This window comes from Microbacterium sp. (assembly GCF_036566905.1).
In the GTDB taxonomy this organism is placed as follows: Bacteria; Actinomycetota; Actinomycetes; order Actinomycetales; family Microbacteriaceae; genus Microbacterium.
Window position 1 is genome coordinate 55350 of record NZ_DATCVK010000005.1, and the last position, 56881, is coordinate 112230.

The 56881-nt window shown below is 69.9% G+C and carries 52 protein-coding genes and 1 tRNA gene (2 of these 53 only partly in view); 39 read left to right on the forward strand and 14 right to left on the reverse strand.

Annotated features, from left to right (window positions below; genetic code table 11):
• Window positions 1-1455 carry the 5' portion of an SDR family NAD(P)-dependent oxidoreductase gene (locus tag VIP82_RS00490; RefSeq protein ID WP_331905348.1) on the reverse strand. It extends 51 nt beyond the left edge of the window, so only the first 1455 of its 1506 coding nucleotides appear in the window; it begins with the start codon at window positions 1453-1455; its stop codon lies off the left edge, out of view.
• A 25-nt stretch (window positions 1456-1480) separates the two neighbouring features.
• Here VIP82_RS00490 and VIP82_RS00495 point away from each other — a divergent pair, with 25 nt between their 5' ends.
• Complete coding sequence (locus VIP82_RS00495) at window positions 1481-1897, forward strand: NUDIX hydrolase (protein WP_331905349.1); 417 nt, start codon at window positions 1481-1483, stop codon at window positions 1895-1897.
• Window positions 1898-1912: 15 nt separating this feature from the next.
• Here VIP82_RS00495 and VIP82_RS00500 read toward each other — a convergent pair whose 3' ends face one another.
• Window positions 1913-2452, reverse strand: coding sequence for a YaeQ family protein (locus VIP82_RS00500; RefSeq protein ID WP_331905350.1), 540 nt, complete (start codon window positions 2450-2452; stop codon window positions 1913-1915).
• 79 nt (window positions 2453-2531) lie between these two features.
• Here VIP82_RS00500 and VIP82_RS00505 point away from each other — a divergent pair, with 79 nt between their 5' ends.
• Window positions 2532-2945 carry a YkvA family protein gene (locus VIP82_RS00505; protein ID WP_331905351.1) on the forward strand — a complete coding sequence of 138 codons (414 nt, stop codon included), beginning with the start codon at window positions 2532-2534 and terminating at the stop codon, window positions 2943-2945.
• Window positions 2946-3005: 60 nt separating this feature from the next.
• On the opposite strand, the gene VIP82_RS00510 is transcribed toward VIP82_RS00505, so the two are convergent.
• Window positions 3006-3584 carry a hypothetical protein gene (locus tag VIP82_RS00510; RefSeq protein ID WP_331905352.1) on the reverse strand — a complete coding sequence of 193 codons (579 nt, stop codon included), beginning with the start codon at window positions 3582-3584 and terminating at the stop codon, window positions 3006-3008.
• A 38-nt stretch (window positions 3585-3622) separates the two neighbouring features.
• Window positions 3623-4450, reverse strand: a complete 828-nt coding sequence (locus tag VIP82_RS00515) for an inositol monophosphatase family protein (protein WP_331905353.1) — start codon at window positions 4448-4450, stop codon at window positions 3623-3625.
• Window positions 4451-4544: 94 nt separating this feature from the next.
• Between VIP82_RS00515 and VIP82_RS00520 the strand changes: the two genes are divergently transcribed.
• Together VIP82_RS00520 and VIP82_RS00525 are read left to right on the forward strand one after the other, a co-directional pair.
• Window positions 4545-4620 (forward strand) — tRNA-Lys (locus VIP82_RS00520).
• A gap of 207 nt (window positions 4621-4827) precedes the next feature.
• On the forward strand, window positions 4828-6063 hold the full coding sequence (locus tag VIP82_RS00525) for an MFS transporter (protein ID WP_331905354.1): 1236 nt from the start codon (window positions 4828-4830) through the stop codon (window positions 6061-6063).
• Between the two features lie 93 nt (window positions 6064-6156).
• Here the strand turns inward: VIP82_RS00525 and VIP82_RS00530 are convergent, their stop codons facing one another.
• The 3 genes from VIP82_RS00530 to VIP82_RS00540 are packed head-to-tail and all read right to left on the reverse strand — an operon-like array spanning window position 6157 to window position 9386.
• Window positions 6157-7143, reverse strand: coding sequence for a fumarylacetoacetate hydrolase family protein (locus VIP82_RS00530; protein ID WP_331905355.1), 987 nt, complete (start codon window positions 7141-7143; stop codon window positions 6157-6159).
• A 30-nt stretch (window positions 7144-7173) separates the two neighbouring features.
• On the reverse strand, window positions 7174-8070 hold the full coding sequence (locus VIP82_RS00535) for an MBL fold metallo-hydrolase (protein ID WP_331905356.1): 897 nt from the start codon (window positions 8068-8070) through the stop codon (window positions 7174-7176).
• The gene (locus VIP82_RS00540; RefSeq protein ID WP_331905357.1) at window positions 8067-9386 is read right to left on the reverse strand and encodes an MFS transporter; all 1320 of its coding nucleotides are present in this window, start codon (window positions 9384-9386) and stop codon (window positions 8067-8069) included. The genes VIP82_RS00535 and VIP82_RS00540 overlap by 4 nt, the downstream gene beginning before the upstream one ends.
• Window positions 9387-9439: 53 nt before the next feature.
• Here VIP82_RS00540 and VIP82_RS00545 point away from each other — a divergent pair, with 53 nt between their 5' ends.
• On the forward strand, window positions 9440-10387 hold the full coding sequence (locus VIP82_RS00545; RefSeq protein ID WP_331905358.1) for a LysR family transcriptional regulator: 948 nt from the start codon (window positions 9440-9442) through the stop codon (window positions 10385-10387).
• Between the two features lie 88 nt (window positions 10388-10475).
• On the opposite strand, the gene VIP82_RS00550 is transcribed toward VIP82_RS00545, so the two are convergent.
• Both VIP82_RS00550 and VIP82_RS00555 read right to left on the reverse strand, forming a co-directional pair.
• The gene (locus tag VIP82_RS00550; RefSeq protein WP_331905359.1) at window positions 10476-11708 is read right to left on the reverse strand and encodes an MFS transporter; all 1233 of its coding nucleotides are present in this window, start codon (window positions 11706-11708) and stop codon (window positions 10476-10478) included.
• Entirely contained in the window at window positions 11705-12163 is a 459-nt protein-coding gene (locus VIP82_RS00555; RefSeq protein ID WP_331905360.1) for a MarR family winged helix-turn-helix transcriptional regulator, read from the reverse strand. The genes VIP82_RS00550 and VIP82_RS00555 overlap by 4 nt, the downstream gene beginning before the upstream one ends.
• 204 nt (window positions 12164-12367) lie before the next feature.
• Between VIP82_RS00555 and VIP82_RS00560 the strand changes: the two genes are divergently transcribed.
• The 9 genes from VIP82_RS00560 (at window position 12368) to VIP82_RS00600 (ending at window position 21303) form a co-directional block, all read left to right on the forward strand.
• Window positions 12368-13567 carry a substrate-binding domain-containing protein gene (locus VIP82_RS00560; RefSeq protein ID WP_331905361.1) on the forward strand — a complete coding sequence of 400 codons (1200 nt, stop codon included), beginning with the start codon at window positions 12368-12370 and terminating at the stop codon, window positions 13565-13567.
• Between the two features lie 126 nt (window positions 13568-13693).
• The gene (locus VIP82_RS00565) at window positions 13694-14509 is read left to right on the forward strand and encodes an ABC transporter ATP-binding protein (RefSeq protein ID WP_331905362.1); all 816 of its coding nucleotides are present in this window, start codon (window positions 13694-13696) and stop codon (window positions 14507-14509) included.
• Window positions 14506-15282: an ABC transporter ATP-binding protein gene (locus VIP82_RS00570; RefSeq protein ID WP_331905363.1), complete on the forward strand. Its 777-nt coding sequence runs from the start codon at window positions 14506-14508 to the stop codon at window positions 15280-15282. The genes VIP82_RS00565 and VIP82_RS00570 overlap by 4 nt, the downstream gene beginning before the upstream one ends.
• On the forward strand, window positions 15279-16154 hold the full coding sequence (locus VIP82_RS00575) for a branched-chain amino acid ABC transporter permease (RefSeq protein WP_331905364.1): 876 nt from the start codon (window positions 15279-15281) through the stop codon (window positions 16152-16154). Before VIP82_RS00570 ends, VIP82_RS00575 begins: the two co-directional genes overlap by 4 nt.
• Window positions 16151-17314: a branched-chain amino acid ABC transporter permease gene (locus VIP82_RS00580; RefSeq protein ID WP_414684599.1), complete on the forward strand. Its 1164-nt coding sequence runs from the start codon at window positions 16151-16153 to the stop codon at window positions 17312-17314. The genes VIP82_RS00575 and VIP82_RS00580 overlap by 4 nt, the downstream gene beginning before the upstream one ends.
• Window positions 17311-18933, forward strand: a complete 1623-nt coding sequence (locus tag VIP82_RS00585; protein ID WP_331905365.1) for a class I adenylate-forming enzyme family protein — start codon at window positions 17311-17313, stop codon at window positions 18931-18933. The genes VIP82_RS00580 and VIP82_RS00585 overlap by 4 nt, the downstream gene beginning before the upstream one ends.
• Window positions 18930-19622 carry a TetR/AcrR family transcriptional regulator gene (locus VIP82_RS00590; protein WP_414684600.1) on the forward strand — a complete coding sequence of 231 codons (693 nt, stop codon included), beginning with the start codon at window positions 18930-18932 and terminating at the stop codon, window positions 19620-19622. Before VIP82_RS00585 ends, VIP82_RS00590 begins: the two co-directional genes overlap by 4 nt.
• Complete coding sequence (locus VIP82_RS00595) at window positions 19622-20374, forward strand: 3-hydroxybutyrate dehydrogenase (RefSeq protein WP_331905366.1); 753 nt, start codon at window positions 19622-19624, stop codon at window positions 20372-20374. The genes VIP82_RS00590 and VIP82_RS00595 overlap by 1 nt, the downstream gene beginning before the upstream one ends.
• The gene (locus VIP82_RS00600) at window positions 20371-21303 is read left to right on the forward strand and encodes an alpha/beta hydrolase (RefSeq protein ID WP_331905367.1); all 933 of its coding nucleotides are present in this window, start codon (window positions 20371-20373) and stop codon (window positions 21301-21303) included. Before VIP82_RS00595 ends, VIP82_RS00600 begins: the two co-directional genes overlap by 4 nt.
• Before the next feature lie 52 nt (window positions 21304-21355).
• Here VIP82_RS00600 and VIP82_RS00605 read toward each other — a convergent pair whose 3' ends face one another.
• Window positions 21356-23815 (reverse strand): PxKF domain-containing protein, encoded by a 2460-nt coding sequence (locus VIP82_RS00605; RefSeq protein WP_331905368.1) that lies wholly within the window; start codon window positions 23813-23815, stop codon window positions 21356-21358.
• Window positions 23816-23960: 145 nt separating this feature from the next.
• A complete protein-coding gene (locus VIP82_RS00610) occupies window positions 23961-24749 on the reverse strand; it encodes an IclR family transcriptional regulator (protein WP_331905369.1) in 789 nt (262 codons plus the stop codon).
• 104 nt (window positions 24750-24853) lie between these two features.
• Here VIP82_RS00610 and VIP82_RS00615 point away from each other — a divergent pair, with 104 nt between their 5' ends.
• The 3 genes from VIP82_RS00615 to VIP82_RS00625 are packed head-to-tail and all read left to right on the forward strand — an operon-like array spanning window position 24854 to window position 27490.
• Window positions 24854-25654 carry a CoA transferase subunit A gene (locus VIP82_RS00615; protein WP_331905370.1) on the forward strand — a complete coding sequence of 267 codons (801 nt, stop codon included), beginning with the start codon at window positions 24854-24856 and terminating at the stop codon, window positions 25652-25654.
• Between the two features lies 1 nt (window position 25655).
• Window positions 25656-26309 carry a 3-oxoacid CoA-transferase subunit B gene (locus tag VIP82_RS00620; protein WP_331905371.1) on the forward strand — a complete coding sequence of 218 codons (654 nt, stop codon included), beginning with the start codon at window positions 25656-25658 and terminating at the stop codon, window positions 26307-26309.
• A complete protein-coding gene (locus VIP82_RS00625) occupies window positions 26306-27490 on the forward strand; it encodes an acetyl-CoA C-acetyltransferase (RefSeq protein WP_331905372.1) in 1185 nt (394 codons plus the stop codon). Before VIP82_RS00620 ends, VIP82_RS00625 begins: the two co-directional genes overlap by 4 nt.
• Before the next feature lie 97 nt (window positions 27491-27587).
• Here VIP82_RS00625 and VIP82_RS00630 read toward each other — a convergent pair whose 3' ends face one another.
• Complete coding sequence (locus VIP82_RS00630) at window positions 27588-27842, reverse strand: hypothetical protein (protein WP_308866929.1); 255 nt, start codon at window positions 27840-27842, stop codon at window positions 27588-27590.
• A 138-nt stretch (window positions 27843-27980) separates the two neighbouring features.
• Here VIP82_RS00630 and VIP82_RS00635 point away from each other — a divergent pair, with 138 nt between their 5' ends.
• The 7 genes from VIP82_RS00635 to VIP82_RS00665 all read left to right on the forward strand — a co-directional run bounded on the left by VIP82_RS00635 (window position 27981) and on the right by VIP82_RS00665 (window position 36904).
• Window positions 27981-29459, forward strand: coding sequence for an alpha,alpha-trehalose-phosphate synthase (UDP-forming) (locus VIP82_RS00635; protein ID WP_331905373.1), 1479 nt, complete (start codon window positions 27981-27983; stop codon window positions 29457-29459).
• Entirely contained in the window at window positions 29456-30250 is a 795-nt protein-coding gene (gene otsB, locus VIP82_RS00640; protein ID WP_331905374.1) for a trehalose-phosphatase, read from the forward strand. The genes VIP82_RS00635 and otsB overlap by 4 nt, the downstream gene beginning before the upstream one ends.
• Window positions 30251-30331: 81 nt before the next feature.
• Window positions 30332-32050, forward strand: a complete 1719-nt coding sequence (gene ilvD / locus VIP82_RS00645) for a dihydroxy-acid dehydratase (protein ID WP_331905375.1) — start codon at window positions 30332-30334, stop codon at window positions 32048-32050.
• 47 nt (window positions 32051-32097) lie between these two features.
• Window positions 32098-33903 carry an acetolactate synthase large subunit gene (locus VIP82_RS00650; RefSeq protein ID WP_331905376.1) on the forward strand — a complete coding sequence of 602 codons (1806 nt, stop codon included), beginning with the start codon at window positions 32098-32100 and terminating at the stop codon, window positions 33901-33903.
• Between the two features lie 4 nt (window positions 33904-33907).
• A complete protein-coding gene (ilvN, locus tag VIP82_RS00655; protein ID WP_194415144.1) occupies window positions 33908-34417 on the forward strand; it encodes an acetolactate synthase small subunit in 510 nt (169 codons plus the stop codon).
• 41 nt (window positions 34418-34458) lie between these two features.
• Entirely contained in the window at window positions 34459-35484 is a 1026-nt protein-coding gene (ilvC, locus tag VIP82_RS00660; RefSeq protein WP_331905377.1) for a ketol-acid reductoisomerase, read from the forward strand.
• 157 nt (window positions 35485-35641) lie between these two features.
• The gene (locus VIP82_RS00665) at window positions 35642-36904 is read left to right on the forward strand and encodes an alpha-L-fucosidase (RefSeq protein ID WP_331905378.1); all 1263 of its coding nucleotides are present in this window, start codon (window positions 35642-35644) and stop codon (window positions 36902-36904) included.
• A gap of 4 nt (window positions 36905-36908) precedes the next feature.
• On the opposite strand, the gene VIP82_RS00670 is transcribed toward VIP82_RS00665, so the two are convergent.
• Complete coding sequence (locus VIP82_RS00670; protein ID WP_331905379.1) at window positions 36909-38057, reverse strand: ROK family transcriptional regulator; 1149 nt, start codon at window positions 38055-38057, stop codon at window positions 36909-36911.
• A gap of 190 nt (window positions 38058-38247) precedes the next feature.
• On the opposite strand from VIP82_RS00670, the gene VIP82_RS00675 reads away from it, so the two are divergent.
• The 8 genes from VIP82_RS00675 (at window position 38248) to VIP82_RS00710 (ending at window position 47912) form a co-directional block, all read left to right on the forward strand.
• Window positions 38248-39510: an ABC transporter substrate-binding protein gene (locus VIP82_RS00675; RefSeq protein WP_331905380.1), complete on the forward strand. Its 1263-nt coding sequence runs from the start codon at window positions 38248-38250 to the stop codon at window positions 39508-39510.
• Window positions 39511-39556: 46 nt separating this feature from the next.
• Window positions 39557-40462 carry a carbohydrate ABC transporter permease gene (locus VIP82_RS00680; protein ID WP_331905381.1) on the forward strand — a complete coding sequence of 302 codons (906 nt, stop codon included), beginning with the start codon at window positions 39557-39559 and terminating at the stop codon, window positions 40460-40462.
• Complete coding sequence (locus VIP82_RS00685; RefSeq protein WP_331905382.1) at window positions 40452-41390, forward strand: carbohydrate ABC transporter permease; 939 nt, start codon at window positions 40452-40454, stop codon at window positions 41388-41390. Before VIP82_RS00680 ends, VIP82_RS00685 begins: the two co-directional genes overlap by 11 nt.
• Window positions 41387-42367 carry an ROK family protein gene (locus VIP82_RS00690; RefSeq protein ID WP_331905383.1) on the forward strand — a complete coding sequence of 327 codons (981 nt, stop codon included), beginning with the start codon at window positions 41387-41389 and terminating at the stop codon, window positions 42365-42367. Before VIP82_RS00685 ends, VIP82_RS00690 begins: the two co-directional genes overlap by 4 nt.
• A complete protein-coding gene (locus VIP82_RS00695) occupies window positions 42351-43928 on the forward strand; it encodes a M81 family metallopeptidase (protein WP_331905384.1) in 1578 nt (525 codons plus the stop codon). The genes VIP82_RS00690 and VIP82_RS00695 overlap by 17 nt, the downstream gene beginning before the upstream one ends.
• A complete protein-coding gene (locus VIP82_RS00700; protein ID WP_331905385.1) occupies window positions 43925-45268 on the forward strand; it encodes an alpha-L-fucosidase in 1344 nt (447 codons plus the stop codon). Before VIP82_RS00695 ends, VIP82_RS00700 begins: the two co-directional genes overlap by 4 nt.
• Window positions 45265-45981 carry a copper homeostasis protein CutC gene (locus VIP82_RS00705; RefSeq protein ID WP_331905386.1) on the forward strand — a complete coding sequence of 239 codons (717 nt, stop codon included), beginning with the start codon at window positions 45265-45267 and terminating at the stop codon, window positions 45979-45981. Before VIP82_RS00700 ends, VIP82_RS00705 begins: the two co-directional genes overlap by 4 nt.
• 92 nt (window positions 45982-46073) lie before the next feature.
• Window positions 46074-47912 (forward strand): 5'-nucleotidase C-terminal domain-containing protein, encoded by a 1839-nt coding sequence (locus tag VIP82_RS00710; protein WP_331905387.1) that lies wholly within the window; start codon window positions 46074-46076, stop codon window positions 47910-47912.
• 102 nt (window positions 47913-48014) lie between these two features.
• Here the strand turns inward: VIP82_RS00710 and VIP82_RS00715 are convergent, their stop codons facing one another.
• A complete protein-coding gene (locus tag VIP82_RS00715; RefSeq protein ID WP_331905388.1) occupies window positions 48015-52193 on the reverse strand; it encodes an AfsR/SARP family transcriptional regulator in 4179 nt (1392 codons plus the stop codon).
• A gap of 155 nt (window positions 52194-52348) precedes the next feature.
• On the opposite strand from VIP82_RS00715, the gene VIP82_RS00720 reads away from it, so the two are divergent.
• The 7 genes from VIP82_RS00720 to serA form a co-directional block, all read left to right on the forward strand.
• Complete coding sequence (locus tag VIP82_RS00720) at window positions 52349-52516, forward strand: hypothetical protein (protein ID WP_331905389.1); 168 nt, start codon at window positions 52349-52351, stop codon at window positions 52514-52516.
• A 76-nt stretch (window positions 52517-52592) separates the two neighbouring features.
• Window positions 52593-52799, forward strand: a complete 207-nt coding sequence (locus VIP82_RS00725) for a hypothetical protein (protein ID WP_331905390.1) — start codon at window positions 52593-52595, stop codon at window positions 52797-52799.
• A 79-nt stretch (window positions 52800-52878) separates the two neighbouring features.
• Window positions 52879-53595: a copper homeostasis protein CutC gene (locus VIP82_RS00730; protein ID WP_331905391.1), complete on the forward strand. Its 717-nt coding sequence runs from the start codon at window positions 52879-52881 to the stop codon at window positions 53593-53595.
• Window positions 53596-53700: 105 nt separating this feature from the next.
• On the forward strand, window positions 53701-54555 hold the full coding sequence (locus VIP82_RS00735) for a peptidoglycan-binding domain-containing protein (RefSeq protein WP_331905392.1): 855 nt from the start codon (window positions 53701-53703) through the stop codon (window positions 54553-54555).
• A gap of 75 nt (window positions 54556-54630) precedes the next feature.
• A complete protein-coding gene (locus VIP82_RS00740) occupies window positions 54631-55173 on the forward strand; it encodes a DNA polymerase III subunit gamma/tau (protein WP_331905393.1) in 543 nt (180 codons plus the stop codon).
• Window positions 55170-55604: a bacitracin resistance protein gene (locus tag VIP82_RS00745; protein WP_331905394.1), complete on the forward strand. Its 435-nt coding sequence runs from the start codon at window positions 55170-55172 to the stop codon at window positions 55602-55604. The genes VIP82_RS00740 and VIP82_RS00745 overlap by 4 nt, the downstream gene beginning before the upstream one ends.
• Before the next feature lie 167 nt (window positions 55605-55771).
• On the forward strand, window positions 55772-56881 hold the 5' portion of the coding sequence (serA, locus tag VIP82_RS00750) for a phosphoglycerate dehydrogenase (protein ID WP_331905395.1). The gene runs 495 nt beyond the window's last position; only the first 1110 of its 1605 coding nucleotides appear in the window; it begins with the start codon at window positions 55772-55774; its stop codon lies beyond the right edge, outside the window.

Genomic DNA, 56881 nt, shown 5'->3' on the forward strand with positions numbered 1-56881 from the left:
GCCCGCCTCGCCGCGCACGATGGGGTCGTAGACCCGCGCGGCGCCGTCGACGAGATCGAGGGGCGCGTGGAAGCCCTCCTCGGCCAGGCGCACCTTGGTCGGGTGCGGGCGCTCGTCGGTGATCCAGCCGGTGTCGACGCTCGTCATCAGGATGCGATCGGTCTCGAAGAGCTCGCGCGCACTGGTGCGGGTGAGCATGTTGACGGCAGCCTTGGCCATGTTGGTGTGGGGATGCCCCGGACCCTTGTACCCGCGATTGAAGACGCCCTCCATCGCGCTCACGTTCACGATGTAGGTGCGGCGCGCAGGGCTGGCCGCCATCGACGGCCGCAGTTTCGAGACGAGCAGGAACGGCGCGGTCGTGTTCGCCAGCTGCACCTCGAGCATCTCCAGCGGGTCGACCTCGTCGACGCTCTGCACCCACGAATTGCTGTGATCGAGGTCGGGGATCAGCCCGCCGGCGTCGATCGCCGTACCCGCGGCGAGGCGCTCGAGCGAGCTGGATCCGGCGGCCATGGCCTGCTCGGTCAGTTCGTCGGCGCGCGCGGCTGCCGCGGCGAGGATCGGGTGGGCGGTCACCGAGCGCTCCAGCGCCTGCGGGTGCCGGTCGTTGGTGTGGCCGAACGTGACGAGCTCGGGGAGCGGCCCGTCCGGCAGGGGCGCGAGCTCGGCGTCGACGAGCGGCTGGTAGGCGCCCGGTGAGCGGCGCACGGTCTGGGTGGCGTTGTTGATGAGGATGTCGAGCGGTCCCGCGGCCGCGACGTCCTCCGCCAAGCCGATCACCTGCGCCGGATCACGCAGGTCGATGCCGACGATCTTGAGCCGGTCGATCCACTCCGGCGCGTCGGGCAGGCTGCTGAAGCGGCGCACCGCGTCGCGGGGGAAGCGGGTGGTGATCGTCGTGTGCGCGCCGTCACGGAGCAGGCGCAGGGCGATGTACATGCCGATCTTCGCCCGCCCACCGGTGAGCAGGGCGCGCTTGCCGGTCAGATCGGTGCGGGCTTCGCGCTTGGCATGGCTCATCGCCGCGCAGTTGGGACAGAGCTGGTGGTAGAACGCGTCGACCACGGTGTAAGGCTGCTTGCAGATGTAGCAGCCGCGGGCCTTGATGAGTGTGCCGGCGGTGGGGGCGGTCGTGGCGGTGGAGATCGGGATGCCGCGGGTCTCGTCGTCGATCCGATCGGGCGCCCCGGTGGCGGTGGCGGCGACGACCGCACGGTCGGCCTGCGCGATCGCGTCGCGGATCTCACGCCGCCGCACCTTCTTCACGGCCTTGAACATCGCCGCGGTGGCACGGCGGACGGCGACGAAATCGGGGTGCGTCTCATCGAGGCCCGCCATGTTGTCGAGCACGCGCAGAGTGGTCGCGAGGTCGTCCGGGTCGATGCCGCTCGGCGGCAGGTCGGAGGGGGCGGAGGAATCGGGAAGCACACGTGATTCTACGCCGGGCGCCATGCACGGGAGCTGTTAGCGTGCCTTCGTGACCACTTCGGACGCCGCCCCGACCCGCGCCCGCAGCATCCATGTCTCGGCTGCGGTCATCGTCAACGAACGCGACGAGCTGCTGCTGGTGCGCAAGGCCGGCACGACGGCGTTCATGCAACCCGGCGGCAAGCCGGAGCCCGGCGAGTCCCCGAGCCAGACTCTGAGCCGCGAGCTGCGGGAGGAGCTGGGGATCTCGGTGGATGCGGAAGCGCTGCGGCCGCTCGGCTCATACACCGCCGCGGCGGCCAACGAACCAGGATGCCTCGTGGTCGCCGACGTGTTCGCCACCGACATCGGGGCCCAGCAGCCGGAGATAGGCGCCGAGATCGAAGAGCTGCGGTGGGTCACGCGAGAGGACGCCGAGGGCCTCGAGATCGCGCCGCTGGCGCGCGAGAACTTCCTCCCGCGCTGAGCCGCGATACCCAGGTCAGGCGGCCGGCTGCGTGTGGACGTCGGTCTCGAAGCTCGTCGCGTTGAGATCCAGGTAGATCCGGCGCTCCGTGATCGACACGGTCATCGTGTTGCGGCGCTCGAGCACGGCCGTCGCGGCGTCCACGAAGCCGGGGTCGAAGCTGTGGAGCAGGATCTCGTCGCCGCGGTGGATCCGCTTCCCGGCCCACGGTGCGGCGACCTTCGCCGGATCGCGATGCGTGTAGACCCTGGTGCGCTCGGCCTGCATGCTGCCGGTGTGCAGGCGCGCGGCATCCGGAGCCCCCACTTCGATCCAGGCGACCAGGGCGCCGGTGAGGTCGCGCACGAGCACCGCGGGCTCGTCGGTGGCCGAGACGCCTTCGCTGAACGCGATGCCCTCCTCGTACTCGAGGCAGTAGGCCAGCACCCGGGTGAACATGAAGGCGTCGGTCTCGGACGGATGCCGTGCCACGCGGACCGACAGATCCTCGTAGACGCCCCGATCGACGTCGGCCAGCTGAACCGCAAAGGTGTACATCGTCGCGCCGACTGCCATAGCGCTCGAGCCTACGTGGTGCGCACGCGTGCTCTCGCCCGTCCGGCGGCGGGGGAGGCGGCGGTGTTACAGTCGGCGGATGCCGGACTGGGCGATCGCCGTACTCTCGGTGCTCGCGGGTCTCGTGGTGCTCTGGGTGGCGCTGCTGGTGATCCTGTGGGTGCAGGCCCGCCGCGCCGGACGCGATGTGGACTGGCGGCAGATCGTGCGGCTCGTCGCCGACGTCGTCGTGCTGCTGCGCCGACTGGTCGCCGATCCGCGGGTGCCGCGGGGGACGCGATGGTGGCTCGGCGGGCTGCTGGTGTACCTGCTGCTGCCGATCGACCTCGTGCCCGACTTCATCCCGGTGCTCGGCTACGCCGACGACGCGATCATCGTCGCGATCGCGCTGCGTTACACGATCCGCACCGCCGGACGGCCGGCGATCGAGCGCCATTGGCCGGGCACGCCCGAGGGCCTCGAGAGCCTGCTCGCGCTGGTGGGGGTGCGCTGATCGGGCTGCGGAGACGACGACTCTGCGCAGCGTTGCGCGCTCAGTGACCGGGCGCTGTCGTCAGCTCTTCGGCCACTCGATCAGCAGCAGGCCCTGCTTGGTGTCGGAGACCGTCACGTAGCCGGTCGTGAAGAAGTACGTCATGCCGTACCCTTCGTCGTCCGGCGCGATCGCCGTCTCGGCACTCTCGGTGATGTAGACGCCCGCGGCGTCGTCTTCGCGCACCCAGCCCTGGGCGACGAGCTCGTCCTGCGCGTCGGCGGCCTCGTCCTCGGAGATCGGGGCCCAGCCGAACATGGCCCCGTGGTCACCTGCGGGGCCCTCGAAATCGGCCCACATGCACTGCAGGCCGTCCTCGATCTCGGTGCTGCCGATGTAGAGCGGCGACGCCTGCGAAGTCCAGCCGACACTCTCGTAGTCGGCGACGACCGAAGGACCGATGAGCGTGTCGCACGTCGGGTCTTCGGCGGCCCCCGGCTCAGGCTCGGGGGTGGCCGACGGGTCCGGAGCGGCCGCCGTGGGCGTGGCGGCGTTTCCCGTCTCTTCGGGTGCCGCCTCCGGGCTGCCGGCGCATGCCGACAGGAGGATCGCGGACAGGACGAGGGCGGCAGCGGCGCCGAGGATGCGAGAGGCAGGCATCGGTGAAGTCTCCGTGGGGGAAGGGAGGCGGGTGAGTTTCAGGGGGAGTGGAGCAGATCGAGATAGGCGTCGTGGAGGACGCCGTTCGTGGCGAGGGAGGACCCTTCCGAGAGGGAATCGCGGCCGTCGAACGACGTGAACCTGCCGCCGGACTCGGTCACGATCGGAACCAGCGCGGCGATGTCGTACTCCTTGACGCCGAACTCGGCGACGAATTCGAGGCGTCCCTCGGCGAGCAGCATGTACGGCCACGCGTCGCCGTAGCCGCGGTCGCGCCACACCGCCGAGGTGAGGCGTTCCAGAGCGTCGAGCTTGCCGGCATCCCGCCACTGTCCGATGCTCTGGAAGCTCACGCTGGATTCGGCGATCGCATCGACCGCCGACACGCCCAGGCGCCGGGTGCCGCCCGACGGCGTGGTGGTCCACGCGCCGAGCCCCGTGGCCGCCCACCAGCGCCGGCCGATGGCCGGCTGGCTCGCCACGCCCACGCGCGGGACACCGTCGATCGCAAGCGCGATCAGGGTCGTCCACATCGGGATGCCCTTGAGGTAGTTCGCGGTGCCGTCGATCGGATCGATGATCCACTGCCGGTTCGAGTCGCCCGTGACCCCGTACTCCTCGCCGAAGACGCCGTCGGCGGGACGCTCGGACTCGAGCAACGCGCGCAGGGCGCGTTCGGTCGCGAGATCAGCCTCGGTCACGTGGCTCGCGTCGGCCTTCAGCCGGATGTCGAGATCCGCGGCATCGAAGCGCGACATGGAGGCCGCGTCCGCCGCATCGGCCAGCCTCAGCGCCAGCTCGAGATCGGGCCCCAGATCGCCCTCGAACGGCGTGTCGAACGTCGACGAGGGGGGAGGGGTGGTCACGGGATCAAGGATAGCCGGGGCGTTCCCGTCTCGATTTCACGAGACGCGATCGTGATGCTAATGTTGGTCCTCGGTTCGCCACGTTGTGAACTACGCACCTCTAGCTCAATCGGCAGAGCAACTGACTCTTAATCAGTGGGTTCTGGGTTCAAGTCCCAGGGGGTGCACCACCAGAAGAGCCGCCTCCCGCAGAGCATGCGGGGGCGGCTTTTTGTTGCTTCTGTCGGCGGGCCGAGGCGTCGCGCCTGGGCGACGCAACGGAACCGGGTAGCCGGTTGCGGGAGGCATCCGCGCCATCGATGTGCACGATCACCGAATCGATCTTCGCTGATTCCCCCGGAACCCCTTCAATGAGGGTGGAGTCAAAGGAGATTTCAATGACGAAGCCCAACCTCGAGGTCGCCCAGACGACGACCACTCGACGCGCCGGAGCCTGGCAGGCGACCCTCCTGCTGGCCGGCAGCTGCATGCCCGTGATGGGGTCCGTCCTCATCACTCCCGTTCTGCCCCAGCTCTCCGAGCACTTCGGCGACCAGCCGGGTGCGGAGGTGCTGGTGCCGATGATCGTCGCGATCCCCGCACTCATGATCGCGCTGTTCGCGCCGTTCGCCGGGCAGATCATCGACCGCACCGGTCGCAAGACCCTGCTGGTCGTGGCGATGTTCGCCTACGCCGTGGCCGGCACGGTGCCGGCGTGGCTCGACAACCTGACCGGCATCCTGATCAGCCGTGCCTTCGTGGGCCTCTTCGAAGCGGCCATCATGACCGTCTGCACGACGCTCATCGTGGACTACTTCCACGAGGAGCACCGCCGCAACAGGTACCTCAGCCTGCAGACCGTCGCCACGACGCTCGGCGCGACGGTGTTCATCGCCCTCGGCGGCGCGGTCGGCTCGGCGGGCTGGCACGCGCCGTTCTGGATCTACGCCATCGCGATCCCGATCGCCGTGGCCATGGTGTTCTCGCTGTGGGAGCCGGGCCGTGGCGACTCCACCGACCTCCACGTGCCGACGGGCGAGAAGGCCCGCGTGCCGTGGCGCATCCTCGGCCTGCCCCTCGTGGTCACCCTCTTCGGCGGCTTCACCTTCTACGTCATGATCATCGAGGTCAGCTACCTCGTCGTCGGCACGGGGGTGGCCGCCGATGACACGGCCACGATCGGCCTGGTGGCCGCGATCGCCTCGCTCGCCACGGCCGCCGGCGCCTTCACGTTCCCGCGCATCGCGAAAGCGGGCACACGGCTGCAGCTCCCGCTGGCGTTCGGGCTCCAGGCCGTCGGCATGATCATCGTGTGGCTCTTCGACGGCTTCGCCGGGGTGCTGATCGGTGCCATCGTCGCGGGCTACGGCTCGGGCATCCTGCTTCCCTCGCTCGTCACGTGGGTGGTCTCGCGGACCCGGTTCGAGGAACGTGGTCGCGCGACCGGCTGGTGGACCGGCGCGTTCTTCTTCGGGCAGTTCGTCACGCCGCTGCTGATGGGCGCGCTCACGGCCGGCGCCGGCGCGCCGCTGCCCGTGGCGGTGGGCGTCGTCGGCATCGCTGCCGCGATCGTCGCCGCCATCCTCGCGTTCGTCCTGCGCCGGCAGCAGCCCGCGCCGGTGGCAGCCGCCTGATCGACAGAGAAGGGCCGGATCGTCCACGGACGATCCGGCCCTTCTCATGCCTGCGGGTGCCCGCGGTCGGCCGCCGGCCCGACGCGGTCCGTGTCAGTGTGCGTCGGCCGCGCGGTGCCGAAGACGCGGGCGCGGACGTGCGTGCGGGACGGCGGGCGCCGGCACCGCAGCGCCGACCGTGCCGACGAGCTCGCCGATGCCCTCGACCACCATGCGCACCTCGTCGCCGTCCTGCAGCGGCGGCGGCACGAGACCGCCGTTGCGGCCCCACAGCTCGCCGAGGCAGCCGCCGTTGCCGACGGTTCCACTGCCCAGCACGTCACCCGGCACCACGCGGGAGTTGCGCGACGCGTAGGCGACGAACTCGGGGAACGGCCACCCGGCGTTCGAGACGAGGTCCTCGCCGATCAGTTCGCCGTTGACGTAGACCTCGGCACGGATCGCCAGGAAGCCGTCGGCGTCCAGGTACGGCTCGAGCTCGTCGGCCGTGACGATCCACGGGCCGAGAGCCGTGCCGAAGTCCTTGCCCTTCGCGGGCCCGAGGCGCACCTTCATCTCGCGGCCCTGCAGGTCGCGGGCGGACCAATCGTTCATGATCGTGTACCCGAAGACGACGGATGCCGCGTCCTCGACGGTCAGGTTCGACTCGCCGACGTCGCGCGTACCGCCGACGACCACGGCGACCTCCAGCTCGAAGTCGAGCCGCTGGGTCACCGGTGGATGCAGCACGTCGTCGGGACCGAGGATCGTGTGCGGGTTCGTGAAGTAGAACGTCGGCGCCTCGTACCACTCGTCGGCGACGTGGCTCTTGCCCTCGACGCCGGCGCTGACCCCTTCGACGTGCTCCTCGAAGGCGACGAAGTCGCGCACGGATGCCGGCACCAGCGGCGCAAGCAGCCGCACCTCAGCGAGCGGAGTGCCGACGTCGGCGGGTACCCGTGCGAACGCCGCGTGGGCGGCATCCAGGCCTCCCGTCAGCACATCCGCCACCGTCAGGCCGTCGGGAAACGGGACGACCCGATCGCCGACGACGAACCCCTCGCCGATGGCTCCGTCATGACTCCAGCGGGCGATTCTCATTCGGGTGTCCTCTCTCCTGGCCTGAGCGGGTCAGGCGTGGCACTCCAGCGGCTGTGCGCCGTTGTACTCGTACATGTCCTGCCAGGCCGAAGGGATGTCGGGCTGAGCACCGTCCAACTCGGCGAACGCACGATGAAGGTTGCCCACGATCCGCTCCTTCTCCGCGAGTCCCGCGAAGGGGCCGAGGTCCAGCCGGCGCGCCGCCTCGAGCGGGGAGAGCCCGCGGGCGCGGGCGTCGCCAGCCGCGTCGATCAGGAACCGCAGATAGTCCGCGACCGGAGCGAACAGCTCCGGGCCGCCGACCGCGCCGTGGCCGGGCACGACGATCTCGGGCTCCAGCGCCGCCATCTGCTCCAGGGCGCGCAGCCAGCCGAGGGGGGACCCCGATAGCGCGAACGGCGTGCCGCCGTGGAAGACCAGGTCGCCGGTGAAGAGCACGCGCTCCCCGGGCAACCAGACGTACGAGTCGCCCGTCGTGTGCGCCGGCGTCCCGGGATGCCGCACCTCGACGCGTCGCCCTTCGGGCGCGATCGTCAGGTGGTCGTCGAACACGATGGTCGGGAGCCGCGGAGTGACATCCCCCTGCACGAACGGCGTGAAGATGTGCGGTGCGAGCCGGTGCGGCGCGCGCAGGTCGTCGGCGACCCGGCGGTGCGCGATGATCTCGGCGTCGGGCAGCAGCGAGGCGCCGTTGCAATGATCGGGGTGGGAATGCGTGAGTATCACCCGCCGGATGGGCGACGACGCGGCCTCCTCGGCCTCACCGAGGTACGCCCGCGTCCTGTCGGCCGTGGAGGTGACGTCGATGCTCGTGGCACCGTTCGCGTCGTCGACGAGCCCGGTGTTGTTGATCATCCACCCGCCGTCGGGCTGGACGTACGCCCACACGCCTTCCGCGAGCCGCTGCAGCTGCGGGGCGTCGGTCATTCGGCGGTCTCCTTCGAGAAGCGCGGCAGCGTGAGGAGGATGACGGTTGCTACCACCATCATGGTCGCGGCCGTGATGAGAGGGACGTCGTAGCTGCCGGTGGCATCGAACGCGAAGCCGGCGGTGACCGGGCCGAACGCGCTGCCGATCATGAAGACGCTGTAGACGATGCTGTACAGGATGCCGAAGGCGCGAGGACCGAAGTACCGCGAGCTCAGGTACCCCATCAGATCGATCTCGGCGCCGAAGCCGATGCCGATGAGGAGCGCGGTCAGCGGTGCGGCGCTCGGGCCCGCCCACAGCAGGAGGAGGCACCCGAGCGCGGCCGCGAGGAAGAGGGGGACGGCGACGTACGTGGCGTAGAACCGGTCGAACAGCCAGCCGATCAGCGGCCGGGCGATCACGGTTCCCACGCCGACCAGCGACGACAGGAACGCGGCCCGCACCGGATCGACCCCCGAGTCGATCAGCAGCGGCACGAAGTGCGGCACCATCGTGAGCAGCGCCCAGCCGAGCAGGAAGAACACCGCGCAGAGACTCCAGAACGCGCGGTTGAGCAGGGCGGCGGCGACGGTGAGGCCCGGCAGGGTGGAGCGATCGACGGCCGCGACGGACGCCGGGGCGCTCAGACGGGCGAAGAAGACGAGCACGAACGGCAGCGCGCCGAGCAGCGCCATCGTGAGGTAGGCCGCGCGCCAGCCGTTGTCGGCGATCACGATGCCCATGAGCGGCGGGAGGAACAGGCCGGCTGCACCGAGACCGCCGGCGACGATGCCGAGCGCGATGCCGCGGCGCCGGTCGAACTTCTCGACCACGGCCTTGGAGTACGTCACCGCCGAGGTGCCAGCGCCCAGGATTCCCGCGAGCGCGTAGAACATGAGGAACGTCGCGAGATTCGAGGTGAACAGGCCGATCATGACCAGCATCAGCACGAAGAGCGGGATCGAGACGAGGGCGACGCGCTTGACACCGAGGCGATCCAGGAACCGCCCGACGAAGGGAAGGGCGGCCGCGAGTCCGAGAGAGCTGACCAGGGAGGCGAGGTTGATCTCGCCTCGGCCCCAGCCGAACTCCGCCTGCAGCGGCACGACCATCGTGCCGAGGATGTAGCCCAGCGAGCTGAGGCCGACCGCCGCGCCGATCGTGCTGAACACGAGCGTCGGCCATCCCCGACGGAATTCAGCGGTCGGCGCCGCCTGGGCGGCAGTGTGGGTAGTGGTCGTCTCGGCCATGAGGGTGCGGGTTCCTTCACCGGTGAAGTCGGATGCCGCGCCTCGGCGCGCGACGCTCCATGGTTTCAGCGGCGTAGTATTCATGCAATCTGCAATCGGGGATGCGTGGTATCCACGCCATGGATAGACGGAGGGTGATGGCGACGTTCGACCTGAACCTGCTGCGTCCACTCCTGGTGCTGCTCGAGGAGCGGAACGTCACCCGTGCGGCCGAAAGGCTTCATCTGAGCCAGCCGGCCACGTCGGCCGCACTGGCCCGCCTGCGCCGGCACTACGACGACGACCTGCTGGTGCGCACCGGCCGCACGATGCAGCTCACGCCGTTCGCGCGGGACCTCCTTCCGGCCGTGAGTCGCGCCGTGGCGGAGCTCGAGCCGGTGATCGACCGGAAGGAGTCGTTCGATCCCGCCGAGACGGAACGCCGTTTCGTCATCGGCGCCACCGACTACATGACCGCGATCCTCGCCGGACCCCTGCTGCGCACCTTCTCAGCAGAAGCGCCACGCGCCTCCGTCGACTTCGTGCCGCAGCCGGAGCGCGACGGGACGCTCAATTCCTACAGCCGGGTGGACCTGATCGTCGGTCCGGTCGGTTTCAACATCTCGGGGCACAGCGAAGAACTGTTCACAGACGACTTCGTGCTCATCGCCGATCCCGACAATGCGGCGCTGTCCGCACCGGAGCCCAGCATCGCCCGGCTGTCGGAGCTGCCCCACGCGATCGCGTATCTGAACGACCCCGACCGCGACAACGTGCAGGACCTCCTCCGCCGGGCCGGCATCGAGCAGGTGGTCGGAGCGCGGCTGTTCGGTCTCGCCTCGCTTCCGCTGCTCGTGTCGGGCACCGAGATGGTGGCGCTGGTGCCGCGGATGCTCGCCGCCAAGGCGTCGCGCACGCTGCACCTGTCGATCTTCGAACTGCCCCAGGGAATCACGATCCCGATGACGGAGTGCGTCTACTGGCATCCGCGCGACGACGAGGACGCCGCCCTCGTGTGGCTGCGCGCGGCGCTGATGCGCACTGTTCCCGCGCTGTCGCGTGACGCCAGCGGTCCGCTGCCGAAGCGCCTGCGCATGACGGGATGAGCCCAGAGGGGTGCGCATCAGGGAAGGGCGGTCCTCACGGACCGCCCTTCCCTGTCTTCGATGGGGTGCCCTGGGACCGGCGACCGCCTCAGGCGGCGTCGCCGACGAGCACCGCGGCGGCCTCGTCGGCGGCATCCGCTTCCCGCTCGTCGATGCGGGCGAGAGCCCGCCGGCCGAAGAGGATCGTCGCGGTGGCGACGAGGATGGATGCCGCGGCGAACAGGTACGGCACCGTCGGACCGTAGGCGTGCCACAGCCAGGCGGCGAGCGGGGGAGCGGCGGCACCACCGAGGAACCGGACCGCCGAGTACGACGACGACGCGACGGAGCGGGGCAGGTCGGTCGCCTCCATGACCGACTCGGTCAGCACGGTGTTCATGATGCCGAGCAGCAGGCCGCCGACGATGATGCAGACGACCAGCGCCGTCGCGTCCTCGACGAGGATGCCGGCGACGACGAGGTCGATCGCGAGCAGCGGCAGCGTCAGGAGCATCACGGTCGTGCGGGCCAGGAAGCGCAGCAGCAACGGCGCGACCCACACGCTCGTGATCGCCAGCGCGACACCCCAGCCGAAGAACGTGAAGCCGATTCCCATCGCGCCGAAACCGAGCGGGAACGGCGAGAACGCGAGCAGCACGAAGAAGCCGATGTTGTAGAACAGCGCGGTCACGGCCAGCACCGCCAGCGAGGGGATGCGCAGTGCCTTGAACGGCGCCGACAGTGGCACGGGGACCGGCTTCTCGGCGGGCCCCCGCAGCAGCACGAGCACCGCGACGAAGGCGATCGCCATGAGCACGACGACACCGAAGAACGGGCCGCGCCAGCTCAGCTCGCCGAGGAGGCCGCCGAGGAGCGGTCCGATCGCGATGCCGAGACCGAGAGCAGCCTCGTACAGGACGATGGCGGCGCTGCTCCCGCCGGATGCCGCGCCGACGATGGTCGCGAGGGCTGTCGAGATGAACAGCGCGTTGCCGAGGCCCCAGCCGGCGCGGAAGCCGATGATCGCGTCGACGCTGCCGCTCAGTGAGCATGCCAGGGCGAAGACGACGATGAGAGCGAGACCGATGAGCAAGGTCGCCTTCGCGCCGATGCGGCTCGAGATCCAGCTGGTGACGAGCATCGCCAGGCCGGTGACGAGCAGATAGCTGGTGAACAGCAGCTCGGTCTGCACCGGGCTCGCCTCGAGTGACTCCGCGATGGCGGGCAGGATCGGGTCGACCAGGCCGATGCCCATGAAGGCCACGACGCAGGCGAAGGCGACCGCCCAGACCTGTGCGGGCTGACGCCACACCGAGACGGCCGCGCCGGCGTGCGCGCTCATCGGGCGGCCTCTGCGACGTCGGTCACGGAGGCGGTGCGCGTGCGATCGAGCTTGCGCGTCAGCAAGGCGGCCGTCGTCCGCAGCGCGTCCCATTCCGCCGCCTCGAGGTCGTCGAAGTGCGGGGCGAGGGCGGCGGTCAGCTGCAGCAGCCACGTCTGCAGCGCCTCCAGGCCGAGCGGTGTCACCTCGACGACCGTGGCGCGGGAGTCCGCGGCATCCGTCGTCTTCGCCACCAGTCCGTGCTCGGTCATCTGGCCGACGAGGCGGGTCATGCCGGGCTGCGTCACGCGGCTGAGGCGGGCGAGCTCGCCGATCCGCAGCGCGCCGTGGTCGCGGAGGATCGTGAGCGTGCGCCACTGCGCTGCGGGTGTCTCGTTCGCTGTCTCGAGCGCCGCGACGCGGGTGAGCGCGTGGGCGGCGACGATGAGGGTCTCGATGTCCTGATCATGTGTCACGAATTAAGCATACCTCTGGTATATACCTATGGTATTCAAATCGCTCGACGTCCCGATTGGATAACGACACCGCGGCTGCGGGCTCCTCGACTTGCGCGGAGGCCGCGCGTTTCCTAGATTGCAAGAACCTGAATCGGATCTCATGTTTGAGGTGGAAGCACCGGTTCGAGGCACCAGATCCTTCCAATGGGGAAAGGCACGCACATGCGGGTTACGAAGAAGTTGCTCATGGGCTCCGCGGTCGTCACGGTAGCGCTCGCCCTGGCGGCGTGCGCGCCGTCGGCCGAGCCGAGCGGCGAGTCCACCGACGGCGGCGGGCCCGAAGAGGTCACCGTCGGCATCGTCACGAGCGAGTCCGGTCCGCTCGCCGGCTACGGCAAGCAGTACCTCGACGGGTTCCAGGCGGGCCTGGACTATGCCACCGACGGCACAGGCGAGATCGACGGCACGACCATCACCATCGAGAACCGCGACGACGCGGGCGACCCCGACAAGGCGGTCACCGCCGTCAAGGAGCTCATCGGCGAGGGCGTCAGCATCATCGCAGGCACGGCGTCGTCGGGCGTCGCGCTCGCGGTCGCCGAGCAGGCCGAGCAGAACAAGGTGCTCTACATCTCGGGCCCGGCCGCTGCCGATGCGATCACCGGGATCAACGACTACACGTTCCGCTCGGGCCGTCAGAGCGCGCAGGATGTCGCCACCGCGGGCACCTTCCTCGACGACATCGAGGGCAAGACGGTGACCGTCTTCGCCCAGGACAACGCCTTCGGTCAGGGCAACGTCGCCGCGGTCGAGGCGATCCTCGGCGGCAAGGGCGCCACCGTCAACTCGGTCCTCGTGGCCGAGGACGCCACCGAGTTCACGCCGTTCGCCCAGCAGGTGCTCGCCGGCAACCCCGACCTCGTGTTCGTCGCGTGGGCCGGTGCCACCTCGGGCGCGATGTGGCAGGCGATGAGCCAGCAGGGCGTCCTCGACGAGATCCCGGTCGTGACCGGGCTCGGAGACTCGGCGACTTTCGGCGCCTATGGCGAGGCATCCGAGAAGATCAACTTCCTGAACCACTACTTCCCGGGCGCTGCCGACAACGACGTCAACACCGCGATGGTGGAGGCGATCGAGGACGCCGGTGGCACGCCCGACCTGTTCAGCCCCGATGGCTTCAACGCGGCGATCATGATCGTCCAGGCGATCAAGGAGGGCCAGGGCGACGTCGACGCAATGGTGTCGGCGCTCGAGGGCTTCGAGTTCGAGGGGCCGAAGGGCGCCATGACGGTCCGCGCGAGCGACCACGCGCTGATCCAGGAGATGTACCAGGCCAAGCTCGTCGCGAAGGACGGCACGTTCGTGCCCGAGCTCGTCGACACCGTCTCGGCTGACGACGTGGCGCCGGCCGAGGCCGAGTAGCAGCGGCATCCAGCCAGCCATGTCGGCGAACGAGCGCAGCGAGACGGCACCCCGCGTGGCGACACGTCTCGTCTGCTCGCTGCGCTCGTCGCTCGACGACCAGGTACAACGAGAGGCACCGCGCCCATGACCACGTCCGTCCCGTCCGCGCCCGTCGCTGAGACCGCGCGCCGCGGCTCCCCGCTGCGCATCGAGGGCCTCGGCCTGCAGATCGGCGGCGCGACCATCCTCAAAGACGTCGAGCTTGACATCGCCGCCGGGTCGCTGGTGGGAGTCATCGGTCCGAACGGCGCCGGCAAGACCACGCTCTTCAACGTGATCTCCGGGCTGATGAAGCCCACGTCCGGCCGCGTGGTGCTGGACGGACGCGACATCACGACGGCGTCCGTCCCGGCGAGAGCGCGAGCGGGACTGGGGCGCACGTTCCAGACGGCGAGCCTCTTCCCGAAGCTGTCGGTGCTCGAGAACGTGCGCCTCGCGGCTCAGGTGTCGCTCGGCGGTTCGGGGTCGCTGCTGCGTTTCCCGCGACGGACGGATGCCGCCACCGAGCTGGCACAGGACAAGCTCGACGTCGTAGGGCTCAGCCACATGCGCGACGCGATGGCCGGCGACATCTCGCACGGCGACAAGCGCAAGCTCGAGATCGCGGTGCTGCTGGCCACGGAGTCGAGCATCGTGCTGCTCGATGAGCCGATGGCCGGCGTCGGCTCGGGCGACGTGCCCGGCCTCGTCGAGAACATCCGGGCGATGCAGCGCGAGAAGGGCTGCACGCTGCTGATGGTCGAGCACCACATCGACGTGCTCATGGGGCTGGTCGAAAAGGTCGCCGTCATGTACTTCGGCACGATCATCGCTTACGACACCCCCCAGCGGATCATGGAGAACCCCCTCGTGCAAAGTGCATACCTCGGCACCGGGTCGACGGGGACGGAGGCCGCATGAGCGCGGCATCGCCCGACCGGGGAACCTCGGCTCCCCCCGTCCTCACCGTGCGCAGCCTGCGCTGCACCATCGCGGGCCAGCAGGTCGTCGAGGACGTCTCGTTCGACGTCCCCGCCACCGGCATCACCGCGGTCCTGGGACGCAACGGCGTCGGCAAGACCTCCACGCTGCGGGGCATCCTCGGTCTCATCTCGCGCCGCGGCGAGGTCCGCCTCGGCGGCGAGCGCATCGACGGACTGCCTACGCACCGCATCGTGCGCCGCGGCGTCGGCTACGTGCCGGAAGACCGCGAGGTGTTCGCGAAGCTCACCGTCGCCGAGAACCTGGCCCTCGCTGAGCGGCAGCGCCAGCCTCGCCGGGAGTTCGTGGCCGAGCTCTTCCCCGACCTCGTCGCGCGGCGGGACCAGCAGGCGGGCACGCTCTCGGGCGGCCAGCAGCAGATGGTGTCGGTGGCGCGTGCGCTGATCAACGACAACATCCTGCTGCTCGTCGACGAACCCACCAAGGGCCTCGCGCCGAAGATCGTCACCGAGGTCGCCGACGCGCTGCAAGAGGCGTCCAAGACCGTGCCGATCCTGCTCGTCGAGCAGAACCTGGAGGTGGTGCGGCGGCTCGCCGACGACGCGATCGTCATCGCCGGCGGACGCGTCGCCCACGCCGGCAAGGCGCGCGACATCCTCGACGACGAAGACCTCACCCGCCGCCTCCTCGGCGTCCACGTGGAGCACGAAGACGCATGCGATGCACTGAGCGAGCGGAGCGAGCCGAAGTGAGCACCCTGGTCCTGACTCTCATCACCGGCGTCGGTCTCGGCGCCCTCTACTTCCTGGTCGCGAGCGGCCTCAGTCTCATCTACGGCCTCATGCACGTGCTCAACTTCGCGCACGGCGCGTTCCTCACGCTGAGCGCCTTCATGGGCTGGATGGTCGCGCAGGCGCTCGGCACCGCATCGTGGGCATCCTTCCTGCTGTCGGTGCTCGCCGGCGCCGCCGTCGGCGCGGCCTTCGCCACCCTGACCGAGCTCGTGCTCATCCGCCCGCTGTACGAACGGCACATCGAACAGGTACTGGTCACCGTGGGCCTCTCGTTCGCGGCCGTCGCGCTGTTCGAGGGCATCTGGGGCACCGACCCGATCCACATCGCCGGACCTCCGTGGCTCAAACAGACGACCGAGGTGCTCGGCGCCCGCATCCCGAACACGTACTGGGTGCTCATGATCGCCGCCGTCCTCGTGCTGGCGGCGCTGGTGCTGTTCCTGCAGAAGACCCGCTACGGCATGATCATCCGGGCCGGGGTCGAGAACCGCTCGATGGTCACGGCTCTCGGCATCGACGTGCGGCGTTCGTTCACGCTCGTGTTCGCGATCGGCGGCGCCGCCGCCGGCATCGGCGGCGTGCTGGCGATGCATTACTCGACATTCGTCTCGGCGCACCTGGGGCAGACGCTGCTCATCTTCGCGTTCATCGTCACCGTCGTCGGCGGCCTGGGGTCGCTCACCGGCGCCGCCGTCGCGTCGGTGCTCGTCGCGGTGCTGCAGCAGTTCGCGAACTTCTACCTCGGCGGCACCGGCGACTTCATCGTCGTGATCCTCCTGGCACTCGTGCTGCTGGTGCGCCCGAGCGGACTCCTCGGGAGGAAGGCATGACGCTTGGACAGGCTCAGCGGCCGGGGCGGGATGGCTCGAACGCGCGCGTGCGTCGCTTCGTTCCCGCGATCGTCGGGGTCGCGCTGGTGGTCTTCATGGCGGTGCTGCCGCTGCTCAACCTGTCGCTTCCGGGCATCCTGCCGACGCCGACGTACATGCCCGGGACACTGGCGCTGCTGTCGCTCTGCATGGTGTTCGCCGCGCTCGCGCTGTCGTACAACCTGCTGCTCGGATCGGGAGGGATGCTGTCATTCGGGCACGCCCTGTACTTCGGCGCCGGCGCGTACGGCCTCGGCATCGCCCTCGAGCACTTCGGCGTTCCGCTGTGGCCGGGCGTCTTCGTCGCCCTGATCGGCGGCATGATCATCGCTCTGGTGACCGGCGCGGTGTCGATGCGGGTATCGGGCATCCCGTTCGCCATGGTGACGCTGGCCTTCGCCCAGGCGGGCTCGGTGCTGGTGCGCCGCAACTCGCAGATCACCGGCGGCGAGGAGGGACTGAGCCTGAACACCGATCAGGTGCCGGACTTCCTCATCGGCGTCGTGAACACGCGGAACCTCTACTGGTTCGCCCTCGGCGTTCTCGTGGTCGTGTACCTCGTGACGCTGTGGGTCGACACCTCGCGCCTCGGCCATCTGGCCCGCGCGACGCGCGAGAACGAGCAGCGCGTCCGGGTGCTCGGGCTCTCGCCCTACCGCGTGCGGCTCATCGTCTTCGTGATCGCCGCGGGCCTTGCCAGCCTCGCCGGCGTCGCCTACATGCTGCTGCAGTCGGGTACCGTGCCGCGGTCGGTGTCGGCCGACCTCACGATCACCGTCCTCGTGATGGTCGTGTTGGGTGGCGTCGGCTTCCGATGGGGTGCGATCGTTGGCGGTGTGCTCTACACGCTGCTCGATCAGCGACTCACGGTGCTCGCCGGATCCGACGCGATCGCCGGGCTCCCCGACGTGCTGCGCGTGCCGCTCTCGGAGCCGCTGTTCCTCTTCGGTGTGCTCTTCATCGTCGTGGTGATGTTCCTTCCGGGCGGCATCGCCGGCACGATCGACGCCGCCGTGCGACGCCGCCGCGGTGAGAAGGTGCGCGACTCACTGCGCCAGCTCGACGACGCCGACGAGACGGCAGAAGCGCCCGCCGCCGCCGCAGACCGGGTGGGCGCATGACCTGGACCGCCGACCCCGACATCGACGACGGGCCGCACACGATCGGCCGTTGGATCGTCGATCGTGCGACACGCTCTCCCGAGCGCACCGCGATCGACGACCGCGGCGTGACGACCGACTACGCGACGCTTGCCGCTCGCGCGACGGAACTCGCCGACGCCCTGTGCCTGGCGGGCTACGGCCCGGGCGATCGCATCGCCACCGTGTCGGGCAACTCGACCGATCACGTCGTGGCGTTCTTCGCCTGCGCGATCTCGGGCATCGCGTTCGTGCCGCTGTCGTGGCGGCTCACCCCGCGGGAGCTCGGCGGTGTGCTCACCCGCTCCGACCCCGCGCTGGTGCTGATCGAGGACGAGCACGCGGCGCTCGCCGGCGAGGCGCTGCGCGTCGCAGCGGTGTCGGCGCCGGTCGCACTGCTCGGCACGACAGGGGTGGAGAGCTCCGTCCCTCGCGCCGCGTGCCCGCGACTGCGGCGGCCGGTGCGCGACGACGACCCGCTGCTCGTGATCTTCACGTCGGGCAGCGAGGCGGCCCCCAAAGGCGTCGTGCTCACCCATGCGAACTGCTTCTGGAACAACCTCGCGCTCGCGCAGGCGCTGCCGCTCGGCCAGGACGACGTGGTCCTCGCGATGCTGCCGCAGTTCCACGTCGCCGCGTGGAACTGCCAGCCGCTGCTGGCATGGTGGGTCGGAGCGACGGTCGTGCTCGAGCGCTCGTTCCAGCCGGCCCGCGTGCTGCAGCTCATCGCCGACCGGCAGGTCACCGCGATGATGGGCGTGCCGACGCAGTACGCGATGCTCGCGGCCGACCGTGAATGGCAGACGACGGTCCCCGCGGCATCCCTGCGCCTCGCCCTCGTCGGCGGCGCGACGATGCCGGCATCGCTGCAGGAGGCGTGGGCTGCGCGCGGCATCCCCCTGACCCAGGGGTACGGGCTGACCGAAGCGGCACCCAACGTGCTGCACCTTCCTGCCGCCGAGGCCGCCGGCGCGCCGGGTGCCGTAGGGCGGCCGTACCCGCACGTGTCGGTGCGCGTGGTCGACCCCGCGTCGGAGCTTCCCCTCGATGGCGAGGCCACCGGCGAGCTCTGGGTGCGCGGCCCCAGCGTGTTCGCGGGCTACCTGGGCGACGATGGCGCGACAGCACGTGCGATGAGCGGGGAGTGGCTGCGCACCGGCGATCTGGTGTCTCGCGATGCCGACGGCGTCTTCCGTGTGGTCGACCGTCTCAAGGACATCTTCATCTCGGGCGGCGAGAACGTCGCCCCGGCCGAGGTCGAGTACGCGCTGTGCCTGCATCCGCTCGTCGAGGCGGCCGCCGTGGTCGGGGTGCCCGACGAGGTGTGGGGGGAGCGCGGCGTCGCGTTCGTGGTGCCCGTGGCCGGAGCGGCGCTCTCGTCGGACGAGCTGCTCGCGCACGCGCGCCGCAACCTTGCCGCGTTCAAGGTGCCCGTGCATGTGGAGTTCGTCGACGAGCTGCCGCGCTCGACGATCGAGAAGCTCGCCCGCTCGCGACTGCGCGACCGGGCCCGGAGACTGGTGGGTCGCTCCGGGGAGAGCGCCGACGAGGAGAGCGGGCGTGCCGTCATCAGCGCGCCCACGAAGGGGGAATCCCGATGAGCATGCCCGATGAACTGGTCGACCAGGAGGAGGCGCTGGTCTCGTCTGCGACCGGTCGACCGCTGACCAAACGGGGCGAGGCGACGCGGCATCGACTGCTGGAGGCCGCGGAGTTGGTTTTCGCCGAACAGGGCTACCACGAGGCCTCCATCGTCAAGATCACCGAGCGCGCGGGCATCGGACTCGGCACGTTCTACCTCTACTTCGACAGCAAGCAGGCGATCTTCGAGGCGCTCGTGCTCGACCTCAACCGCCGCGTGCGCCACTCGATGTCGGAGGCGATGGCCGGGGCATCCTCTCGCCTGGAGGCGGAGCGTGCGGGCTTCGCGGGTTTCTTCCGGTTCACCGCCGAGCACCCGGCGCTGTATCGCGTGGTGCGTGAGGCGGAGTTCGTCTCGCCCGAGGTGCTCCGCACGCACTACACGCGCATCGTCGAGGGCTACGAGGCAGGTCTGCGCGCCGCACAGGCAGCGGGCGATGTCGACCGCGGCCTCGATCCCGAGACCACCGCGTGGGCCCTGATGGGCATGGGCGAGCTGATCGGCATGCGGTTCCTGCTGTGGGAGCGCGACGCCGACGGAAAGCCGCCCGCACAGCTCGACCCGGTGGTGTTCGCCGGAATGACCCGATTCATCGACAACGCCCTCGCCCCGCGATCGGGTAGCGGCGACCGAGAGAAGGAAGCTTGATGGCAGAGAAGGACCTCGCGGGCAAGCGCGCCCTGATCACCGGCGGCGCGAGTGGCATCGGCCTGGCCTGCGCGCACGAGTTCGCGTCGCGCGGTGCGCACGTCGTCATCGCCGACCTGAACGCGGATGCCGCGACCGACGCCGCGACCGCCGTCGGCGGCGAGTCCTGGGTGGTTGATCTTGCCGATACGACCGCGCTCGACGATCTGACGGTCGACGTGGACATCCTCGTGAATAATGCGGGGATCCAGCGCGTCGCACCCATCCCGGAGTTCGACCCCGAGGCGTTCCGGCTGATCGTGCGCCTGATGCTGGAGTCGCCGTTCCTGCTGATCCGCGCCGCGCTGCCCACGATGTATGAGCGGGGGTGGGGGCGGGTGATCAACATCTCCAGCGCCCACGGCCTGCGCGCGAGCGCGTTCAAGTCGGCGTACGTCTCGGCCAAGCACGGGCTCGAGGGCCTGTCGAAGGTGACCGCACTCGAGGGCGCGCCGCACGGCGTCACGAGCAACTGCATCAACCCGGCCTACGTGCGCACGCCGCTCGTCGAGAGGCAGATCGCAGATCAGGCGAAGGTGCACGGGATCCCCGAGAGCGAAGTGGTCGAGAAGATCATGCTCACCGAGAGCGCCGTCAAGCGGCTCGTCGAGGCCGAGGAGGTCGCCTCGCTCGCGGGGTGGCTGGCGTCGGACAAGGCCGGCATGGTCACCGGCGCCTCGTACACGATGGACGGCGGATGGACGGCTCGGTGAGCGCGACGGAGGCAGGACACCGCTATCGCGAGATCGATGTTCCCGTCGACGGCGGGATGCTGCATGCGGGCGTGTGGGAGCCGTCGGATGCCGACGCCGACGCGCCGACCGTGCTGGTGGTGCACGGTGTCACGGCTTCGCACCTCGCGTGGCCGTTCGTCGTGGAGCGTCTGCCCGGCGTGCGCGTCGTCGCGCCCGACCTGCGGGGCCGCGGTCGCAGCAACGGCATCGTCGGCCCGGCGGGCATGGCCGCGCACGCCGACGACCTGGCAGCGCTGCTCGATGCTCTCGGGGTGCAGCGGACGCTCGTGGTCGGACACTCGATGGGCGCCTTCGTCTCGGTCGTGCTCGCCCACCGGCACCCGGAGCGGGTGTCGCGACTGCTCCTCGTCGACGGCGGGCTGCCGCTCGACGTCCCGGCCGGGCTCAGCACCGACGAGCTGGTCGCCGGCATCCTCGGACCCACCGCGGCGCGACTGTCGATGAGGTTCGCGGGCACGGGGGAGTACCTCGACTTCTGGCGGCGGCATCCCGCGTTCGACGGCGCCTGGACGCCTGAGCTGGAGCGGTATCTGGCGTACGACCTCGTCGACGACGGTGTGGGGGCGTTCCGTCCGGCGACGAGCTACGCGACGACCGCCGACGACACGCTCGACATGAACGGCGGCACCGCGCTGCCCGAGGCGCTGGCGGGGCTGCGGCATCCCACCCGTCTCATCACGGTGCCTCGCGGCCTGCAGAACGAGCCTCCGGGGCTGTACGCACCGGCGCATCTGGATCAGCTGCTCACCGCCTACCCCGGCGTCGAGCACGAGCGGGTCGACGGCTTCAACCACTACACGATCGTGATGTCGCCCGCCGGCGCCGATGTCGTGGCCGCCGCCGCCCGCGAGGAGCTCGAGGCGGCGACCACGCCCACCAGGCTGTGAGTCGCTGCGGCGGATCGCTGCCCGCGATCCGCCGCAGCGGCGGGCGATGCCGCTACTTGGTCTTGAACTGCGCGCTCAGCTGCGACCCGTCGGCGGTCGTCAAGACGACCGTGTAGCACTTGCCGGCCGTCTTCGGGGTCTGCCAGTTCTGGATCCACTGGTGCGCCGACGCGTCGTATCGCAGGGTGGTTCCACCGGTGGTGGCGAGCAGATCGTCGCTCGTGGCATCGGTGGGATCGCAGCTGACGCCCTTGGTGACGAAGCTCGCGTTGAGCGTCGCGAGATCGGTGACCTCCGTGGCACCCGCCAGCACCGTGAACTTGAGCGGCACGGTGGAGCCGCCCTTCACGATGTTGATGACCGCGCTTCCCATGTCGACCGGCTTGTAGAAGCCGTTGAGCGTCCACGCGGAGATCTCGAAGTTCGCCGAGCCGCTGCTGCCCAGGTGGTTCGCGTCGCCGGGATAGACGGCGGAGGCCGTCGCGATGCCCACCGACGTGTTGTTCGCGCACACCACCGGGGTCACCGCCTGGTCGAGTTCGCCGGCGCCGGTCACGCGCGCGGTGCACGGTGTGATCGCCGAACCGGTGAACGGGATCGCGGCTGTCGGGCACGACACCACGGTGGCCGAGGGCGCCTTGGCGATCTGGAAGCCACCGGAGACGTTGCTTCCCACGTGGTTCTCGTCACCGGCCCACGCTGCGGAGGCAGAGGCGCTGCCGGCGCCCGTGTTGTCCTCGTAGCTCACGTCGATGGCGAAGTCCGCGAGGCCGACACCAGAGACGGTCGCGGTGCAGGGCGTGTGCGGCGCACCGGTGAACACGACCGACGCGGGACAGGTGAGCATGATCGACGAGGACGCCTTGTCGATCACGAAGGTCGACGCGTCCTGGCTCGGCTCATGATTGGCATCGCCGGCGTACTGGAACGACACCGACGCGGTCCCCGCTCCGACGTTGTTCGCGTAGGACGGCTGGAAGTTCTCGTCCAAGCCGCCGGCACCCGTCACGCGGGCCGTGCACGGAGTGATCTCGGTGCCGGTGTATGCGTTCGGCTGGGTGCACGTGATCTTCGTCGTGGTCGGCGCCTTGGCGATCTCGAACGTGGTGGACGCCTCGCTCGACTTGTGGTTGACGTCGCCGCCGTAGATCGCCTCGGCGGTCGCGGTGCCCGCCTCCGTGTTGGCGGTGTAGGTCACAGCGACGTCCTCCGACAGCCCACCGGCACCCGTGACGGTCGCCGAGCACGTCTCCTGCGCGGCGCCCGTGTAGACGGTGTCGGAGCAGAGGAGCGAGATGGAGGATGCGGCCCGGTCGATGCCGATCGTGACCGATCCCGACTGTGAGGCGTAGTTCGCCAGGTCGAACGACCAGTGGGCCGTGCCGCCCGGCACGTCCGTGAAGGACTCGCCGAGGTCGAGCCCGGCGCTGACGTCTGCGCCGCCGAGGCCGGTGCACGAGCCCGTGGCGCCGTGGGCATCACCGTCGTACTCGCCGGTGTAGCCGGTGACCTCGCAGCTCGCCGCGGCGGCCAGGATCTCGAACGTCGTCGCGTCGGTCGAGCCGGTGTGGTTGCCGTCGCCGCCGTAGGTCGCCGAGGCCGTCGCCGTGCCTGCGTTCGTGTTGTCGATGTACGTCGGCGCCAGTTGCTGTGCCAGGGACGCGCCGCTCACCGTCGCCGTGCACGGCGTGAGGGCCGAGCCGGTGTAGGTGACGGACGCCGGGCACTCCACGGTCGTCGTGGACGAAGCCTTCGTGATCTGGAACGTCGCATCCCCGCTGCTCGGCTTGTGGGTCGCGTCGCCGGCGAACGCGGCTGCCGCGGTGGCGGTGCCCACATTCGTGTTCGCGGCGTGCGTCACCGAGAGCGTCTGCGAGAACCCGCCCTCACCGGTCACGGTCGCCGTGCAGGGTGTGAGGGCCGAACCTGTGTAGACGATCGAGGCCGGACACGAGACGGTCGTCGTGGTGGCGGTCGCGACGTTGCAGGGGCCGACCTTCCAGCGGACGGTGATGGGGGCCGATCTGCTGATAGCCACGCCGTTGACGTTCTTGCCGACGGCCGAGAAGTTGACGGTCCCCGTGAAGTCACCGGCAGCGTTGCCGGCGGTGAGGGTGACGACTGCGGTCGCGCCGGTGGGTGACAGTGCGTTGTTCGGATACGCCGCCGTACCCTCCCAGTCGTCGGGCAGTGTGATGTCGCCCGGCGCGCCGGATGCCACGGTCACCGACAATGGGGCGACGGTTGCGGCGCTCACGTCGACCACTGCTTCGTCGGCGAAGACCTGCGGGCCACCTCCCTGGTGGCCATTGCTCTGCATGTAGACCGCGACCTGCTGGGTCGCCGTGCTGCCGCACGTGAGCGTTCCGAAGTCGATGTCGGCCTGCGTGCCTATGGTTATCGCGTCGCCGTCGACGAACACGTTGTCGGCATGCGCCGCACCCGCGATCGAGACGAGGAGCGCCGTCGTCGCCAACGCGACAACAGGCAGCAGAGTAGAACGGAGCTTCATTGGTCCCTCCCCAGGGCCGTGCTTTGTGCTGCTCCTCGCGGACCCCGTTCCGCTCTGGAATTGCGAACACCATAACGGACACGTGGCCGATTCGTGGGGAAAACTGTGCCCATCCTTGCCGAGGGCTGAGGTTGAGCCCCGGCTGCTAACGCGCGGCCGCGATGCGTGTGGTCAGCTGGTGGGCGTGGGCCAGGAGTGTGCGGCCGAGCTCGGGGAGGCGCTCGGGGCCGAACCGGAACTCCACCCCTGTCAGGCTCAGCGCCCACTGGGGGTGGCCCTCGCGGGTGAAGACCGCGGCGCCGATGCCGTATGAGCCCTCGACGATGAGACCAGGGTTCACGGCGTAGCCGCGTTCCTGCGTGTCGCGCAGCCGCGTCCGCAGCCGCGCTTCGCTGTGCGCAGCCCCCCATGCACGGGGAAGCGCGGGATGACGCTCGAAGTAGGCGTCCACATCGTGGGGAGGTAGGAACGCCAGGATCGCGAGCCCGGCCGACGCGATGCCCAGTGGGAAGCGCACGCCCTCGGACAGCACGAATGAACGGATGGGGAAGCTGCCCTCCTCGCGGAGCAGGCACACGGTCTCGTCGCCGCGGCGCACCGAGAGGAACGCGCTCTCCTCCGTGCGCACCGCGAGCGAGCGCACGATGTCGCGGGCGATCCCGGTCACGTCGTAGCGGGATGCCGCGACCGTGCCCATCAGGAACAGTTCGGGTCCCGGCATCCAGCGTCCCGTCCGGTCGTCCTGGTCGACCAGACCCTCCTGGCGCAGGGCGGTGAGCAGCCGGTGGGTCGTGGGCCGCGTGAGGTCGGCGCGGCGGGCGAGTTCGGCCACCGGCATCCCGTCGTTCCCGCCCGAGGTGACCAGTCGCAGCAGCTGTGCGGCGCGCGCGATCGACTGGGCGCCCGGGACGGTGCGTTTGGCTGGGGTGTCCACAATATGGACGCTACGTCGCAGAGTGGCCACATGGCAAGTGACGCCCTGGCGCGGAGGGGCACGGGGACGCACGATGAGATGTCCGCACCATGCAAAGGAGCAGAATGATCGACAAGACCTGGGGCTCGGCGGCCGAAGCCGTCGCCGACATCCCCGACGGCGCTTCGCTCGCGGTGGGAGGGTTCGGCCTCTCGGGCAACCCGATCGCCCTCATCGAGGCGCTCCTCGCACAGGGGACGAGCGATCTCAGCATCGTGAGCAACAACTGCGGCGTGGACGACTGGGGACTCGGCGTCCTGCTGAACGCCAAGCGCATCCGCAAGATGACGTCGTCGTACGTGGGCGAGAACAAGGAGTTCGAGCGGCAGTTCCTCTCGGGCGAGCTCGAACTCGAACTGACGCCTCAGGGCACACTCGCCGAGAAGCTGCGGGCGGGCGGGTCGGGCATCGCCGCGTTCTACACGCAGACCGGCGTCGGCACCCAGGTCGCAGTGGGCGGGCTGCCTCGTCGTTACGCGGCCGACGGCAGCATCGCGGTGGCGTCGCCCGTGAAGGACGTGCGCAGCTTCGACGTCGCCGGCACGCCTCGCGACTATGTGCTCGAGGAGTCGATCGTCACCGACTTCGCGCTGGTGCACGCGCTCAAGGGCGACCGTCACGGCAACCTCGTCTTCAACAAGGCTGCGCGCAACTTCAACCCGCTCGCGGCCATGGCCGGGAGTGTCTGCATCGTCCAGGTGGAGGAGCTCGTCGAACCCGGCGAACTCGACCCCGACAGCATCCATCTCCCCGGCATCTACGTGCATCGCATCGTGGAGGTCGGATCCGACATCGAGAAGCGCATCGAGCGGCGCACGGTCAGCGTCGCGCAGGCCGCCGCGCGCGAGATGCCGGAAGGAGCCTGACATGCCGCTGAACCGCAACGAGATGGCCGCCCGCGCGGCCGCGGAGCTCGCCGACGGCTCGTACGTCAACCTCGGCATCGGACTGCCGACACTGGTGCCGAACTTCGTGCCCGAGGGCGTGACGGTCGTGCTGCAGTCCGAGAACGGCATCCTCGGCGTCGGGCCGTACCCGACCGAGGAGAACGTCGACCCCGACCTCATCAATGCCGGCAAGGAGACCGTCACGACGCTGCCCGGGGCGGCGTTCTTCGACTCCGCGACGAGCTTCGGCATGATCCGCGGAGGCAAGATCGACGCCGCGATCCTCGGCGCCATGCAGGTCTCGGCGACCGGCGACCTCGCCAACTGGATGATCCCCGGAAAGATGGTGAAGGGCCCCGGCGGCGCGATGGACCTCGTGCACGGCGCCGCGAAGGTGATCGTGCTGATGGAGCACGTCGCCAAGGACGGCTCCGCCAAGATCGTGAACGAGTGCTCGCTTCCTCTCACGGGTCGCGGCGTGGTCGACCGCATCATCACGGACCTCGCGGTCATCGATGTGACGGATGCCGGACTCGTGCTCGTCGAGACGGCCCCAGGTGTCACGGTGGCCGAGGTCGTCGCCGCGACGGAACCGGAGTTGCTCGTCTCGGACGAACTTAAGGTGGAAGCATGAACCACGACGACGTCGTCATCGTCGCCGCTGCGCGGACTCCGCAGGGCCGACTGAAGGGCCAGCTGGCTCCGCTCACCGCGGTGCAGCTCGGCAGCGCCGCGATCCGCGGCGCGCTCGAGAAGGGCGGCATCCCGGCCGACGCGGTCGACGCCGTGCTGGTGGGCCAGGTGCTCGCCGCCGGCAGCGGGCAGAACCCCGCGCGGCAGGCGGCCGTGGGAGCCGGCATCCCGTGGGAGGTGCACTCCGGATCCGTCAACAAGGTCTGTCTCTCCGGACTCACGGCGATCATCGACGGCGCCCGCATGGTCGGGGCGGGCGACGCGACCGTCGTGGTCGCCGCCGGCATGGAGTCGATGACGCGGTCACCGCACCTGCTGATGGGCTCGCGCGACGGCTGGGCGTACGGCTCCATCGAGGTCCTCGACCACATGGCGTACGACGGGCTCACCGACGCGTATGACCGCGAGAGCATGGGCGCGTCGACCGAACGACACAACGAGCGGTTCGAGATCACGCGCGAGGCTCAGGATGCCGTGGCCGCCCGATCGCACCAGCGCGCTGCCGCAGCGCAGGCGGAAGGCGTGTTCGAGGCCGAGATCGTGCCGGTCGAGATCCCGCAGCGCAAGGGCGACCCGGTCGTCGTGACGAAGGACGAGGGCGTGCGGCCGGAGACGACAGTCGAGACCCTCGCGGGCCTGCGGCCCGCCTTCGCACAGGGCGGCTCGATCACGGCGGGCAACTCGTCGCAGATCTCCGACGGCGCCTCTGCCGTCGTGCTCACGACGCGTTCCCACGCCGACGAGAACGGCTGGAATGTGCTGGCCGTGGTCGGTGCCTCCGGCCAGGTCGCCGGGCCCGACAACTCCCTGCATGCCCAGCCCGCGCGCGCGATCGAGAAGGCGCTCGCCAAGCAGGGCATCGCCGCGTCGGATCTCGACATCGTCGAGATCAACGAGGCGTTCGGCGCCGTGGTGGCGCGATCGCAGGCGGAGCTGGGGCTCTCGGACGAGGTCGTCAATCCGCACGGCGGCGGCATCGCGATCGGACACCCGATCGGGGCGTCCGGCAACCGCCTCGTCGTCCACGCGGTGCACGAGCTCGTCCGCCGTGGCGGCGGCACAGCCGCGGTCGCACTCTGCGGCGGCGGCGGACAGGGCGACGCGCTGATCCTCACGCGCTGAGGTCCACGCCTCAGGTGTCAGGTGTCACGACATGCGGCCTCACGCTCTTCGATTCCGCGCGTCGTGACACCTGAGCGCCCCTCGCTGCGAGCGCAGGTCAGCGGTCGAGGCGGCGCTTGAGGAGCTTCTTCTCGCGGCCGTGCACGGGGGAGTCGTTCGCGATGACCGCGCCGCGCGATGCGCGGCGGACATCGACGATGGCCCCGACCGCCAGCGCCAGCGAGATGCCCCAGCTGAGCCAAGCCAGCGCCATGCGCCAGGTGAACGGCTCGTTCTCGCGGAGGCCCCTCAGCAGCGTCAGCCCGCCGGTGAACGCGGTGAGGATGCCGGTGCCGAAGAGGTACTTGCGCATGAGGCCACGTTAGCGCGGCAGTGGTGTCGCACGCGCCCCTTGACATGGGCATGCGTCGCACGTCAAGGGCGGTCGGCCGGATGAGCGCGCTGTTAGCCTGGGGCCGTTGCCGAGTCCACGAAACCGTCAGGAGCCCGCGTGACAGAGCCCCATCCTCCCGCGCCCGGCCGAATCGCCGAACTCGTCGTCGTCGCCAATCGCCTCCCCGTCGACCGCGTCGTCGACGCCGATGGCGAACCAGGCTGGAGACGCTCGCCGGGCGGGCTCGTGACCGCTCTCGAGCCGGTGATGCGCCGGGCGGACGGCGCGTGGGTGGGCTGGCCGGGGCAGCCCGACATCGAGGTCGACCCGTTCGAGTTCGAGGGCACGCATCTGGTGCCGGTGATGCTGACGTCCGAAGACGTCGAGCTGTACTACGAGGGCATGTCGAACGACACGTTCTGGCCGCTCTACCACGACGTCATCGCCGAACCCCGGTACCGCCGCGTCTGGTGGGACGCCTATGTGAAGGTGAACCGGCGCTTCGCCCAGGCTGCGGCCGCTGTAGCCGCGGACGGCGCGACCGTGTGGGTGCAGGACTACCAGCTGCAGCTCGTGCCGCAGATGCTGCGCCAAGCCCGTCCCGACCTGACGATCGGCTACTTCCACCACATTCCCTTCCCGGCATACGGCCTGTACTCGCAGCTGCCGTGGCGCCGCCAGGTGCTCGAGGGGCTGCTGGGCGCCGATGTCATCGGCTTCCAGCGGGTCGCCGACGCCGGCAACTTCGCCCGCGCCGTGCGTCGCCAGCTGCGCTACGACACGAAGGCCTCGGGCATCACCGTCCCGAATCCCGACGGCACGAGCCGGCGGGCGCTCGCAAAGGCCTTCCCGATCTCGATCGACGCGTCGTCGTATATCGAGCTCGCCCGACAGGACAGCGTGAGGGCGCGCGCGAAGGAGATCCGCGAGAGCCTGGGCAACCCGAAGAAGATCCTGCTCGGCGTCGACCGCCTGGACTACACCAAGGGCATCCGCCACCGGATGAAGGCGTTCGGCGAACTGCTCGAAGACGGCAAGATCGCGGTCGAGGACGTGACGCTCGTGCAGGTCGCGAGCCCGAGCCGCGAGCGGGTCGCCGCCTATATGCAGTTGCGGGACGAGATCGAGCTCACCGTCGGCCGCATCAACGGCGACCACGACACGATGGGGCACACCGCGATCCGCTACCTCCACCAGGCCTACCCGCGGGAGGAGATGGTGGCGCTGTTCCTGGCCGCCGACGTCATGCTCGTCACGGCGCTCCGCGACGGCATGAACCTCGTCGCCAAGGAGTACGTCGCGTCGCGCATCGACAACCGGGGCGTGCTGGTGCTCAGCGAGTTCGCGGGCGCCGCGGACGAGCTGCCGAGTGCGGTGCGCATCAACCCGCACGACATCGACGGGATGAAGGACGCCATCATGCGCGCCATCGAGATGCCCTCGGCCGAGCAGGGCCGCCGCATGCGGGCGCTGCGCCGCAAGGTGGTGGAGAACGACGTCGCGCGCTGGTCGCAGTCGTTCCTCGACGCCCTCGACGGCGCACGCGAGCGCAACCGGTTCCCCGCGCTCAACCGGTCGGCGGAGGCGCGCGGATGAGCCTCGATCTCGCGGACGACGGGCGCGATGCGATCGCCGGGGTCGCGGCATCCGATCTCCTGCTCGTCGCGCTCGACTTCGACGGGACGCTGTCGCCGCTCGCGGACGAGCCGATGGACGCACGGATGCTGCCTGCCGCACGCGACGCGGTGAACGCCGTGGTGGCCGCGCCCGACACCGTCGTGGCCTTCGTCTCGGGGCGGAGCCTCGTCGACCTGCGGGTGATCGCCGAGCACGACGACGCGTCCCGCGTGCTGCTGGCCGGATCGCACGGTGCCGAGTTCTGGATCCCCGGTGAAGGTCTGCAGAGCCACGGCGAGGACGAGGCGGACGTCGCGCTGCGCGACGCGATGCGGTCGCACGCCGAGGCGGCGACGGCGGAGCTCGACGGCGTCTGGATCGAACCGAAGACCTTCGGGTTCGGTGTCCACACCCGGCGGGCCACGGCCGAGGCCGCGGCGGAGGCGAATCGCCTCGCTGACGAGATCGTCGCGGCGGAGGCGCCGCACTGGCGTCGGCGAACCGGGCACAACATCGTCGAGTTCGCCTTCCGGCACGAGGGCAAGGACTCCGCGATCGCCGAGCTCCGGGAGCGCGTGGGCGCGACGGCGGTGCTGTTCGCGGGGGACGACATCACCGACGAGGACGCGCTGGCGAGCCTGGGTGCGGACGACCTCGGCGTGCGCGTCGGCGACGGCCCGACCGCGGCGGCGGTGCGCGTGCCGGACATCGCCGCTCTCGCGGACCTTCTGAAGCTGCTCGCGGCGGAGCGGACCCGCGTCCGAGGATGAACGGCATGCCGGGCGAGCGGGTCGGCGCGCAGGAACGGCCGCCCGGGAGAGCGATCCGCCGCGCGGCAATAGACTGAGCCAATGGCCCAGCCCCATTCGCCCGCTGACAACACCATCGATATCAAGCCCCGCAGCCGCGTCGTCACCGACGGCATCGAAGCCACGACATCGCGCGGCATGCTCCGTGCCGTCGGCATGGGGGATGCGGACTGGGACAAGCCTCAGATCGGCATCGCATCGAGCTGGAACGAGATCACACCCTGCAACCTGAGCCTCGACCGGCTCGCGCAGGGCGCCAAGGAGGGCGTGCACGCCGGCGGCGGCTATCCGCTGCAGTTCGGCACGATCTCGGTCTCGGACGGCATCTCGATGGGCCACGAGGGCATGCACTTCTCGCTCGTCTCGCGCGAGGTCATCGCCGACTCGGTCGAGACGGTCATCATGGCTGAGCGTCTCGACGGCTCCGTGCTCCTCGCCGGCTGCGACAAGTCGATCCCGGGCATGCTGATGGCGTCCGCCCGGCTGGACCTGTCCAGCGTCTTCCTCTACGCCGGCTCCATCGCGCCCGGCTGGGTCAAGCTCTCGGACGGCACCGAGAAGGATGTCACGATCATCGACTCGTTCGAAGCCGTGGGCGCGTGTCTCGCGGGCAAGATGAGCGAGGCCGACCTGAAGCGCATCGAGTGCGCGATCGCGCCGGGCGAGGGCGCGTGCGGCGGCATGTACACGGCCAACACGATGGCGTCGGTCGCAGAGGCGCTGGGCCTCAGCCTTCCGGGCTCAGCGGCACCGCCCTCGGCGGACCGCCGCCGCGACTACTTCGCCCACCGCTCGGGCGAGGCCGTGGTGAACCTGCTGCGTCAGGGCATCACGACGCGCGACATCCTCACCAAGGAGGCGTTCGAGAACGCGATCGCCCTGGCGATGGCGCTCGGCGGCTCGACCAACGTGGTGCTGCACCTCCTCGCCATCGCCCGCGAGGCCGACGTCGACCTGAGCCTGCACGACTTCAACCGGATCGGCGACAAGGTCCCGCACGTGGCCGACATGAAGCCGTTCGGCAAGTACGTCATGAATGACGTCGACCGTCACGGCGGCATCCCGGTCATCATGAAGGCCATGCTCGATGAGGGCCTGCTCCACGGCGACGCCCTCACGGTCACCGGCAAGACGCTCGCCGAGAACCTGGCCGACCTCGACCCGGACCCCGTCGACGGCACGGTGATCCACACCTTCGACGACCCGATCCACGCCAAGGGCGGCATCACGATCCTGCACGGCTCGATCGCGCCGGAAGGCGCCGTCGTCAAGTCGGCCGGCTTCGACGCCGATGTGTTCGAGGGCCCGGCCCGCGTGTTCGAGCGCGAGCGCGCTGCGATGGACGCCCTCGAGGCCGGAGCGATCCAGGCAGGCGACGTCGTGGTGATCCGCTACGAAGGCCCGAAGGGCGGCCCCGGCATGCGCGAGATGCTCGCGATCACGGCGGCCATCAAGGGCGCGGGGCTCGGAAAAGATGTACTACTCTTGACGGACGGACGATTCTCAGGCGGCACAACCGGCCTGTGCATCGGCCACATAGCACCCGAAGCGGTGGACGCTGGTCCCATCGCCTTCGTGCGCGATGGTGATCTGATACGGGTCGATATCGCGGCTCGCACTCTCGACCTACTCGTCGACGAGGCTGAGCTTGACTCCCGCCGCTCTGGCTGGGAGCCGCTTCCCCCGCGCTATACCCGTGGCGTTCTTGCCAAGTACTCCCGACTCGTGCGCTCCGCTGCGGAGGGCGCGACCACCGGTTGAGCCTGGTTTCCGGCATCCCGTCCGACCCATCTGTGAGGAATCTCACCATGTCAGCCGACACCGCCGCGGCCGTTCCCCGGCCGCCAGCCCGCACCGCCTCGACGCCCGTGCTCACGGGCGCGGAAGCGGTCGTCCGCTCGCTCGACCTGCTCGGGGTGACCGACGTCTTCGGTCTCCCGGGCGGGGCCATCATGCCCGTCTACGACCCCCTCATGGACGACGAGTCGGTGCGCCACATCCTGGTCCGCCACGAGCAGGGCGCCGGGCACGCCGCCGAGGGGTACGCGTCCGCATCCGGCCGCGTCGGCGTCGCCATCGCGACGTCCGGCCCGGGTGCCACCAACCTCGTCACCGCGATCGCCGATGCCTACATGGACTCGGTGCCGATCGTCTGCATCACCGGGCAGGTGTTCTCGACCCTCATGGGCACGGACGCCTTCCAGGAGGCGGACATCGTGGGAATCACGATGCCGATCACGAAGCACTCGTTCCTCGTGAAGCGCGCCGAGGACATTCCGGGAGCCCTTGCGGCGGCGTTCGAGATCGCCTCGACCGGCCGGCCGGGTCCGGTGCTCGTCGACATCACCAAGGATGCCCAGCAGGCCGAGGCGCCCTTCATCTGGCCGCCGAACATCGACCTTCCGGGCTACCGGCCGGTGACCAAGGCGCACGGCAAGCAGATCCAGGCCGCGGCGCAGCTGATCGACGACGCCAAGAAGCCGGTGCTGTACGTCGGCGGTGGCGTGATCCGCGCACGGGCCTCCGAAGAGCTGCGCTCGCTCGCCGAGACCACCGGCGCACCGCTCGTCACCACGCTCATGGCGCGGGGCGCGTTCCCCGACTCGCACCCGCAGCACCTCGGCATGCCCGGCATGCACGGCACCGTCCCTGCTGTGCTGGCGCTGCAGGAGGCCGACCTCATCGTCGCCCTCGGCGCGCGGTTCGACGACCGCGTCACCGGCAAGGCTGCCCTGTTCGCGCCGAACGCGAAGGTCGTGCACGTCGACATCGACCCGGCCGAGATCTCGAAGATCCGCACCGCCGACGTCCCGATCGTCGGCGACCTGAAGGACGTCCTCGTCGACCTCGACGCCGCGTTCCGTGCGGTGAGCCGCGACTCCACTCCCGACATCGCCGAGTGGTGGTCGTTCCTCGACGGCCTCCGCGACGAGTTCCCGCTCGGCTACTCGCAGCCGACCGACGGCCTGATGTCGCCGCAGTACGTGATCAAGCGCATCGGAGAGCTCACCGGCCCCGAGGGCATCTATGCCGCCGGCGTCGGCCAGCACCAGATGTGGGCGGCGCAGTTCATCAAGTACGAGCGTCCGAACGCGTGGCTGAACTCCGGCGGCGCCGGAACGATGGGCTACTCGGTGCCCGCAGCGATGGGTGCCAAGGTCGCCGAGCCCGACCGTGTCGTCTGGGCGATCGACGGCGACGGCTGCTTCCAGATGACCAATCAGGAGCTCGCCACCTGCGCGATCAACGACATCCCCATCAAGGTCGCGATCATCAACAACTCGTCGCTGGGCATGGTGCGCCAGTGGCAGACGCTGTTCTACGACGGCCGTCACTCCCACACCGACCTCAACACGGGCCACGGCACCGTCCGCATCCCCGACTTCGTGAAGCTGGCGGAGGCGTACGGCTGCCTCGCGATCCGCGTCGAGAAGGAGGAGGACGTGGATGCCGCGATCCGGACCGCGCTCGAGACGAACGATCGCCCCGTGGTGATCGACTTCGTGGTGAGCGCCGACGCCATGGTGTGGCCGATGGTTCCGCAGGGCGTCAGCAACAGCTACGTCCAGTACGCGCGGGATCACTCGCCCGCCTTCGACGAGCAGGAGGACTGAGGCCATGACGAGTCACGTGCTGAGCCTCCTCGTGGAGGACAAGCCGGGTCTGCTGACCCGCGTCGCCGGGCTGTTCGCACGCCGCGGCTTCAACATCGAGTCGCTCGCCGTGGGCGTCACCGAGGTCCCCGGACTCTCGCGCATCACCGTGGTCGTCGACGTCGACGAGCTCCCGCTCGAACAGGTGACGAAGCAGCTCAACAAGCTGATCAACGTCATCAAGATCGTCGAGCTCGACACGTCGGCATCCGTCCAGCGCGAGCACATGCTCGTGAAGGTGCGCGCCGACAACCAGACGCGCTCGAACGTGCTCGAGGTCGTGAACCTGTTCCGCGGGCAGATCGTCGACTACGCACCCGACGCACTCGTCGTCGAGGTGACCGGCGACAAGGGCAAGGTCGAGGCGTTCCTGCGCGCCCTCGAGCCGTTCGGCATCAAGGAGCTCGCGCAGTCCGGCCTCGTCGCCATCGGTCGCGGCGGCAAGAGCATCACAGAGCGCGTCCTGCGCGGCTGACACAGACCACACCGACCACAACATCAAGGAGAAACACGAAGATGGCTGAGATCTTCTACGACGCCGATGCCGACCTGAGCATCGTCCAGGGCAAGAAGGTGGCGATCGTGGGCTACGGCTCGCAGGGACACGCACACGCCCAGAACCTTCGCGACTCGGGTGTCGAGGTCGTCATCGCGCTCAAGGACGGCTCGAAGTCGACCGCGAAGGCGCAGGACGAGGGCTTCGAGGTCAAGTCGGTCGCCGACGCGGCCGCGTGGGCCGACCTCATCATGATCCTTGCTCCCGACCAGCACCAGCGCTCGATCTACACCGAGAGCATCAAGGACAAGCTGACCCCGGGCAAGACGCTGGCCTTCGCGCACGGCTTCAACATCCGGTTCGGCTACATCGAGGCGCCCGAGGGCGTCGACGTGATCCTCGTCGCCCCGAAGGCGCCGGGCCACACCGTCCGCCGCGAGTACGTCGCGGGTCGGGGCATCCCCGACATCATCGCCGTGGAGCGGGATGCCTCGGGTTCGGCGTGGGCGACCGCGCTCTCGTACGCGAAGGCCATCGGCGGCACGCGCGCGGGCGTCATCAAGACGACGTTCACCGAAGAGACCGAGACCGACCTGTTCGGCGAGCAGGCCGTCCTGTGCGGCGGTGTGTCGCAGCTCGTCCAGTACGGCTTCGAGACGCTGACCGAAGCGGGCTACCAGCCGCAGATCGCGTACTTCGAGGTGCTGCACGAGCTGAAGCTCATCGTCGACCTCATGTGGGAGGGCGGCATCGCCAAGCAGCGCTGGTCGGTCTCGGACACCGCCGAGTACGGCGACTACGTCTCGGGCCCGCGCGTGATCGACCCGCACGTCAAGGAGAACATGCAGGCCGTGCTCGCCGACATCCAGTCGGGCGCGTTCGCCAAGCGCTTCATCGACGACCAGGACAACGGCGCCGTCGAGTTCCTGGAGCTGCGTGAGAAGGCCGCTGCCCACCCGATCGAGTCGGTCGGCAAGGACCTGCGTTCGCTCTTCGCGTGGAAGCAGCAGGACGAGGACTACGTCGAGGGCAACGCGGCGCGCTGAATCACCTCTTGCCTCGCGCATCGCGCGGGACTCCGAGAGCCCGGTCCCGGAAGGGGCCGGGCTCTTTCGGTTGCTCGCGGTGCGCTCCAGACGCACAGACATCCGATGTCTGTGTCAGGATGGAGGCACGCACAGGCGAAAGGTGAGTGGGGCGAAGATGCGACAGCAGTGGTTCGACGACGCACGATTCGGAATGTTCGTGCACTTCGGTCTGTACAGCGCGGCCGCGCGTCACGAGTGGGTGCAGAACTACGAGCGACTGACCGACGAGGACTACCGCCAGTACTTCGAGCACTTCGATCCCGATCTCTTCGACGCGCGGGCGCTGGCGCGCCGCGCCAAGGAGACGGGCATGGGCTACGTCGTCCTCACCACGAAGCACCACGACGGATTCGCGCTCTGGAACACCTCTGTCAGCGACTTCAACTCGATGGCCGCCTGCGGCCGTGACCTCGTGCGTGAGTACGTCGACGCGCTCCGAGAGGAGGGGCTGCGCGTCGGCCTCTACCACTCGCTCCTCGACTGGCATCACCCCGACTTCACCGTCGACGGGAACCATCCTCGCCGCGGTGACGACGTCGCCGCGCTCAACGAGGGCCGCGACATGGCCCGCTACCGGGAGTTCCTGCACGCGCAGGTGCGGGAGCTGCTGGCCGACTACGGGCGGATCGACTACCTCTTCTTCGACTTCACCTCTCCCGAGTCCATGGACGGGCTGGCGGGCAAGGGGCCGGAGGACTGGGATGCCGAGGCCCTGCTGGCGATGTGCCGCCGACTGCAGCCCGAGATGCTCGTCAACGACCGGCTCGGCATCCCGGGCGATTTCGTGACGCCTGAGCAGTATCAGCCCACCGCGCCGCTCGTGGTCGACGGCGAGCCGCAGGTCTGGGAGGCCTGTCAGACGATGAACGGCTCGTGGGGCTATCACCGCGACAACACCGAGCAGAAGTCGGCGACGCTGCTCGTGCAGATGCTCGCGGACTCGGTGTCGATGGACGGCAACATGCTGCTCAACATCGGGCCGGACGGCCGTGGGGCGATCGCCCCGCGCGACGAGCGCACGCTCTCCGAGATCGGCGAATGGATGCGGCTGCACCGAGGTGCGATCGTCGGGGCCGGACATGCGGATGCCGCGCCGCCGCGGGAGGGCGTCTACACGCGGCGTGGCCGCCGGCTGTACCTGCACCTGTTCTCGTGGCCGCTCGGCTTCGTCCACCTGCCCGATCTGGCGGGCAAGGTGTCGTACGCGCGGTTCTTCCACGACGGCTCGTGGCTGCGCACGTCGGTCGCCGATCCGTCGCAGACCGCGAGCAACATGACTCCGGCCGGCGAGGCGGAGGGCACGCTCACCGTCCACCTGCCGGTCATGAGGCCCGACGTGCTGGTCCCGGTGATCGAGCTCACCCTCGACGAGGGCTGACCCGTCAGGCGGTGGGCAGCTCGAGGTTGTCGAGCGCCCACCGCGCCGCGCCGTAGAGGATGGCGTCGGCACGCGTCTGCGCGGCCTCGATGCGCAGCTGCTGCGTCGCCAGGGGATGGCAGGCCTCGTAGACACGGCTGCGGACGGCCGCGATGAAGGGCTCGGACGCGCTCATGCTGCCCGTGAGGAACACGGCGTGCGGGTTGAAGAAGTTGACCACGCCCGACAGCGCCTGCCCGAGATGCGTGCCCGCGGTGCGGACGATCGTCGTGGCCTCGGGCTCGGCATCACGGGCGAGAGCCAGTACGTCGACGGTGGTCGCGACGTCGGTGCGCCCTCGCTCGCGCATCTGGCGCACCAGGCTGGCACCGCTCGCGACGGTCTCGAGGCACCCGGTGTTGCCGCACGAGCACGGGATGTCGCCGCTGCCGTCGATACGCGTGTGCGTGATGTCGCCGGCGGCCCCAGTCGCGCCGCGGTGGATGTGGCCGTCGACGATGATGCCGCTGCCGATGGCCGTGCCGGCCTTGACCGTGATGCTGTGCCCGGTAGCGCCGAACTGCGCACGGTGCTCGCCGAGCGCCGCGAGATTCGCGTCGTTGTCGACCGCGACGGTGACCCCGTAGCGCTGCCGGACGTGCTCGGCGACACGGAAGCCCGGCCAGCCCGGCATCCGCGAGGGCTGGGTCACCGTGCCGGTGGCGATGTCGACGGGGCCGGGGAGGCTGATGCCGATCGCGCGGATCGTGGTGTCGCGGCCGAGCTCGTCGAAGACCCGGCACACGGCATCCAGCGTCGCTTCCGGCCCGTCCGCCAGCACGACGGGGATGGATCGCGTCTCCCGGAGCTCGCCGCTCAGGGAGTGGGCGCCGATGCGCGCGTGGCCGCCGCCCAGGTCGACGGTCAGGACGACGCCGGAGTTCTCGTCGATCCCCAGCAGACGGGGGCGGCGCCCGCCGCGGGATGTGCCCTCGCCGCGTTCATCGACGATGCCCGCGTCGATGAGCGACTGCACGCGCAGGCTCACGGTCGACGGCGCGAGGCCCAGGGCTGCGGCGAGCTCCGAGCGGGAGCGGGCCTCGCCGCGCGCGATCAGGTCGACGATGCGACGGGAGAGTTCCTCATCGGCGGAGCGGTCGGTGTCCGGGGTCATGTTGCCTCTCGCGGGGGTGGGGCGGGCCGTGTTTCCGAGACGTGACGAAGTATCACACGTCGATAAACATCCGATGTTCAGGTTGCGTCGCAAATCGAAATCTGCGATGGTAACTTGCGACACAAGAGTACAAGGTTAGTTCGACAATCGAAACAACCTGACCAAGACTGGCTGACAGAGGAGACATTCGATGAAGAAGTTGCGCGTCGGCGCGGTGGCTGCGGCCACCGGCGTAGCGGTGGTGCTGACAGGGTGCGCGAGCGGATCCGGCGGGGACGCGTCCACCGACGGCAAGCCGACGATCGTCGTCGACATGTGGGCGGGGAGCGAGGACGACACGACAGCGCTCGAGAAGCAGGTCGCGATCGCGCAGGAGGAGAACCCGGATGTCGTGGTCAAGCTGCAGACCGCGCCGTGGAACGACTTCTTCACCAAGCTCACGACGAACATGGCGAGCGGCAACATGGCCTGCGTCACCGGCATGAGCGGCGCTCAGCTGGGCGGATTCACCGACGGCTTCCGTGAACTGACCGCGGACGACCTCGAGACGGCAGGCCTCGACTTCGCCGACTTCAACCCCGGCGCGGAAGGCATCCTCAGCTTCGAGGGTGGCCTGTACGGCGTGCCGTTCGACGTCGCGACGATGCTCGTCTACTACAACCAGGACATGCTCACCGCCTCGGGCGCGGCGACACCCGAGATCGGCTGGACGTTCGACGACTTCGAGGACATCGCCACGGCCGCGACGACCGACGGCAAGTACGGCTTCGGGATGGGAATGGGCGGCTACCAGTGGATGTCGATGCCGATCGCCTACTCCGGCAAGCAGCCCGCTTCTGAAGACGGCACGCTTCACATCGACGACGCGGACTTCGTGGATGCCGCCTCGTGGTACTCCGGCCTCGTGACCGACCTCGGTGTCGCGGCGCCTGTCGCGTCGGCCTCCGACACCGGCTGGGGTGAGAACCAGTACACGGGCGGCAACGCCGCGATGGCGGTCGACGGCACATGGAACGCCGTCAGCTACCTCAACAACGAGTCCGGCTTCGCCGCCGGGATGGCGCCGCTGCCCACCGGAGACCACGGCAACTCGGGGCCGATCCTCGGCTCGGGCTACGGCATCTCGAAGACGTGCGACCACCCCGAAGAGGCACTGAAGGTCATGGGCTCCCTCCTCGGCAAGGACGCGCAGGACTACATCGCCTCGTCCGGCCGTTCGTACCCCGCGCGCACCGAGTCGCAGCCGCTGTACTTCGACTCGATCGACGAGAAGTACCGTGAGCAGGTCCAGACGGTCTTCGAGTCCGCCTTCGAGACCACGGTGCCGCTGTACATGACGAAGAACTGGGAGAAGCTCGACAGCTACATCCAGCCCAACCTCGTCAGCGTCTACAACGGCCAGATGGAGATGTCGGACCTGCTGGAGAACGCTCAGACGCAGTTCGGCAACTGACCGGACCCGTTTCCGCATCTTCGCACCTGAGCAGGAGAGCAGATTGATGACGATCACGACGAAACGTCGGGGGTCGCTCGCCCGGGCCGAGGCCCGCCAGGCGCTGGGCTTCGCAAGCCCGGCCCTGGTGGGGCTCGCCCTGTTCACGATCGTGCCGGTGGGGCTGTCGATCGTGATGAGCGTCTACGACTGGCCGACGTTCGGCGACCGCACCTTCACCGGCGTCGACAACTACGTCACGCTCTTTACGTCGAGCCCGGACTTCTGGCCGGCGCTGCGGAACTCCGCGGTGTACACGCTGCTGTACGTGCCGCTGAGCATCGCGCTCTCGCTCGTGCTCGCGATCGGGCTCGGTCCGCGCATCCGCGGCCGCGGCGCCCTGCGCGTGCTCTTCTTCATCCCGGTCGTGGTCCCGATGGTCGCGAACGTCCTGGTGTGGAAGATGATGCTGCAGCCGCAGGGCCTGTTCAACGGGCTCGCGCAGTCCTGGTTCGGGGTGACCCTCCCGAACTTCCTCGCCGACCCCTACTGGGCGATGATCATGGTCGTCGCCATGAGCGTCTGGCAGGGCCTCGGCTACAACATGCTGATCTTCTCGGCAGCTCTCGAGCAGCTGCCCGAGAGCGTGCTGGAGGCGGCGAGCATCGACGGCGCACGCGGTTTCCGGCTGATCTGGAGCGTCATGATCCCGATGATCTCGCCGTCGATCTTCTTCGCGACGATCATGACCATGATCACCGCGCTGCAGGTCTTCGCCCAGCCGCAGCTACTCACCGGCGGCGGGCCCGGAAACGCCACCAAGCCGCTCGTGATGTTCATCTGGGAGCAGGGCTTCACCTTCGGCGACCTGGGACTTGCGGCGGCGGCCGCATGGATCCTCTTCGCGATCATCATCCTCATCACCGGCGTGCAGTTCGCCGCACAGCGCAAGTGGGTGCACTATGAGCACTGACACCGGCATCGACGAAGCCGTCGAGCAGACGCTCCTGATGACCTCGGAAGACGAGTTCGTCCCCGAGGAGACCGGGCGTCGCGCCAAGGCCCCGAGAACACGCGGCGAGACGATCCGGCTGATCATCGCGCACGTGTGCATCTACCTCGCCGCGCTTGTGTTCGTGGCCCCGCTGATCTACGCGTTCTTCTCGGCTCTCAAGCCCAACGAGGAGATGTTCTCGATGCCGCCGACGCTGGTCGGCTCGCAGCTGAAGTGGGGCAACTTCGCCGAGGTCTTCGAGTACGGCCCCTTCTGGACGTACATCGGCAACTCGCTCTTCGTGGCGGTCGCCGGCACGGTGGTCGTCCTGATCGTGTCCACGACGGCGGGCTACGCGTTCGGCCGCCTGCGCTGGAGGGGCCGCGACGCGGTCTTCGTCCTCTTCCTGGCGACCCTGATGGTGCCGGCCGAGGTGCTCGTCATCCCGATGTTCCAGGTCATGCAGTGGTTCGGCTGGGTGAACACCTACCAGGCGCTCATCCTCCCGTTCGCCTTCACCGCGTTCGGCACGTTCCTCATGCGCCAGTTCTTCCGGGGCATCCCGTTCGAGCTCGACGAAGCGGCACGTGTGGACGGATCCGGCCCGGTGCGGACCTTCCTGCAGATCATCCTGCCGCTGTCGAAGTCGGCGGTGGCCGTGCTCGCGGTCTTCACGTTCCTGTCGTTCTGGAACAGCTACCTGTGGCCGCTCATCGTGACGGTCGACTACGCGCAGCTCGGAACGCTCCCCGTCGGGCTGGCGAGCTTCTCGGGGCTCACCGGCACGCGCTGGGACCTGCAGATGGCGGCCGCCATCATCTCGATGATCCCCACCACGATCCTGGTGATCGTCCTTCAGAAGCACCTGGTGAAGGGCATCGCGATGGCCGGGCTGGGCGGCCGATGAGCGGGGCCGCAGCGTCCTCCCCGGTCGTCGCCGGCATCGACATCGGGGGGACGAAGACCTCCGGCGCGCTCGTCGCCGCCGACGGCGCCGTGCTCGCGCGTGCGATGCGCGACACCCCGGCACGCCTCGGCGGCGCGGCCATGGCCGAGACGGCGGCTCTGCTGGTGGAGGAGCTCGCCGACAGCGCCGGCGTGCGTCCGCACGCAGTGGGCGTGGGTGCCGCGGGGGTCGTCGAGCCCCGCACCGGCAGCATCAGCGCCGCATCGGACACGTTCGTCGACTGGGCAGGTTTTCCACTGGGCGCCCGGCTGCGTGAACGGCTGGCTCTCGAGGTGCGCGTCGAGAACGACGTCAACGCGTTCCTGCTGGGCGAGACCGCGTGGGGCTCCGGACGTGGGAGCGACGTCCTCGGCGTGATGCTCGGCACCGGCGTCGGCGGCGCGCTCGTGCTCGACGGCAGACTCCGTCACGGGCCGCACGGGGCCGCCGGCGAGATCGGGCACACGCCCGGATACAGCGAGCTGATCTGCACGTGCGGACGCATCGGACACCTCGAGACGCTCGCGTCGGGCACCTCGATCGCCCGACGCTACGCATCGGCGACAGGCCGGCCCATCGTCTCCGCCCGCGTGGTGGCCGAGCGTGCGCGAGCCGGGGACCCGGCCGCTGTGCGCGTGTTCGACGAGGCCGGTCGCGCCGTCGCCCTGGCGTGCGTGTCGGCCGCGACCCTGGTCGATGTGCCTCTCGCGGTGATCGGCGGCGGCGTCACTGCCGCGTGGGATCTGCTGGCGCCCGCCGTCGTCGCCACCCTCGCGTCCGATCCGCCCGTCTCGGGCGCCCCGCTGCGCATCGTCCCCGGCACGCTGCGCGGGGATGCCGTGGTGCTCGGCGCCGCGGCGCTGGTCTCGGCATCCGATCAGTCCTTCCCCTCCACCCCGTTCGCAGAAGGTGAGCTCGTCCGTGACGTCGCGTCCTGACCACGACAAGATCTGGAAGGGGCCGCTCGGCCCCCTCGACCCGTCCGGCCTCGCCCGGCCACGGATCGGCATCGGCGGCATCTCGATCGAATCGAGCACGTTCTCGCCGCATGTCTCCGGCGATGAGGCGTTCACGATCCGCACGGGTGACGAACTCCTCGCGTACTACCCGTTCCTCGCGGACGATGAGGAGCTGCGGGATGCCGCGGAGTGGGTGCCGCTGACCCACGGGCGATCGCTGCCGGGCGGAGCCGTCGATCCGCACACGTATGCGCGCATGAAGCAGGCGATCGTGGACGGCATCCGCGCGGAGGGCCCGTTCGATGCGTTCTTCTTCGACATCCACGGCGCGATGAGCGTCGTCGGAATGGACGACGCCGAGGGCGACCTCGCGACGGCCGTGCGCGACGCGCTCGGACCCGACACCCTCGTCTCGGCGTCGATGGATCTCCACGGCAACGTGTCAGCCGCCCTGTTCGATGCCGTGGACCTGATCACCTGCTACCGGATGGCGCCGCACGAGGACTGGATGAACACCAAGCAGCGCGCGGTGCACAATCTGCTGGTGCGCCTGCGAGGCGCCGGGGGAGCGGATGCCGACGCGCGGCGCCCTTACAAGGCGTGGGTGCGGGTGCCGGTGCTGCTCCCCGGCGAGAAGACGAGCACGAGGCTCGAACCCGCGAAGAGTCTGTACGACTTCATTCCCGGTGTCGAGGAGCTCGACGGCGTCATGGATGCCGCGGTGTGGGTCGGCTACGCGTGGGCGGACGAGCCACGCTGTCACGCGACGGTCATCGTGACGGGCGACGACCGCGACGTGATCGCCCGCGAGGCTGAGCGCCTCGCACGCCGCTATTGGGACGCCCGGTCGGACTTCGCGTTCGTGGGTCCGACGGCGACGCTCGACGATGCGCTCGACATCGCGCTGGCGGCCGGTGCGCCCCGGCCGTACGTGATCTCGGACTCCGGCGACAACCCCACGGCGGGCGGCGCGGGAGACGTGTCGTGGACCCTCGGCCGCCTGCTCGAGCGGGCGGATCTCGCCGACCGCTCCCGCGTCGTCCTGGCGGCATCCGTGTTCGACCCGGAGGCGGTGCGCGCCGCATGCGCCGCCGGTGCCGGTGCCACGGTCACCCTGCGGGTGGGCGGACGCGTGGATGCCGGGCCCAGTGGCCCCGTCGAACTCACCGGCGAGGTGTTCTCCGTCACCGACGGCGACCCCGTCGCAGGAATCCAGGTCGTCGTGCGCAGCGGCGCCGTGCACGCCATCGTGACCGAGCGTCGCAAGCCCTTCCATCACCTCGACGACTTCCGGATGCTGGGGCTCGACCCCGAGCGCGCCGACATCGTGATCGTCAAGATCGGCTATCTCGAGCCGGAGCTGTACGACCTCGCGGCGGGCTGGACGCTCGCCCTGACGCCGGGCGGGGTCGATCAGGACCTGCTGCGGCTCGGGCACTCGCGCCTACGTCCGGGCACCTTCCCTTTCGGTACGACCGATGACGAGCCCGACCTTCGCGCCCTCGTCGCGCGGCGCCACGGATCGGAGGCGCGCGCATGAACTTCGAGACCCGCACCGGACCCGATCTCGGCGGTGCGACGCCGGAGTACCCCGATGCGACCGTTCCCGAGTGGTACCGCGACGCCAAGCTCGGCTTCTTCGTGCACTGGGGCCTGTACTCGGTCCCCGCGTGGGCGCCGGCGCATCCGCCCGGCGGCGTCCCGGTCGAGGACGCGTACGCCCACCATCAGTACGCCGAGTGGTACGCCAACACGGTCCGCATCGCCGGCAGCCCGACGTGGCAGCGCCATCAGGAGCTCTACGGCACCGGCACGAGCTACGAGGACCTGGCCGACCGGTGGGATGCCGGTCGCTTCGACGCCGACGACTTCGTCGGCGCGCTCATCGACGCGGGCGCGCGCTACGTCGTGCCCACGACGAAGCACCACGACGGCTTCTGCCTCTGGAACACCGACACCACGACGTTCAACGCCGTGCGGCGTGGTCCGCGCCGTGACCTGATCGCCGAGCTGCACGACGCCACCCGCCGCGCGGGTGCGCGGTTCGGCGTGTACTTCTCGGGTGCGCTCGACTGGCACGTCAGCGACTTCCCGCCGATCGAATCCGACACGGATCTGTTCCGGTTCCGCCGCGCCGACGAGTGGTTCTCGCGGTATGCCGCGGCGCAGCTCGATGAGCTCGTCGAGCGATTCCGCCCCGACGTCCTCTGGAACGACATCGAGTGGCCGGACGGCGGCAAAGGCTCCGAGGACTACGCTGTCGCCGCCCTCCTGCGCCGCTATCTCTCGGCGGTCCCCGACGGAGCCGTCAACGATCGCTGGGGCGTGCCGCGCCACGGGTTCCTCACCCGCGAGTACACCCACGTCGCCGACAGCGTCCCGCAGCCCTGGGAGTCCACGCGAGGGCTGGGGTACTCCTTCGGCTACAACCAGGCCGAGGATGCCAGCCACTCGCTGTCAGGGGCCGAGCTCATCCGGCTCCTCGCCGACGTCGTGAGCAAGAACGGCAATCTGCTGATCAACGTCGGCCCCCGTGCCGACGGTTCGATCCCCGAGCTGCAGGCGCGCGCGATGCGGGAGCTCGGCGCGTGGCTGCGCCGCGACGGCGCTGCGGTCTACGGCACGCGTCCGTGGGTGCGCGCTTTCGAGGACACCGGTGTGCCGCGGGCCTACACGGCGGTCGACGGTGCCGTGAATGTCATCGCGTTGGATCCGGCCGCGGGCGTGCTCGAGCTTCCCGTCGAACTGGCAGACCGGCGCGCCCGGTGGCTCGGTGGGGCAGAGGCGGTTCTCGATCGTGTCGCGGATGGCTCGGTGCGAGCGGTGGTTCCCGACGCTCTCCGAGGCGATGCGGCCGCAGCGCTCCAGGTCGTGCCGTGACCGCCGTCGTCGAGATCGCCGTACAGGATGCCGCAGGAGCACGGGCGGCGCTCGCGGCGGGCGCCGACCGGCTGGAGCTCTGCCAGGCGCTCGAGACGGGCGGACTCACGCCCTCGATCGGCACGATCGAGGCGGCGTGCGATGCCGTCGGCGGTGAGAAGGTCAACGTTCTCGTCCGTCCCCGCGGCGGCGGGTTCGTGTACGACGCCGACGAGATCGCCGTCGTGGCGGCCGACATCCGTGCCTGCGTCGACCGTGGTGTCGCCGGCGTCGTTATCGGCGCGCTCGATGCGCACGGTCGCGCTGATCGCGAGGCGCTGCGGCGATGGCGGGATGTTGCGGGCCCCGCGACGCTCGTCTTCCATCGCGCGATCGACGCGTCGCCGCGGAGCGCCGAGGTCTTCGAGGCGCTGCTCGCCGAGGGCGTGGACCGTGTGCTGACGTCCGGCGGCGCGGTTCGCAGCATCGACGGAGTCGATCGCCTCGCGGCCTACGCGCGCCTCGCCGGGACGGCGCTGGAGGTCACAGCGGGTGGGGGAGTGGCCCCGGAGCACATTCCCCACATCGTGTACGCGGGCGTGCCCTCGGTCCACCTCTCGGCTCGCCGCCAGACGGGGCTGGACGCTGCGTCGGGGCCGGGGGGCGGGCTCGCAGGTCACGACGTCACCGACCCCGGCATCGTGGCCGCCGCCGTCGCCGCCGCCCGCTCCTGACGCCGCGACACCGCTTGCTGAGAGTTTCCTCATGAGCCGGTCCTTGTCGCGGGGCACGCGCGCGTGGTGTGATCCTCGCCATGGGAGAACACATGCCTGATCACGAATCCGACCACGACGTCGACCCTCAGGCGGACACCCCGCCTCGGTCGGGACTCAGTCGCCGCAACTTCCTCGTCGGCGTCTCGGCGGCCAGCGTCCTCGCCGCGGCGGGCTGGGCGCAGACGCCGAAGGCGGTGGCGGCCGAGGGCGGTGGCAGGTCCGTCACGATCACGATCATGGGCACCTCCGACATCCATGCCAATGCGCTCAACTGGGACTACTACAAGGACGCCGCCTACAGCGACAGTGCGGGCAACACCATCGGCCTGGCGCGCGTGTCGAGCCTCGTCAACCAGATCCGCGCCGACCGGGGTCGCGAGCGCACGCTGCTCTTCGACGCCGGCGACACCATCCAGGGTTCCCCGCTCGGCTTCTACTACGCGACCGTCGACCCGGTGAACGCGTCCGGCGCCGTCCACCCGATCGCAGCCGGGTTCAACGCGATCGGCTACGACGCCGTGGCGCTCGGCAACCACGAGTTCAACTACGGGCTCGACTTCCTCGACTACTGGATCTCGCAGCTGGATGCCCCCGCCCTCGCCGCCAACGCCGTGCACGCGGGCACCACCGAGCCCGCGTTCCAGCCCTACATCGTCAAGAAGATGCACGTTCCCGGCTACAAGCCGATCCGCGTCGGCGTGCTCGGGCTCACGAACCCCGGCGTCGTGATCTGGGACAAGGGGAATGTGAGCGGTCGTCTCGACGTGCTGGACGTCGTCGAGACGGCGGCGCGCTGGGTGCCGGTCATGCGCGCGCAGGGCGTCGACGTCGTCGTGGTCAGCGTGCACGCCGGCGACAGCGGCCTGTCGTCGTACGGCAGCGACCTCCCGGTGGAGAACGCCGCCCGGATGCTGGCGGAGGAGGTGCCGGGCATCGACGCGATCCTGTTCGGGCATGCGCATCTCGACAAGCCGGAGGTGCGGGTGGTCAACAAGGTCACCGGCAAGGAGGTCGTGATGAGCGAACCGAAGAACTGGGGTCAGCGACTCAGCGTCTTCGACCTCCAGCTCACCATGGAACGCGGTCAGTGGGTCGTGGCCGCCGCGAAGTCCCTCACGGTGAACACCAACACCGTTGCCGACGACCCGGCGCTGGTGCAGGTCGTGAAGGCGCAGCACGACGCGGTCGTCGCGTACGTGAACACCCCCGTGGCGACCTCGACCGAGACGCTGTCGGCCGCCGAGTCCTGCTGGAAGGACACCGCGATCCTCGACTACGTCAACCACGTGCAGATCGACACGGTGTCGAAGGCCATCGCGGGCACGCCCGAGGCAACCCTCCCGATCATCTCGCTGGCGGCGCCGTTCAACCGTGCGGCGACCTTCCCGGCGGGCCAGGTGACGATCAAAGACGTCGCCGGCCTCTACATCTACGACAACACGCTGCTGGGCTCGGTGCTGACGGGAGCGCAGATCAAGGACTATCTCGAGTACTCCGCCAAGTACTTCCTGACGGTCGCTCCCGACGCGCCGGTGGCTCCCGCAACGTGGACGAACGCACTCGGCACCCCCGACTACAACTTCGACCAGTTCTCGGGCGTGACCTACGACATCGACATCTCGCAGCCGCAGGGCTCCCGCATTGCGAACCTCGCGTGGCAGGGAACGCCTGTCGCCGCCGATCAGCGCTTCGTGGTGGCAGTCAACAACTACCGGCAGTCCGGCGGCGGCGGGTTCCCGCACATCGCGGCGGCACCGGTCGTCTACAACGCCCAGGTCGCCATCCGCGAGGCGATCGTCGCGTACGCGTCCGCGACGGGCGTGATCGATCCCGCCGACTTCCACGTGGTGAACTGGAAACTGGTGCGTGCCGGCACTCCGGTCTTCTGATCCGGCGCGGCGAAGGCCCGGCTCCCTCGGGCGGGAGCCGGGCCTTCGCGGTTCCCGCGTGAGCGCCTGGCGACCGGCAGAGACCGCAAGAGCGGCCGGGGGTCACGATCTCAGCGCGGCGCAGGTGTCGACTCGCTCTTCGCCCGGGAAGTACGTCGACCATTCCTCCGCCGACAGCTCGCGCCCTGCCAGCGCGCACGCGTCCAGCGCCTGCTCGACGGGACGCAGATCCCAGATGCGGACGCCGTCGGGAAGCGCCTCGAGCAGCGTCTCGCCGTCCGCCGTGAGGTAGCCGCCCCGCAGGCGCACGCCCGGCGCATCGCTGTCGAGCGGGGCGGCGAGGGCCACATCCGCCCTGAGGTCATAGAGCGTGAGCGCATTGTTGAACCCCACGCTGAGCAGAGTCCGACCATCGGTGCTGGCCGATATCAGCTGACTGCCTCCGACGGCGCGGGCGAGGGACGAGACCGGCTCGAGCGTGCGGATGTCGTAGCGGCGCGCATTCTCGGCCTCGATGCCGATCACCTGATCGCTGTCGAGGGCGTGACTCTGCTCGAGACCGTAGAGCCCGCGAACGAGGAGGTCGCCGGTCGGGATGTCGAAGACCGCGGTCTCCGTCATGCCGACCGACTCCTCCCACCATGTGATGACCGCGCGCTCCTGATCGGGCGTCTCGCTCGCCGAGAGGACGTCGACGAACTGCACGCCAGGCAGACTCAGCGCGGGTCCGAGTGGCGCTCCCGTCGACGGGTCGAAGGCGACCACGGCGTCCGGCCACCACGCGAAGGCGAGGTGAGCCCACCCGCCGGGAACGAGGTGGAAGTCATCCGGCAGATCGGGGATGGCGAGCGGAACCTCCTCACCCGAGAGGCGCCGCAGCTGTGGCCGGCCCGACCCGTCGGAGCGGGCCACGACACCCGAGCCGAGTGGAACGATCAGGTCTGCGTCCTCGCCCACCGGCGCGTCGCGCTCGAGATCCCAGAGCTGCATGCGACCGCCGCCGACAGGCTGGGTGACGACCAGCGATCCTCCGTCCTCCGGGCCGTCGACGAGTTCGCGGCCCTCCGCAACGACATCCGAGCCGGCACCGCCGCCGTCGACCCGCCACCGCATCCACATCGTGAAGGTGTCGACGGTGACGAGCAGGGACTCGTCGTCGATCGTCTCGAACTCCGGCGACAGGTTGAGCTGGAGGGCGGCCTGTTCACGCCGCGTCTCGCCGGTCTCCAGATCGATCAGCGCTGCGCCTGCGTACGACCCGCACGCCACGCTCGCTTCTGTGGCGAGATGCAGCGTGTTGCAGTTCCGCGTGGGATCAGCCGCTCGTCGCCACAGCGTCTCTCCCGTCGCGAGGGAGACACGGACGGTGCCGTCCGCGCCGGTGGTGACGACGCCGCCGCGTCCATCGGAGATGAGAGCGAGGCCCGCCACGTCGCCCGCGAGCGGAAGCGTCCGTGTCAGCGCCAGCGATGCACGATCGTAGAGCAGGATCGCGTCGCCTGCGGCGACGGCCACCGATCGGTCGTCGACGAGGGTCAGCCCGAGGTCGCGGTCCTCGGGTGCGGGTTGCTCTTCGAGGGCAGCAGGATTCGACGCTCGGACCTCACCTGTCACCGAATCGATCGCGATGATGTCGCCGGTGACGGGACTCGTCGAGTACAGCGTGCGTCCGACGTCGTCGAAGATCGGTCGACTGGACATATGCGCCTGGACCATCACCGGCGCCGCCGACAATCGGCCCGTGCGGAGGTCGGCGAACGCGACGTGGTTCCAGCAGCATCGCTCCGGGTCCGACGGATCCGGATATACCGGCGACTGGATCGCCACGGTCGAGCCGTCCGGGCTCACCACGATGGTTCTTATGCTGAGCGGCGGCGTCGCCGGAAGGTCGAGATCGAACGCGTCGACGACCTCGCCGGTGTCGACGTCGATGACGTCCACCGTTGCCTGATCCGAGCCTTCCCCGTCGGAGGAGACGCGCACCGCCTTCGCCGACCCCGGGATAACGTCCATCGCGGGCAGGTACGCCTGGTCGTCCCAGTGGGTGTCGACCAGCCCGCCCGTGCTCATCATGACCCCCCAGAGCGCAGAGCGCACCCGGGGGTCTTCCGGCCATCGGCGGAACGCTTCGGCGGCGAGCAGCGCGGCCGTCTCCCGGTCGTTCGCGAGCACGGCGAGTGATGTCGCCACGACGGCCTCGACGCGCGCGTTCTCGGCGGCAGCCTGCGCTTCCGCGCCGCGAACCGCGGCGAGCCCGCCCCCGAGGAGCGCAGCGATCAGCAGGACGCACGCACCCCCGATCGCCCACCGCAGCCCGCGGATGTTCCGCCTGTCGTGCGCGGCGCGGTCCGCGAGTTCGCGCACCTCGTCCCGCTCCCGATCGGAGGACGCGTCGAGGAACTCGCGTTCTCCAGCGGTGAGATCGGGCTCGGACTCCTCCCGCCAGTCCAGCGCCGCCTGCAGGCGGGCGCCGCGCATGAGGTCCTCGGTTCGCCGGCCGGACCCGTCCCACAGCTCCGCGGCGGTGGCGACGGCCGCCACGAGGCGTGCGCCCTCCGCATCCTCCTCGAGCCAGCCGTCGAGTCGCGGCCAGGCCGTTGCGATCGCCTCATGGGCCACCGTGATCTCGTCGGCGTCGGTGGTCACCAGCCGAGCCGTCACGAGCCGATCGATGACTCTGCGGCGTGCCGGGTCGGCTGCGAGAGGTGCGAGCGACGCGGTGCGACGCACGGAGAGCCCGTCCGCGCCTCGGTGCACCAGGCGCAGGAGGAGCGAGCGGCACGCGTCGGCGTCGTGTGGGTCGAGGGAGCGGTACAGGGACTCGGCCGACTGGGCGATAGCTCCCGCGATGCCGCCGGACGCCTCGTAGCCGGCAACCGTCAGCGTGGCTCCCTCCCGGCGCACCCATGTCTCGACCAGGGCGTGGGAGACATGGGGGAGCGTCGTGCGGCGATCTCCGGCATCCCGCTCGATCAGCTCCACCAGGCCGGGCTCGAGCCGCAGGCCGGCGCGGACGGCGGGACACTCGATCGCCTGGCGGAGGCCGTCGGCGGTGAGCGGCCCGATCGCCAGCACCCCGCGGCCGATCGCCGTGCCGACATGCGGCAGGCCCGTCGCCCGATCGAGGAAGTCGCTGCGCAGAGTCATGAGCACCGACGAGCCGTCGGCGAGCACGTCCGCGACGATGGCGCAGAGCTCGTCGCGTGCCGGCGCTGCGAGCTGGAACACCGCTTCGGCTTGATCGATGACCACGATGTCGGCCGCGCCCCGCTGCTCGATCCAGGCTCGCAGGTCGAGCGCCGCGTCGCGCCCCGCTGTCAGCACCGCGACCGTGCGTCCGTCCGAGACACGCGGGAGCACTCCGGCGAGCACGAGCGAAGACTTCCCGGATCCCGACGCGCCGACCACCGCCGTGAGCTGCCCGGGGCGCAGCCGTTGGCGGATGTCGTCCACGTCGCCGTCGCGACCGAAGAACGCTTCGGCGTCGGCGGGTGAGTACGCGGCGAGGCCGCGGTACGGACACGCGTCGCTCACCCGGTGCAGGATCCTCACCAAGGTGAGTGCCGGGTCCTGCCTGAGCATCGACGCTTCGAGCTCACGAAGGCGATCGCCGATGTCGATGCCGAGTTCATCGGCGAGCCGCGCCCGCGCGGCGCGAACGGTGGCGAGCGCCTCCGCCTGGCGGCCCGCCCGATAATTCGCGATCGCGAGGACGGCCCAGCGCTCTTCGCGCAGCGGCGCCGCCCGCACGAGGCGCTCCGCGTCCGCGATCACCGCGCGGTGCTCGCCCTCGGCCAGTCGCGCCTCGAGCAGCTCCTCCGCTGCGCTGTCGCGGATCTCGGCGAGCCGCTCGGCCTCGACCACCGCGGGTTCCCAATCCGCGAGCTCGGAGTAGGCGACGCCGCGCCACAGCGCCAGCGCGCGTCGGTACATCTCCACAGCGCGGTCGTTCTCGTCGTGCAGAGCGTGCTGCCTGGCGGACGAGACGAGGCGCTCGAACTCGAACGCGTCGACGGTCGCGGGGTCGACCCCGAGCGCGTACTCCGAGCCCCGGGTCAGCACCGCCGCGGCGCCGAGCCCCGCGCGGATGCGCGCCACCGAGGTCTTGACCTGTTGGGGCCAGGTGCGAGGCGGGTCATCACCCCAGCAGGCCTCGGCGAGCTCGCCCGGCGCGACGGTCCGTCCCACTCGCACGATCAATGCGGCGAGCACGGCCCGCTCCCGCGGGCTCAGGGCGTGCTCGTTCCCCGTATCGAGCGGCCCCAGGACCCTGATGGCCATGAATGCAGTGTGTGACGCCCGTCACCCCGCGTCAATGACGCGTGCGGTCGGTGAGTACCGGATGAGTACCGGTCGACGGCGCGGTGAGTACCGCCGGGCGCGACAGTGGCATCACCGGACGCGGAATGCTGCGGCCGAACAAGGAAGGAGCGGACATGAACGCCAGCAACTCCATGAAGCGGGCGACCGTCGCGATGCTCGGCGCGGTCGTCGCCGCAGTTCTCGCGACCGCCGCGTTGACGGCCGCCGCCACACCATCGCCGGACCTGGAACGGCGACCGGTGGTGGGCAGCGGATCCGCGCGCATCGTGATGCCGTTCTGAGGAGGGACCCCAGGCATCACAGCAAACGAACATCACAGCATCGCCGAAGAAGGCGATCACCACGAAAGGAACGGCCATGGATGGGAACACCCTGACCTTCACGGCCGATCGGCTCGATCGCGAGCGTGCGGCCACCCTCAATCGCGAGAACGAGATTCTGCGCAGCATCGCCGATCGCGACGTCACGATCACGCCCGAGAGGCCGACGGTGCATGCCGCCCGTGGGGTCGGCATGTGGTTCCGCAGCCTCTTCACGAGGCCGCGTCGACCGCGGTTCTCCTGAATCCGTAGAGACCCGCCGCCCAGGGAGCGGCGGGTCTCACCGTGTCTGCGACGCGCCCGTACAGGGCTAGGCTCGCGGCATGTCCGCACGTCGCCCTGTCGAGATCGCCGTCCAAGACCCGGCGGGCGCTCGCGCCGCCATCGGGGCGGGGGCCACAAGACTCGAGCTGTGCCAGGCGCTGGACGTCGGCGGACTCACGCCGTCGCTCGCGATCCTCGAGGGCGTGCTCGCGGCCGTCGATCCCTCGACGGTCAACGTCCTGGTGCGCCCACGCGGCGGCGGATTCGTGTACAGCGCCGAGGAGATCGCACTGGTGTCGGCCGACATCCGCGCCTGCGTCGATCGCGGTGCAGGCGGAGTGGTCATCGGGGCGCTGACGCCGGCGGGCGGCCTCGATGTCGACACCGTGCGGAGATGGCGGGATGCCGCCGGCGCGGCGACGCTGGTGTTCCACCGGGCGGTCGATGCCTCGGCCGACCCCGCCGCGGTCTTCGACGCCCTCGTGGCGGAAGGCGTCGACCGCGTGCTGACGTCGGGTGGCGCGCCCCGGTCGATCGACGGCATCGACGCGTTGGCCGCTTTCGCGGCGCGCTCCGGCGGCGTCGAGGTCATGGCGGGTGGCGGAGTGCAGCCGGCCGACATCCCCGCGCTCTTCGCCGCAGGCGTGGACGCCGTGCATCTGTCGGCCCGCTCGCGCGCCGGGCACGACGCCCCGTCGGGACCAGGCGGAGGCTCGTCCGGACACGACGTGACAGACCCCGTCATCGTCGCGGAGGCGGTCGCCGCCGCGAGCTGAGGTTCGGCAGCGTCGTTTCGGGACGGACGTATCACGACGCACCGCCGACACCTCGGAAGCGAGTGGGGCCAGACCCCGCATCGGACACCGATCAGAGGAGCCGTCATGAACGTCGAACCGTGGAGCACCGTCGGACCGGGATCGTCCGCCGCCATCGTCCCGGGCATCCAGTATCTGCTGCGCGCACACGGCCACGCCGTGGCCGTGGACGGAGCGTACGGGCCCGCGACCGCGGCGGCCGTCAGCGCGTTCCAGACCGCGCAGGGCGTGCCGTCGGACGGCATCGTCGGGCCCATCACGTGGCCGCGTCTTGTGATCGCGGTGCAGCAGGGGTCGACGGGCGACGCCGTGCGCGCCGTCCAGCAGTTCGGGCTCGCACGCTCGCCGGGGGAGGACCCGCTCGTCGTCGACGGCGACTTCGGCCCGATCACCCAGGAGCGCGTCGAGTTCTTCCAAGAGTCGTGGGGTCTCTCGCTCGACGGCGTGGCAGGTCGCGAGACCTGGTCTTTCTTCAGCACGTTCGTGCCGGGGGAGCGCCCGTGGGCGCTCGTGAAGCAGGGATCGTCGCAGGCGACGAACTGGCGTGTGCTCGCAGCGCAGCACCTCCTGCGCGCGCACGGAGCGACGATCGCCGCGGACGGCGCGTTCGGTCCGCTGAGCGGCCAGGCGGTCCAAACGTTCCAGCAGACGTTGCGGGCCGTCGAGATCTCGACCACGCTCGGCCAGCTGGATTGGCCGAGCCTCATCATCACCGTGAAGCAGGGCGACGGACCTGCGGGGTCCAAGGGCGAGGCGGTGCGTGCGGTCCAGACGCTGCTGGCCGACGTGGCCGTCGACGGCGACTTCGGCCCGCAGACCGACGCGGCCGTGCGGCAGTTCCAGCAGGTGTTCCTGCCGCCGGCGGACGGCATCGTCGGCCCGGACACCTGGCACACGCTGATGCTGCGCCTGTTCGAGTGACCCGTCGCGCGCCGAGAGCCTTCGCAACGCCGGGCGGCTCTCGGCCGCATCGCGGCGCGGCACTACTCTGAGAGCGTGACGACCGGACGCGACGACGACGCCCTGACCTGGGACGGTGACGACGATCCCACTCTCGACGTCGGTGCGACTGCCGGGTCGGACCCTGCACCCGAGACCGCCGCGCGGAGGTCTGCGCCGGAGCTTCCCTCGGGGTACACCGCGGTAGGCAAGGGCAGCGAGACGATCGGCGCCGCGGACGCACCGGATGCGGCATCCGTCGACGACGAGTCACCGTCCGGCGACACCGTGGCCGCGCCGCGATCGCTGGGCAACGGCGCGCTCGTCGCCCTCGGCGTGCTCGGCGGGGTCTACGCGCTCTACGCGATCGGGTGGATCATCGGCGGACTGCGGCTGCAGGGCCGCGCGCAGTACCTCGTGCTCGACGTGATGTACCAGGGGAGCCTGTGGCTCGCCGTGCTGGCGCCGGTGCTGTGGTTCGCAACGACCTTCCTGCTCACGCGCCGTTCGCGCGCGTGGGTCAGGTTCGCGTGGCTGGCGGCGGGCGTGGTCATGCTGCTGCCCTGGCCCTTCGTGATGATCGGGGCGATCGGACAATGAGCGACGACGTCACGACCCCCACGCCCTCTCCCGACGACGCCGGCGCGTCGCCCGAAGCCTCTGCGCGCGTGCGCCCTGCCGCGACACCCGCGGTGCGCAAGGGCAAGACGCCCACCTGGCTCGTAGCCGCGATCGCGGGCATCGTCGGCCTGTTCTACGCCTACGCCGTCTGGAACGCGATCGGCAACCTCGTCGCCACCCTCCAGGTGTTCGCCGGCGCGGGGCTCACGCTCAACGCGCTCGGCTGGTTCATATGGATCTTCGCCGCGGTGTTCCCGCTGATCGTGTGGGGCGGCGCCTTCGCGATCGGGTACCGGCGCGCGCCGCACGAACTGCTCCTGGTGATGCTCACAGGTCTCGCGCTCGTCGCCGTGTTCTGGCTGAACGTCGTGGCATACACGACGCTCAACTCGGCTGCCTTCCTCGGCTGAGGCCGTCGAAGCCCGAGCGCGAGCCCAGGGCCGACGGCCGTCACACGGTCGGGCAGGTCGTCGCTCGGGCGGTAGGCTGGCACAGGCCTCGCCCCCGACGGCGTGCGGCGCGGCATCCGGTCTGCCCTGCTCCGCGCGCTCGCGCACCGCCCCCAAAGGAACCACCCGTGCCGAAGCCTGTCGTCCTCATCGCCGAAGAACTGTCTCCCGCCACGATCGACGCCCTCGGCCCCGACTTCGATGTGCGTCATGTCGACGGCACCGACCGCCCGGCGCTGCTGGCGGCGCTCGCCGACGCGAACGCGGTGCTGATCCGCTCGGCGACCAAGGTCGATGCCGAGGCGATCGCGGCGGCTCCCGTGCTCAAGGTCGTCGCCCGCGCGGGTGTCGGCCTCGACAACGTCGACATCAAGACCGCCACGACGGCGGGCGTCATGGTCGTGAACGCGCCGACCTCCAACATCATCTCGGCGGCCGAGCTGACCGTCGGGCACATCCTCAGTCTCGCCCGCCGCATCCCGGCCGCTCACGCGTCGCTCGCCGGCGGTGCGTGGAAGCGCAGTTCGTACACCGGCACGGAGATCTTCGAGAAGACCGTCGGCATCATCGGCCTGGGCCGCATCGGCGCCCTCATCGCTGCGCGGCTGCAGGCGTTCGGGGTGTCGGTCGTCGCGTACGACCCCTACGTCACCCCGACGCGCGCCCAGCAGCTCGGCGTGCAGCTTCTCGAACTCGACGAGCTGCTCGCGCAGAGCGACTTCGTCACGATCCACATGCCGAAGACGCCCGAGACGACCGGCATGATCGGCGCCGAGCAGTTCCGCCTCATGAAGAAGACGGCGTTCGTCGTCAACGTCGCGCGCGGCGGCCTCATCGACGAGGAGGCGCTGTACACCGCGCTGAACGAGGGCGAGATCGCCGGAGCCGGCCTGGACGTCTTCACGAGCGAGCCGCCCGCACCGGAGGGCACTGCGTTCCCGCTGCTGAGCCTGCCCAACGTCGTCGTCACGCCGCACCTCGGCGCCTCGACCGACGAGGCGCAGGAGAAGGCGGGCGTCTCGGTCGCGAAGTCGGTCAAGCTCGCCCTCGAGGGTGACCTGGTGCCCGACGCGGTGAACGTCGCGGGCGGTGTCATCGACCCGTTCGTGCGTCCTGGCATCTCGCTGGTCGAGCAGCTCGGACAGTTCTTCACCGGCCTGGCGCACAGTGCACTCACCAGCCTCGACATCGAGGTGCGCGGCGAGCTCGCGGCGTACGACGTCAGCGTCTACCGGCTG

Bases quoted from the DNA above. Each gene is read 5' to 3' on its own strand.
- VIP82_RS00500 (WP_331905350.1), bottom strand. From the start codon at position 2,452: ATGGCAGTCGGCGCGACGATGTACACCTTTGCGGTTCAGCTGGCCGAC.
- VIP82_RS00505 (WP_331905351.1), top strand. From the start codon at position 2,532: ATGCCGGACTGGGCGATCGCCGTACTCTCGGTGCTCGCGGGTCTCGTG.
- VIP82_RS00510 (WP_331905352.1), bottom strand. From the start codon at position 3,584: ATGCCTGCCTCTCGCATCCTCGGCGCCGCTGCCGCCCTCGTCCTGTCC.
- VIP82_RS00525 (WP_331905354.1), top strand. From the start codon at position 4,828: ATGACGAAGCCCAACCTCGAGGTCGCCCAGACGACGACCACTCGACGC.
- VIP82_RS00530 (WP_331905355.1), bottom strand. From the start codon at position 7,143: ATGAGAATCGCCCGCTGGAGTCATGACGGAGCCATCGGCGAGGGGTTC.
- VIP82_RS00535 (WP_331905356.1), bottom strand. From the start codon at position 8,070: ATGACCGACGCCCCGCAGCTGCAGCGGCTCGCGGAAGGCGTGTGGGCG.
- VIP82_RS00540 (WP_331905357.1), bottom strand. From the start codon at position 9,386: ATGAATACTACGCCGCTGAAACCATGGAGCGTCGCGCGCCGAGGCGCG.
- VIP82_RS00545 (WP_331905358.1), top strand. From the start codon at position 9,440: ATGGCGACGTTCGACCTGAACCTGCTGCGTCCACTCCTGGTGCTGCTC.
- VIP82_RS00550 (WP_331905359.1), bottom strand. From the start codon at position 11,708: ATGAGCGCGCACGCCGGCGCGGCCGTCTCGGTGTGGCGTCAGCCCGCA.
- VIP82_RS00560 (WP_331905361.1), top strand. From the start codon at position 12,368: ATGCGGGTTACGAAGAAGTTGCTCATGGGCTCCGCGGTCGTCACGGTA.
- VIP82_RS00565 (WP_331905362.1), top strand. From the start codon at position 13,694: ATGACCACGTCCGTCCCGTCCGCGCCCGTCGCTGAGACCGCGCGCCGC.
- VIP82_RS00570 (WP_331905363.1), top strand. From the start codon at position 14,506: ATGAGCGCGGCATCGCCCGACCGGGGAACCTCGGCTCCCCCCGTCCTC.
- VIP82_RS00580 (WP_414684599.1), top strand. From the start codon at position 16,151: ATGACGCTTGGACAGGCTCAGCGGCCGGGGCGGGATGGCTCGAACGCG.
- VIP82_RS00585 (WP_331905365.1), top strand. From the start codon at position 17,311: ATGACCTGGACCGCCGACCCCGACATCGACGACGGGCCGCACACGATC.
- VIP82_RS00590 (WP_414684600.1), top strand. From the start codon at position 18,930: ATGAGCATGCCCGATGAACTGGTCGACCAGGAGGAGGCGCTGGTCTCG.
- VIP82_RS00595 (WP_331905366.1), top strand. From the start codon at position 19,622: ATGGCAGAGAAGGACCTCGCGGGCAAGCGCGCCCTGATCACCGGCGGC.
- VIP82_RS00605 (WP_331905368.1), bottom strand. From the start codon at position 23,815: ATGAAGCTCCGTTCTACTCTGCTGCCTGTTGTCGCGTTGGCGACGACG.
- VIP82_RS00615 (WP_331905370.1), top strand. From the start codon at position 24,854: ATGATCGACAAGACCTGGGGCTCGGCGGCCGAAGCCGTCGCCGACATC.
- VIP82_RS00620 (WP_331905371.1), top strand. From the start codon at position 25,656: ATGCCGCTGAACCGCAACGAGATGGCCGCCCGCGCGGCCGCGGAGCTC.
- VIP82_RS00625 (WP_331905372.1), top strand. From the start codon at position 26,306: ATGAACCACGACGACGTCGTCATCGTCGCCGCTGCGCGGACTCCGCAG.
- VIP82_RS00630 (WP_308866929.1), bottom strand. From the start codon at position 27,842: ATGCGCAAGTACCTCTTCGGCACCGGCATCCTCACCGCGTTCACCGGC.
- otsB (WP_331905374.1), top strand. From the start codon at position 29,456: ATGAGCCTCGATCTCGCGGACGACGGGCGCGATGCGATCGCCGGGGTC.
- ilvD (WP_331905375.1), top strand. From the start codon at position 30,332: ATGGCCCAGCCCCATTCGCCCGCTGACAACACCATCGATATCAAGCCC.
- VIP82_RS00650 (WP_331905376.1), top strand. From the start codon at position 32,098: ATGTCAGCCGACACCGCCGCGGCCGTTCCCCGGCCGCCAGCCCGCACC.
- ilvN (WP_194415144.1), top strand. From the start codon at position 33,908: ATGACGAGTCACGTGCTGAGCCTCCTCGTGGAGGACAAGCCGGGTCTG.
- ilvC (WP_331905377.1), top strand. From the start codon at position 34,459: ATGGCTGAGATCTTCTACGACGCCGATGCCGACCTGAGCATCGTCCAG.
- VIP82_RS00665 (WP_331905378.1), top strand. From the start codon at position 35,642: ATGCGACAGCAGTGGTTCGACGACGCACGATTCGGAATGTTCGTGCAC.
- VIP82_RS00670 (WP_331905379.1), bottom strand. From the start codon at position 38,057: ATGACCCCGGACACCGACCGCTCCGCCGATGAGGAACTCTCCCGTCGC.
- VIP82_RS00675 (WP_331905380.1), top strand. From the start codon at position 38,248: ATGAAGAAGTTGCGCGTCGGCGCGGTGGCTGCGGCCACCGGCGTAGCG.
- VIP82_RS00680 (WP_331905381.1), top strand. From the start codon at position 39,557: ATGACGATCACGACGAAACGTCGGGGGTCGCTCGCCCGGGCCGAGGCC.
- VIP82_RS00685 (WP_331905382.1), top strand. From the start codon at position 40,452: ATGAGCACTGACACCGGCATCGACGAAGCCGTCGAGCAGACGCTCCTG.
- VIP82_RS00690 (WP_331905383.1), top strand. From the start codon at position 41,387: ATGAGCGGGGCCGCAGCGTCCTCCCCGGTCGTCGCCGGCATCGACATC.
- VIP82_RS00700 (WP_331905385.1), top strand. From the start codon at position 43,925: ATGAACTTCGAGACCCGCACCGGACCCGATCTCGGCGGTGCGACGCCG.
- VIP82_RS00710 (WP_331905387.1), top strand. From the start codon at position 46,074: ATGCCTGATCACGAATCCGACCACGACGTCGACCCTCAGGCGGACACC.
- VIP82_RS00715 (WP_331905388.1), bottom strand. From the start codon at position 52,193: ATGGCCATCAGGGTCCTGGGGCCGCTCGATACGGGGAACGAGCACGCC.
- VIP82_RS00720 (WP_331905389.1), top strand. From the start codon at position 52,349: ATGAACGCCAGCAACTCCATGAAGCGGGCGACCGTCGCGATGCTCGGC.
- VIP82_RS00725 (WP_331905390.1), top strand. From the start codon at position 52,593: ATGGATGGGAACACCCTGACCTTCACGGCCGATCGGCTCGATCGCGAG.
- VIP82_RS00730 (WP_331905391.1), top strand. From the start codon at position 52,879: ATGTCCGCACGTCGCCCTGTCGAGATCGCCGTCCAAGACCCGGCGGGC.
- VIP82_RS00735 (WP_331905392.1), top strand. From the start codon at position 53,701: ATGAACGTCGAACCGTGGAGCACCGTCGGACCGGGATCGTCCGCCGCC.
- VIP82_RS00745 (WP_331905394.1), top strand. From the start codon at position 55,170: ATGAGCGACGACGTCACGACCCCCACGCCCTCTCCCGACGACGCCGGC.